A 57,671-nucleotide genomic window follows, 5' to 3' on the forward strand; every position below is an offset into this window, starting at 1 on the left:
CCCCAGCATGTAAGTTCCTTTCTCCTCGTTCGATAGGTCAATAGTGAACACATCCGGATTAGCAGCCCATTCCTTCATATCAAACACAATTTCTTTAGATGTTCTAGTGTTTCTTACCCCAGCTGAATTAGGGATCACTTTGCTGCCATCGAGCCCTTTCACCAGATTGGCCACTTCAACTACAGGTCCCTTAAATTCTCCTACCTCTACCATTTGTGGGTCGGCCAATAAGCTCGTTAGTTTAGTTAATCCTTGTAATGGGGAGAAATCTGTAATTTCATTTCCAGTAATATCAAGTGTCTCTAGGTTCTTCGCGTACTGCAAACCTCCCAAGGATCTGGCTCTTCTGGTTTCGCTGGTTAACGTTGTAAGGTTATACATATCACCTAATGTTAATTCTCCAGTTACGCCCAATGTAGTCTTGATCGAAGCACTTAAATACGGGTCCGCCACAGTAATCAGTTGCGTAAGATCTATTTGGACCAAACCTTCGGTTGCTTGTTGCAACGCTGCTACAGCTTCGTCTACTTCACTTTGCGTAACAGAAGAGTTAGCCAACACTGTCTCTGCTGTCGAGAGGCTGGACGTAAATGCCGCGATGCTCTCAGGTGTGAAGCCTTCTAGAGAAATTGCTTTAGCCGCTGCAATCGCCTGTTCGAGATCTCTAGTGAATAAGTGATCTCCATTCGCGAAATGTAGTTTGGCTCCACCCCATGTAGCATGGTCAGATCCGTTGCCATTTCCCCCGTCTGTGACGACTAATTTCAGTTCTTTTGCTTCATTAATATCCAATTCGATGAATTTCTGCGGATCTCTCGAACCCATGACCCCACTATCGAATTTCTTCTCTCCATCGACAAAAACCTCAAAGCTCACCGAACCAACAGAACCGTACATTTGTCTATCTACACCTACATAGGAAGTGAAATAGTCCGCGTTTTTGTCGCTTAGATTGTATACAATCGTCGAGTTAGAGTGCGCTCCAATTCCTCTTTCATAGGACACTAACTGATTGTTCTCATCTGTTAATCTCAGCGTATTTGCACTAATAGATTTATCCTTCAAAGGTGCAGTATAGCTGTTCTGAGTAGAATTCCAGTCGTAATCCGTCAGATACGTAAAGTCCGTCATGTCTACTACGGCTATAGTTCTAATCTTCGTGGTCGTATTTCCATCACTATCTGTTACTGTGTAAGTGATTGGATACTTTCCAGCCCGGTTGAATTTAACTTGCTCTTGGCCTGTGACCTTCACTTGAGCCGTCAAGTCACCGTCTTCCGAATCCATTGCGGAATAGCTTTCACTGATATCAATCGCTTGACCCACTTTGGTTGAGACAGATTTAGGTATGGTAAGCTCTGGTGTATTGTTCAAGATCATAAACTTCGCATCAGCAAAATCACCGTGATCTGAAGCATTTCCGTTACCTGCATTATCTAACACCAGCCTCAATTCACTTACACCCTTAACAGGTATCCGCGCAAGCTTGGCTTCTGTACCAAATTTCATCAGTCCGCTGTTATAAACCTCTGCCCCATCGGCAAAGATTTTGAAAATTACACTGGAGTTGCTTTGCTCAGGGATATTTCTGTCAACCCCTACATACGTTTCAAAATATTCATAGTTTACACCTGCCAGATTATACACGATTTCAGAGCTGGCATGGGTTCCTAAGCCCTTAGCGAACTCTTTGACCTCGCCATTTACCAGCAGCTTAATCGGATTGTTAGAGCTAGCCTTATCTTTTCGAACCACATTATAATCCGTTTTTGCCGATTGCCAATCTATATCACTCAGGTATTTACTAGCGCTGTATACAACAATCTTTCTGGCCTGCACAGCGGAGTTCCCATCTGAGTCTGTAACTGAAAACTCGACGTTGTAAGTCCCTGTTTTGCTTGATGTGAATCCATTTGAATGCACTTTAACGGCTCCAATTAAGTTACCATCTTCCGTATCAAAAGCTGTTACATCGCTCAACACATCAAATTCGCTGTTCAGCTTAACGAAGGTTGTCTCTTCCGGTACTGTAATGGTAGGTTTGCTTGAATTATTCGAGAACTTCGCATCCGCCCATACCGTATGGTCTGAAGCATTGCCATCCTTAGCATCTGTTGTAACCAGCTTCACCTCTCTTGCGCCAGTCACAGGGATTTTCACAAATTGATGTTCTGTTCCTGCCCGGAAAACATCACTCTCAAATTTCTGTTCTCCATCCACATACACTGCAAAAGTAGCCGAGGAAGGTTTCCCTTTCATGGCTTGATCAATCCCAATGTAGCTTTCAAAGAAGTCGTAACCCTTACCTTCAATATCGTAAACTACCTCAGAGTTGGCATGAACACCAATCCCTTTCGCGTACGTCGCAGCCAACCCTTGGCGAACAAGGGTTATGATTCCTCCGGAAACGGCTTTATCTTTCATTAATTCACCCCAGCCTACAACGACTGACTTGGCATTGAGATCGGAAATATAGGCGTAGTCGCTCGTTACCGTAACCTGTGTGGTTTTCGTTTCCGTAACCCCTTCGCTTTTCACTTCATATACAATTTCGTAGTTGCCTTTTTGCGTTACATCAACGTTATTGGCTTTCAGAGAGACATCTGCAGTAACATCGTTTCCTAGATAGTTAGCCGCTTTTACATAGCTCATCGGATCAAAGGTTTGATTAAGCTTTAAAGTGAGCTGATCTTCAACAGACAAGGCTGGCTTAAAGGCTTTAACCTGTACGGGCTTCAGTGGGTTCAGCTTTTTATCATAACCGACGATCTTGTACGTATAGTTGATACTCGCATCTACATTCTGATCCACAAATTGCTCAGTTCCTGTAAAACCAACTAACACATCATTTCTATACACTTCATATCCTAAAAAGTCTTGCTTAAGCTCTTTATCTATACTGAAACTTAACGTGTTCGTTCTATCCGTGGTGTTAGGTGTGATATTAACCTTAATGGCCAGATTTTTATCCGCCATTCCAGTTCCCTCATAATTAATCACCGAGTTATTTAAATACCATAACTTTTGCGGTGCCGGATACTTGGCTACTTTCGCTTTTGTCTCAGGATTCACAGTGAAGCCATGTCTGGCAAAATAGCTGCTTAAATCTAATCCCAGTACTTCGGAGGAGAACTCCACCAAATACTGCTGCTTGGAATTGTCACCGTTGGTAAGGGTGACCTTCCGCTCCCGATATAGCTTGGTCAGCTCTGTCCAGTATCCCGGATGTGCCAGCTCCAGCTGCCAATAGGCTCCGAGTTGTGCAAATAAGCCCTGCTGATTCATAACCACTTTATTTTCTTCGAGGACATATTTATAGATATCTGATTCATACGGTATACGATTATCTATCGAATTCGCTGCGACAGACATAAACATAGACACCATATTATTAGTTACTTCGCCATATTCCCGTTCACCCATAGCCAAGCGATGCCCAATTTCGTGATTCAGTCCCCAGCCCGGATAGGCTTTATTAAAATCACCTAACATGGTTCCTACTGTTCCAAGTTGGATCCCTGTATGATCTCCCGCTGCATACATCGCACCATAAGGCTGCATCAAGCGAATATTCTCACGAATTAGCTTGGCATCATGAATCTCGCTACTGCCATCCAAGCCATAGAAGGCAAAAATGCTCTTCATCCAGGTGTCATACCCAGTTACGGTGTCCAGCGGGTTATTTCCTTGCGTAATATATTTGTTGTACGCCTCCGTCGCCGTTCCTGTGAATATAACATGATCGCTGGCCATTTCTACCACATCTATGAGTTTACGATCTTGAACATTTGGATGAGCCGCTTTATCTTCGTCCAGTCTTTGTTTGTATGTGATTAAGAAGGTTTTGAATTGTTCTGGATCCGTGGTCTTGGTCATAAAAGGAATCTTTTCTAAACCTTCGAAGCGAATCAATGGCGCTTTCCCTTGTTCCTCAGCTGTATATGGATTGACGATATACACTGTACCGCCCTTAGTCACTTCATGTGCATAATAACTATTCGTAGCAAATTCAGGAACGGTTATAATGTTCTTACCTGGACGCAATTGCACACCTCTAGCCCAAACATTCCAAGCGGCCTCTTGTTGAGAAAAGACTAAAGAAGGTAGCTTATCGTTAGAAGCTGCGTCCACATAAACGTTGATCGTATCTCCAGGCATTGCAACGAGACCTGTAGGCTGGTTGTTCGTACCAAAACCAATTCTCAGGTTTTCCTGCGTATGCTTTTTCATATCTCCACGTTGTTCCGCCTCAATGATGGTACCTTCGGTTTGAACTTCACCATTCACTAGCTTCTTAGCTAAATCCAAAGAATCTTTCAGGATTGGATAGAGCGGATGTACTTTTGCCGCTTCTTCTAATTCGTTGATTGCTTCGACGCTATTATAAGCAGGCACAACCGCACTCATCGTTCCATCTGTGAAAATGCCATTTACAGCTTCGCTTACTTTATCTTCTGTATAAAATCTAAATTCAGCCGCAAAAGGTCTGTTGATATTAGCTTTTGTGAACTTAAATTTTAATCTTTTAAACTTCGTCGGTTCGAATTTAAATTCCAGAAAGTCATTGGTACTAATCGCGGTTCCGCTAGATACAAGTTGGAAGGTCTCTCCTTTACTCGTCTCTGATGCATAGATTTCAAAAGCCTCTGGAAATCCTTTGCGGTTATCTCTAGCCAAAAAAGCCACTCTGTCCAGCACTTCCGCTTGCGCTAGTTCAAACACGACTTCATTCGTGAAGCTTGCATCATTGTTTTTGTTCGTTTCCCAATGCGTAGTGGGCTGGTCATCCAGCATATATTCAGGCTTCGTACCTGAGTAGCTTCCACCGTTCACCGTTACTTTTGATACGTTTGCATTCGGCATTCTATAAGCTTGGCTATAGGCATTTTCATAGGTTGTTCCATACCCTTTTAGCTTCGAAACCTTGGCTGTCGTTGCCTCTACCTGATGGTTCTTCAAAAGGATCTTTGCATTCTCTATCTCTTCTTTAAACTGCGCATACAGTGGATGTGCCTGCACTTCATTCTCTAAAGCTGTTAATTTCTCTGCCGTATCAAAGGCAGTACTAACTTGGCTCAAGGTATCATCTGTAAACAAATTTTTCATTTTAGCAGAGACACTATCCTCTTTATAAAAAGAAAACTCAGCCGCACTCGCCCAATCTTGGTTCGCTTTTTTGAAGACAAATTTAAGTCTCTTAAAAGCCGTAGGTGCGAACTGAATCTCCACTACATCACCGGTTGAGCCTGTATATTCTCCAGAAGACACGAGCGTAAAATCACCCCATCGGTAGTGGAACCATAGATCTCAAATTCTTGAGCAAAACCTTTACCTTTCGCACCGGATTGCCTAGCCGCGTATACCATTCTATTTAATTCAGTGGACTCATTGAAAACAAACACAACCTCATTCGTAAACGTTGAACTATTCGGTTTGCCAGTCTCCCAATGCGTGCTCATATCCCCATCCATAGCCTTAGCTATAGGCGAGCCTGAGTAGTTGCCACCGTTATTTGTGATGGATTTAATATTTGCTGGATTCATTCTAAAAACCTCATTATAGGCATTTAGAGCATCCTTGCCGTACAGCTCAAACGGAATAACCGAAGCGTTGCTTAATAAGTTAACCTTACTTTGCGCCACTGTTTTTGTTACATTTACCTTGCTTGCCTCACTTGCTAAAGCATAACCTGCCTCACTCGAAAAACTGGCCAACATGGCCGCCGATGTAGCGATCGCAATCATTTTCTTCATCTCTTCTTACCCCCAGATGTCATATGAATCTCTCCAGTGCCCAAAAATGGGCACAAAAAAAACTACCCCAAAAGAGTAGCTTGATTGCGTATAAAGTCGCCTAAAAATTAAGACTTAATTTTTATTAAACCTTAACAAGCATAAACGCCTTCAGCGTCCTATAAGGACGGCAAGCGTTTAAGCGAGAAATATAAGATATTAAGTATAGGTGTATAACTTATACTTTCTTATATTTTAACAAAAAGCGTTACACACTCTTTGGCAGCTGGCTGACAATAGTTATGATAACCTTAGTCCCTTTAGCTTTGCGTCCCTACATTTCCATAGGTTTGCCTATGAAGTTTCGAATACATTCAAAGAGTAACATAAGCCTAGATCGGATCGCATGATTAATTGGTATGAAATGAATATAGGTAATTGCAATTAGTTTTTCTTATGTGATAGATATTATTTATCGACCATCCCGGAAGAGAAGGGCATCCTTTAGGACTGTAGGTCTACTTAACTCCCCGATCCAAACAACCGCCGGAACCAATTCCACACATCGCCCGTGATGGGAATTAATCCGAAACCATGTTCGCCAACTGCGATTACACCATATGCCCATTGTCCGATAGCTATGGCACCCCCAGCGATCCTGCCTATCGCTATCGCACCAAACGCCGTATCCCCTATGGCGATGGCCCCTAACGCTTTTTCCGCGATTGCGATCGCTCCTACAGCCACGCCTGCAATCGCAATCGCTCCCACTGCGAAGCCAAGCCAGCTAAGTGCTATTGCTCCGATCGCTAACCACATTCCCAGTGATATTGCTCCTAAGGATAATACGCCCACGCTTATCGCACCTATGGAAATCAAGCCGACAGCTACATCTCCAATAGCGATTAATCCAACGGCTGTCTTCACACGGGGTTTACCTCCACGACCATACGCTTGACCTGAGTATCGCCCTAGATTACTGCGAATACTGATGACCGGAAATGAGGGAGAAGGCCATTGATAATCAATCTCTCGTCCATCAAAGCCCCTAGAATCTGCCCAGCGCGTTACAAATTGATGCCATTTCATATCCATCCCGTCCCCCTTTTCAATTACCTAAATTATACAACCCCGGGGGTTGGCTGTACTCAGACTCTGACCTGAAATTCATCTCATCCTCTGGACGGATATATACTCATTAGGATTACTGTTTGGGAATAGGATCAGGCTTTCCAAATAAATAGCCCTGAAACAACTGATAACCACTCTGCTTAAGCCATTCAAAGTCCTCTCTAAACTCCACACCTTCTGCTAAAGGAACGGATTGGATTTCTAAAGCTTTTTCTAAAAATTGCTTTGCTATTTTCTGTTTGTTCAGATCGCTGGACACACCCTGAACATATTTCATATCCAGCTTCATGTAATGGGGTTTAAGCTCCAATAACATCTCGATCGTGCTGAAGCCCTCACCAACATCATCTAAAGCGTATTCAAATCCCCGATCCTTGTAATATGTCAAAATAGCTTTCAAATGAGCGAGATCATCCACTTTCTCCGTCTCAATAACTTCAAAGACAAAAAGAGAAGGATCGACGCCTAATTGATTGGCCAGTTCAACGGTTGATCTTAAGCAGAACTCTGGAGCGTAGATCGACGTTGGGATAAAATTAATAAACGTTTTTTTATTTAAGGGTGCAGCATATTTTACAGCCGTCATTCTACATAACCGGTCTAAAGCATATAAACGCCCTCGATTCCGTGCCGCCGCAAAAATCTCATTAGGATAGATAAGAGATCCGTCTTCTTTTTTAAATCTGGATAGGAGCTCGTATGCAAAAATCTCTTCCCTTACGTTAACAATCGGTTGGAAGTAGCAAGTAACAAGACCCTTAGTGATAACCTCATCAATCCACTCCATATCAAGTACAGTGGGTAATTCGGATAGAGGTCTCCATGTTTGGTCATCTATACGGAATTCAACCTGCTCCGACTCCATATGGTCATTACAGAAATCCAGAAAATCCCGCACCCCAGCCTCCTTAACTGTAATCACATTTTCTTCCACCTTATGTATCGTATTACTTCTACTCAAGTGATGAATAACCTCAGGTAAAACCCTAAGATTAAGCTCACCATGAGCCTTGATTTCAAAATTCAGATCTCTTACTACACAATGATTACAAGCCACATTCATAACCCCTTTAATAATCGATTCTCTGAATCCCGGAACGGCTCTTCTCAATCGAAATCCGTATACTCCAGTAAATACGCCGGGTCTAACACGGTGATCTGCTGATGTTGAATCTCAATAATCTTTTGCTCTTGCAGATCTTTAAGTACAAGGGTAGCCGTCTCCCTTAACGTTCCGATCATATCACGCGCTCTCGCATCATGAAATTTCATTTCATGTAATAACCGATTCGATAAAAATAAACGGTCCATTTGCAGCAGCATCAATTGCTCCTTAATCAACGGGTAATCGGCAAGCATCTGCTTAAAAGGCTCATGTTTAATCTCAAATAATACAGTATCATTCATAGCCACCGCAGACAGCACTCTTATATTGGAGGGATGGATCACTTCCAGATCGCCATAATCCCCGAATAGATAATGTAGGCATGATCCACATTCCATAGTTTTGTATGCCAACATACTGATAATAAATCATCATCCTGTTATATTCTATCGTAACGTTGTCACATAGGCTTGATGCCAATACGAATTACAAAGGAGATCCATTCATGAAATTCCGAATTCCCTTTTACAGCTTGAAGGGAACAGACATTTTAGAGCAATTAGAGCAAAGAGGATGTATCGTTTATAAATAACAAAAAAAGCCTCCAATTAAAGAAGCTTTTCACTCAAATCCATAATATGCGTAACGCGATTTCTCCCCTGTTCTTTAGAAACGTAAAGCGCTTGATCAGCTTTTTCCAGAAGAGTGATGTCTGTATCGGTTGCTTCAAAGGTAGCTATGCCAATGCTTACCGTAATGCTGCCAATCTCCCAAGTGGAGCTGGCTATGAATTGTCGTAAACTCTCAGCTATAGCCGTGGCATCCGATGAATCTGTATTAGGCAGCAGAAGGATAAACTCCTCACCACCATACCTAGCTACGATATCTTCTTTACGAGATTGGGACTTCAGGATACTCGCCAATTTCTCCAGGACATAATCACCCATCTGATGACCGTAGGTGTCATTCACATTTTTAAAGTGATCAATATCTAGAATACATAATGAAAAAGGCGCCTGATCACGGTGATACGCTGCAATCTGCTCTTCCAGCTTTTCTTGCAGGAATCTTCTATTCTTTAATCCAGTAAGCTTGTCTGTAGTAGATAGCTCTACTAAAACGGCATTCATCTCCAGCAACTCAGCTTGCTTTTGCTCGATTTCCAGGTGAATTTGTTTGAGCTTTGCAAGCGCCTGATCTTTTTCCCAATAAGCCTCTTCTATTTGCTTCTTCGCAGATCGTAGCTCTAGCTCATAATCAATACGTTTGCCCATCTGTACGAGAATACAATCAATGACCTCTACACCTTCACACTCAAGGCGTCTGCCATTTAACAAGTAAGGCACGGCTTGCCCCTTGCTGTCCTTCAAATTGATAAATAGCTCTTCTACATGTCCATTCAGATTGATAAAAGGATAGAAGTATGAATGAAAAATAAGCTTGTTTGCCGTAGACATGATAGATTCAAAATGTTTATTTACCAAATCAACCTGCTGATATCCCATCCCATCCAAAAAGGTTTGATTCACATCGAGGATCATTCCTTCATGGGTAATGGAAACATATCCGCATGGCGCATATTTTAACCGGTCATCCATTGTCTAAATATCCTTTCAACACCATAATCTTCTCCATCTCACCCAAGATACTCATTAATCAAAGTAATGGTCTCCTGGGGATGGCTAATATGTGGATAATGGCCCTTGGCCTCCATTAACCGGAACGTACTATTATTCATATGTCTATGTAAATATTCTCCTACTTCTATAGGAACGATACTATCATCCGAGCATTGCAATATGAGGGTAGGCACTGTCGCTTTAGGCAGATCTTCTCGATGATCCGAAAAAAATGTAACTTCCGCAAATTCTCTAGCGATAATAGGGTCGGCCGAAATAAAACTTCGTTCCAGCTGTTTAGTCAACATCGGGTCAGGGTTATTCATCGCAAGTGGAGCCATAAAGCTAGCCCAGCCCGCGAAATTCATCTCCATCATATCCAGAAGCTCAGTAATATCACTTTTTTCAAAGCCCCCGAAATAAGCATCTCCCTCATTTAAATAACGTGGGGAAGGTCCGATCATAATCATTTTATCAAAATAATCCGGCCGCTCGATTGAAGCAAGCAAACCGATCATAGAGCTAATAGAATGACCTATAAAAATAAGATCCTTGAGTTCAAATGTTTCGATGACATCTAGTACATCCTGTACATAACCATGGAGAGTATGATATTTATCCGATGTATAGGCGCTTAAATCTGAATGGCCTGAGCCTACATAATCAAATAGAACGATTCGATACTTTTTCTCAAATGATGGCGTGATAAACTGCCACATGCTTTGATCACACCCAAATCCATGCGCAAAAAGGATAGTTTTTTCTCCTGCTCCAATGACTTTTACATGATTCCGCACCATAACATCGTTCATTTCATATAACTCCTCTATAGTTAGCATTCTCTCTATTTTGCAGGGTTCCCCTGGAAATATCAAGCGTAGAAAAAACTCCGCTAGATTAATCTCTAGCGGAGTTTTATGTAGCCTCCCGTTTGGGTCATCATTTGGCAAAATGGTAGCGTGCTGGGGCACCCCTGCGTTCAATCCGATAACATTTTGCCCCAAAAAATTGGTTAGAGGACCCAGAAGACCTTAAATGCGCCATTATTCCACATTTGAATTGCTATCGGACTCCACTGCAGCTATTGGCGCGAAAACACAAAATATGGGCCGATTTATATGAAATAGCGTCTCTGGAGTCCGAATCCCTTCTCAAAAGGCTGAAAATTTGCGAATAACGTCATCTGTGTCCCTAAGACTCCGTGGATAAATTGTTGAGGCAGAGGTAGACAACCAACATTTAGAATGCAGAAGTCCAACCCGCATCAGCAGCGATGATAGCTCCGTTTACAAAACTGGAATCATCCGAAGCCAGGAATAACGCAACTTGTGCGATTTCTTCAGGTGTACCTACACGAGGGATCACAGCCTGTGTTAATTGCGTACGGCTCACGCCGAATTCATTTATATTTTTCATTGAAGCACTGATGTTTGTGGCAGTAGCTCCTGGTGCGATAGCATTACAACGAATCCCTTTGTTGGCATACATAAAAGCTGTGTTTTTCGTCAAGCCTACTACAGCATGTTTAGAGGCAGTATAAGTTGCTCCCGCATGGGCACCACTTACGCCACCTGTAGAAGCGGTATTAACGATAACCCCTTTTCCTTTTTCCAGAAAAATAGGCAGTGCTTTACGAGTGGACCGCATTACACTTTTGGTATTGATATCAAAGATAAGATCCCATCGTTCATCTGTAATATCACCAACTGGCTCAAAGCCATCCATAATCCCTGCGTTATTCACTAAAATATCTAGCGTGCCATATTCTTTTACAGCGGTATCAATCATGCTATCAATATCTCCAACCAGGGCAACATTTACTTTCAGTGCCTTAGCTACTCCACCGTTACTATTGATCCCTGCGGCTACTTGTTCAGCACCTTCTAGGTTCAGATCGGCTACAATCACTTTTGCCCCTTCTTTAGCGTACAACTCTGCGATAGATTTCCCCATACCCGATGCCGCCCCAGTAACCACTGCAACTCTGTCTTGAAGTTTCATGTTGGAAGTCTCCTTTACGTTTATCTATAATGTAAATATCAATATATAAAATCTCTTTAACGCTTAAAATTTATACTACTCAAGTTTAATCCTCTAAAATTTAACTATCAATATACAAATGAGACACCAAATGTTCATAAATATATATAACGTGGGATTCTGTTCAAATAGGATTAGAAAATAGACAGTTAGGTGGTCTTCTGTTGCTTAAAAATAATCGGAGAACTAGCAAATCGCGTAAAGAGCTTAAAAACGCATTGATATTACTCATGGAAAAAAAGAATTTCCGCACCATTACGATAACCGATATCGTTACCCTTGCCGATTTAAACCGCGGAACCTTCTATAAACATTATCAAACCAAAGAAGAACTTCTAAATGAGCTAATTGATGATGTGTTGGAGGATTTAATTAAGGCTTATAAAGAACCCTATCTTCATACCGATAAATTTATAGTTAGTGAGCTGACCACCTCGAGCATCAAGATTTTTGAACATGTGGTCTCTTACTCTAATTTTTATACCATCATTATAAATTCCAATGTTCTGCCAGGGTTCCAAAATAGGATTTGCGACCTCTTAAAGGAGCTCACCAAGCGGGACTTAGTCGCAGTTAATAACACTAATACCAATGTAAATATCGAATTGTTTTCCAGTTATACCGCCTATGCTCTATTTGGATTAATCATAGAGTGGGTAAAAGGCGGATTTAAATATACAGCTAACCATATGGCAGAGCAGCTGATTGAAATTCTGTCTTTTAATTCACATAATGTGATCATCAACACTTCAAATCAACCGATTAAACAGAATTCCATCCCTATTAACGGCGACTAATTTATCTCAAACTAAAAAAAGCCACTCCAAAATAATGCTGGAGTGGCTTTTGATATGCAATTTATAACCTAAGGTCTTCTGTTTCCACCACCACCGCCACCTGGACCTTGATTAGTGTTTGCGGTTGTTACTCCGGATTCATTTAGCCAAGTTACGCTGCTTGTAATTTCGAACGCTACTACTTTTGTTCCTCCTGTATATTCACCATCCGTATACAGTCCGTTCGCTTCACTACCGGTCGAGGTACCTCCCGAGTAGAGGGTGTAAGAACCGCCGTCCTTCAGATCCGGTGAACTAATCACCACCGTTTGATAGCTCTTCGAAGGAGCAAAGGTCAGGATCGAGTTGCCTTCGCTGTCCTCTAGATGAACCAATGTTCCAGCCTCCTGGGTCTGAGGGAAGGTCATGCTGACTGCATGTTGGCTAGAGGTGTCAGACGGTGCTTGTGCCATGCCCGAACTTCCCGCAGCCACCAAAGTTCCTCCACTCTGTTCAAAGCTACCGTCGAAATCAAGTGCACCGTTACCGCTATTGGTAGGTCCATTGACAATAACCGTGCCACCCGACATTGTGATGGAGCCGTTCGAATCCAGCCCGTCACCTGAAGCATCGACCGTTAGTGTTCCTCCACTAATCGTTAGCATATTGCTAGCAGAATCGCTGAATTGATCCTGCTCCTGAGGGCCGCCGCCTACAGTCGCCTCATCGTTACCTCCTGCTACATTCACTCCATCATCAGAAGCAACCACATGAGCTTCGCCACCGGAAATCTCGATGTTTGCTCCTTCAATCCCTTCGTAGCTCTTCGTAATATCAATTTTACCACCAGATATCGCCACCAAAGCATCCGCATGGATTCCATCGTCGCCAGTTTTGATGTTGAATTCTCCATCAGCTATAGCAATGTTACTGTTGCTGTGCACTGCATCATCAGCAGAATCGATGGTAAAGGTTCCGTTATTTAAGCTTATATCTCCTCCAGCCTTCAAGCCTTTAGTACTTGGTGTTTCAGATTCTGTAGTTGTTGTCGTTGTTGTCGTTGTTGTCGTTGTTGCCGTTGTTGCCGTTGTTGCCGTTGTTGATGCTTCCGTTGTTGGTATCTCCGGTTTTGTTTCTGGCATCGTCTCTGGTTTGGTTTCAGATGTTGAGGTTCCTGTTGTTCCTGGTGCTTGATCCCCTGTTCCCTGACCTCGGCCACCTCTCATGCCCATACCTTGCCCTTGATCACCTGTTTTCACTTCACCCTTCTCGTTGCCCCCACCCGTAACTAAGGTGTATGTTCCGCCATCTATTACAAGTGAAGTCTCAGCTTGAATTCCATCATTACCAGCCGTAATATCAAATGTTCCTGCTGCTATTGCTATGAAGCCTTTGTCCGTCTCAGTATCGTTGGTTGATTTCATTCCATCGCCTTCTGCCGTTATGCTGATATTTCCGTCTTGTACAGCGACAAGATCTTTACCTACAATCCCGTCATCGGCAGCCTTAATTTCAATAGTGCCACCCATAATTTTCAGATCGTCCTTGCTCGTAATTCCGTCATTATAGTTAGCGTAAACAGATAGCTTCCCGGTCCCATTAATCGTTAAATCCGCTTTACTGAAGATAGCCGCACTCGGTTCATCTGTAGTTTCATCGGCATACACGTAAGTTGCTCCATCAGATACGGAGTTCTCCGTCCCGTCTTCCAAGGTAATGATCACTTTCCCCGCTTCTTTAATATCAATTGCTGCACTATCGCTGTTCGTGATGTTCACACCGTTCAGTACCAAGTGCACAGTACCTTCATCCTGATTATTAACTACAATCTGTCCATCACTCAGCTTACCAGACAGCACATAAGTTCCTGCTGCAGTAATTGTCACTGAGCCATCCTTAGACTCAGCCCCGGTGCCGTCAACAAGCGCACTTGTTCCAGCCAAAGCAATTTCCGTCGATTGGTCAGCCGTCCAAGTTGTATTAGAATCCTCTTCATCGAACGTCACCAGATCGGATAGTTTGGCGCTTGCCAGTTGCACTCCCGTGACAGCCCCGTTCTGAGTTATCGTTGTTGCCGAGGCTGCTGCTGTACCCGCGGCTTCAGACTGTGTTGTTGTGGAATTGGTGCTGCAAGCCGACATAAGTAATGCACACAATAGCAAGATTCCTACTTTACTTCCGGTTATATATTTATCCATTTTTCATCCATCCTTTCGTTATCTTAATAGTCATTAGCAGTTGGAGTCATGGTCAGAGACAGGTCTAAATTACCGTTCCGGGTACGAATCGCATCCAAAAATTCCTTCTGGTTCACAGCCTCACCCAGCGTTACAGCGTAGACCAGTTCATATAAACTGCCAAGCTCAGTCGTTCTAATCTTTTTAAGCTCATACCCAACGTTATATTTATTGAACACTTCAGCGAAGGCTTCCTCATATCCCAGACTCTCCGGGATGGTTACCTTTAATGTTTTTTGCGACGTTGTTCTTACGCCAAAGTTAGTCCGGTTAAGGATAAACATAAGAGCGCAAAGGATAAGGGTGAACAAGACTGCATATCCAAAGGAACCCACTCCACAGGCAAGTCCAGAAGCCATGGTGAACAGAACAAATGTGATATCCTTCGGATCGCCCGGCGCACTTCTAAACCGAATGATGGAGAACGCCCCGGCAAGACTGAAAGCTCTGGCAACATTACTGCCGATAAGCAAAATGATGATGGCCACAATTACGGGCAGTAGTACCATTGTTAGTGTGAAGCTTTGCGAATAGCCGCTGGCATTGGTCTTCATATAGGTGTAGCTAATGATCCCGCCAAGAGCAATAGCTATAAAAATAGTTAGCAGTGCGTTGGTAAACGTTAACTCTGTACTAGTTGCTACGGTAAATAATGAATCAAGCATAGAGGGCACTCTCCCGTTCTGTTTTACTGTTCTTCAGCATTTTTTTATATTCGTTGCCGTACTTGGAGAAGCTTGTACGGTACATTTGATGCTCTGAGAGCATTTTGGCCAGCCAGACCGGAATCGTGTTCTCAGCTTTTACTTCCATAAGCCACTGCCCCGGCTCCAGCAAGGGTTCGCCATGAACACCGTGCTCCATCTTCAGATCGTACCGGCGGCTGCGAATATTTGTATCGAATGTAATTCTTAGATCGCGATTGTTTTTACAGAACAACGCTTTTCGGTCATAAGACAGATACACCTTGGGCTGCAAATCATAGCGTGTCAGAAAATATTTGATCTCTTCAATCACCTGTTTATTCATGTAATCCTTGAATTCCGGTTCCATACCGGTGGCGACAAAATCATAAGCCTCGTTTAATTTGAGCGACGTTCTTCTTTTATTAACAAGACCAAATACCTTCTTTTTGATTTCCAGATACACCTTCGTATCTTGATTTGGAACACCGTATGCTCTTAAACGAAGCTTCTCTTTGTACTTGGGCTTCGCAAGACTGTTACGAATCAGGGTGTTGTGCTCCGTGTCATAATATAAGTTGGTTATGGAGTAAAACTCATGTTGCTTGTTGAAATCGTCTAGTTCCATGTATTCAAGCAATTGGTTATAAAATTTATAGTAGGCTTCGTTGTCCAACAAATATTTGTTCTCATAACGGTTGAATACCTCAATCGCCATATGTGATCAATCCTTTCTGTTTATCGTTGTCTCGTGTGCTTATGAATGTATCTTAGATCCCAAACCTTTAATGAATCTTAAATGGTTTTACAAATTATTGATTATCTTTTACATTCCCTTAACACAGGTGTAAGTCGTAACTGCGGTGAATGTTGGACTTCCGGCCGCTGTTGTCTGCAGATTTCTTGATTTCAAACTGCTGTTCGCAGTCACTTCTATCTCAACCTTCATTAAGGTTCAATAAAGGTAATCCTGATATAATGACCTCAATAACAAATACTGGTTCTATGTAGGGGATGGCAAAACCATGAGAATATTAATAGTAGAAGACGAGCTTCATCTCGCTGAGGCCTTAACTCAAATATTAAAAAAACATAATTATTCGGTGGATGCAGTCCATGACGGCAGGTCGGGTCTGGATTACGCACTAAGTGGAATCTATGATTTGCTGCTGCTCGACATCATGCTGCCTGAGATGGATGGGGTCAGCGTCCTCAAGACGCTGCGGAAAAAGGGGATACCCACTCCCGTTATCCTGCTTACCGCAAAGGGTGAAATTACAGATATGGTCACTGGGCTGGACTATGGGGCTGACGATTATATCGCCAAACCTTTTTCCTCGGAGATCTTATTGGCAAGAATAAGGGCTGTACTAAGACGTAAAGGCGAGGTGATACCAGATGATGCTTTAAAGTTCGGGGATATTGAACTGAATACATCCAATCTGAAGCTTACCGTGGGTGGCAAAGAGATCAAGCTCAATCTAAAGGAATGCGAGCTATTGGAGCTTCTGATCTTGAGGAAACAAGCTGTAACCTCCAAAGAACAAATTATTGAGAAGCTGTGGGGCTTTGATTCAGATGCTGAGCACAATAATGTAGAGGTGTATATTTCTTTTTTGAGAAAAAAACTGACCTTCTTAAATTCGACCGTACGCATTAGTACGATCAGAAACGTAGGGTATGTATTAGAGGTGACGACCTAATGTTCACGAAGCTCAGAAATCGGTTTCTTATTGTTAACTTAGTCACCATCTCGGTGATCATGCTTGTGGCCTTCATCTCCATATATGTAATTACGTACCGGGATGTCCAAAACGATATTCAGATGGATCTTCACAGAATCATGGAAAACTACAAGTCTCCCGGTGGTGACACAGGACGATTAGGCAATACCAAAGGAGGAGCCACGTTACCACGTGTGGATAATAAACGTACGGATAACGGAACACCTCCTCCAGAACGCTCAATCTCATTTATGCTGAAAATAGATACAGCGTCCAACCTTACGGGGAAAGATTCCAAATTTACTATGGACGATGAATTTTATAATACGGCTCTGCAAGAAGCACTAAGCGCCGGTAAAGATACCGGAAGGTTCACCTTGGATAGCAGCAAATGGATCTTCAACATCCAGCATACGAATGATGGGGCGATGCTTGTATTTCTGGACATCACTGCAGAGCAAAAAATCCTCACCAATCTAATCTATACCTTCTCTGTAGTTGGCTCAGTGATGCTGATTATCTTGTACTTCGCTAGCCGCTTTTTTGCTAATCGTTCAATTGCGCCGGTAAAGGAGGCTTTTGAGAAACAGAAACAATTTATTGCGGATGCTTCCCATGAGTTAAAGACGCCGTTGACTATTATTAACACCAATGCGGATGTTCTCCTGTCCAACAGTGATGACACCATTCACAATCAGTCCAAGTGGCTGCACTATATCAAATCGGAAACAGAAAGAATGACCAGCCTGACCAATGATCTGCTGTACCTGACCGAGATGGACGATTCCAGATCGAGAATGATTTATTCGAAATTCAATCTGAGCGACGTGGTTGAAAATATCATTTTAACGATGGAAGCTGTAATCTTTGAGAAGCATATCTCCCTTGAATATGATATCGAGCCTGATCTGACAGTGCTAGGCAATAGTGAACAGATCAAACAAGTGATCATGATTCTCTTGGACAATGCTGTAAAATATTCGAACCCTAAAGGTTCAGTCACCTTATCCCTTAAAAAACAGCATAATGACATGGTATTAGCGGTCACCAATACTGGGGAGGGCATTGCGCCGGAGCACTTAGCGAGCATCTTTGACCGATTCTACCGTACAAATGCTTCCCGGGCGCGTAAACAAGGGGGATATGGCCTAGGGCTGGCGATTGCCAAATCCATTATCGAGCAGCACAAAGGAAAAATTCATGCCAAAAGTTTCGTCGGCGAGTCCACCACGTTTTACGTACATCTTTCATAACTACCAAGTAAAAAAGACTCAGACCCTGTTATCTCAAAGGTTTGAGTCTTTTTATTTACTTTACACTTCGCCCCAATAAATTTCGGTATTATAATCAAAAAACACTTGCCCACCCTGATTATTTCGTTCAAAAATATTCCGCAGCTCGGCCATCATATTCTCATAGCTTGGATCTCCGGGGACCGGAGTGTAGGAAGACGATCGAAGCCGCCCGCTTAATCCCTCCAAATCAAATACCTGCTGATTGCTAAAATGCGCTACTTGCATCTGTCCTTTCTTGAAAAAGGAACTAAGGATCTCAGGAGTAATGTTCTTATGATTAACTTGAGTGTAGTTCGTCCCGAAGGACTGTAGCAGCTGCTCATATTCCTCCAGAAATGGGGTACCGTAAGTAAGCCGGGAATTCCATATCAGAACCACTTTTCCACCCGGTTTTAGAATCCGCTTGAATTCCAATTGCGTTGCGTCCCTATCAAACCAGTGAAACGCTTGGGCGCATACGATAAAGTCCATGGACTGGTCGGATAATTCTGTATGTTCAGCAGACCCCGGCGATACAGAGAAATGGTTAACCTTTGCGAAATTCTCTTCCGCAGCTCTACGCATTTCCGGATTGGGTTCAACGGCAGTCACACGACTCCCGCGCTCCAGAAGTAATGCTGAGAATATTCCTGTTCCTGCACCAATATCAGCAATATCACAATTGGGTTGGAGCCCAATAGTATTGTACAAATAATCAATGGCTTCTCCAGGATAGCTCGGCCGATATTTTACATACGAATCCACCCGATTAGAAAATATTTCTTTGCTATTCATCCTTCGTCTCCTCCTAGGCGCTCAGGTTCATAATCACTTAATTTACCTTGGTAAACCAATCGCAGCCGATCACTTTGGCGAAAATCATCCGGAGTAACGAGTGCAGGCAGCTTATTCCATAACTTAATGCCCGACCGCTCTAGAATTTCCGCTACAAATTGCGAACAAAAATAAGAGTTACTGAATTCGACAGGCTCCTTCAGGGCAATGCCAATTACGCCGAGAATATTATAGAGATACTTTTGACGGCTTCGGATAAAGACTTGCAAGACCCGCTCCATTTTCTCCACTTCGCGGGCTGTAACTTGAAGTTCATATAGGACACATGTTGTATTAGGGTATTTGCTGAACGTACCTGTCTTAATATCCTCCTTCACAAACCCTCCATTCAGGGGGTTGCTCGGATGCTTTCTGCCAAAGCTATACAGCTCGGAAAGCTCCCGATTAAAGGAGATCGAGGCATGATTATAGGGTGCTTTTGTATAGCCTTGAATGAGCTTCGTAAAAAGCGTCCCGGTATTCGTCAGTAATATAAAGACCGATGGATCTGCTGCCATTTACAATTTTCCCCTTATCAAGTTTGAGCGTTTCCTTCATAATAACATATGAACCCATTAATGGAATCTACTCTAGGACAAGTTGGTGATCAGTTATCGACCGCTCTTTATTAACTATAATTCTTATCTTTGCGGCCTTATCGGCCATTCATTTGATGTATGTAGTTATAGGGAAGCTACAGCCAAATAAGGATTATACGGGCATTGGCTTTCGTATCAAGACGTGGTGGGGAATGCTTTTTATCTTTTGCCTAGCTACCCTATTTAATCCCGTCGTCTCTCTGCTGTCTCTCATGGTGCTCTGCTTCTTTGCACTGAAAGAGTATTTCTCTATGATGAAATCACGAAAATCCGACCGCAGGCTATTTCTGTGGGCGTACTTATCCATTCCGTTGCAGTTCTACTGGATTTATATCGAGTGGTACGGAATGTTTATTGTCTTCATCCCGGTATATGTATTCTTGCTCCTGCCGCTGCCCAGAATGATTAATAAAGGCACGGTTGGTTTTATGCGTAGTGTCAGCTCCACCCAATGGGGGCTTATGCTGATGGTATTCGGACTTAGTCACTTGGCCTACTTTCAATTTGCTACACCGGAGTATGGAGCGGGGCTTGTGCTTTTTCTAGTAGTGCTAACGCAGCTCAATGATGTGGTCCACTATCTGGCATCACTCTATGTAGGAAAGCGGAAAATAGTTCCCACCGCCAATCCGTATTTGACTTGGGAGGGTTTCGCTTTTGCATTTGTCATCACGACAGGAGTTTCCTATCTAATCTATCCCTACCTGACGCCGCTCAACCCAATCTTCGGGTTATTGTCAGGCATGTTGATCAGCTTGAGCGGCTTCTTTGGCAGTTTAACGGTTTCCGTGTTAAAGCGGGATCTGCTAATCGGCGATGGCGATAAATTCGTGGCATTGAAGCAAAGCCATTTAAGCCGGATCGATAGCTTAACCTACACTTCACCGGTCTTTTTTCATGTCATTCGTTATTTTTTCGACTTCATGTAGATCATCTGATGGGGAGCTTGAATCAGCCCTTCCATGAATGATTATGCAGTATCTTCACCATTTGTTCTTGCTGGCTGGCGAACTGCTTATATCGATGTCCGTTGGCGCCCGAGGGGTGGGGAAATCCCCATAAGCAGCGTTGTTTATCAAGCTCACCTGCGGACACAAGGAGTTGAAGTATACTTTCCACTGTTTTTCCTAAGGGAATAATTAAGGCCCGGCTCAGTATGTTCAGCTCCTCACGCAAGGAAGATAATGCCTGCGCCCTGAGGAATGAATTTGAAAGTGGCTTGGGCTGGGCCCCACTATAATTTTTCTTATCCACGAACACGGGAAAACGCAATAAAGAGCTAGTGTGCAGGATCGTCTGCTGCTGAAATAGTTCTTCACAAGAGGTTAGGTTCAAGTGTTGATGCAGTTTAAGTGTATCTAACATATGAATTAACGTGTTCCGCATGGAGCCTGCGAATCTGGCCGCTTCCTTCGCTGTCCTACATACCTCTTCATCTGACAAACCAGCTTCCAGACTTATGATCGCTTCTTGTATCGCTATGCCCATTTGTGTGAACCCGGGCGTTAACCCTATAATGATCACCTTAGCAGAAGGATTAATGTACTCATTATGGGGGGCATAATACATTTCCACCTTGCCATTACGCTCCATTAGAAGCTTATCCACCTGCAGATCCTCTTTAGTTAGCACTGTACCCTTCGGGAGTGAGAGGATCGCCGATTTATACTGTTGCAGATAGGTAGAGAGGAGCATATTATCTGCCTCACATGTCTCTATTTGTTATCGAACCACTCACCAGTCGGCCTTCGTACCAGACGGCTTGGCGCTGCGCTCTTCGGGCAACTGCTTCAGCCGAACAGCTGGCATGCAGCAGCACAAAGCTAGCAGTGTCGCCAACCTTTGGCCATACCTGCTCGCCTTTTGAATCAAGGGGTGTTAATCCTCCTGTTATAAATCCGAGGGATTGAGATAATGCCAATTCATCATTGCAGCCGTACAACTCCGCGTAACGCCCTGCCTTCTCCAGTTGATCTCCATTTCCAAAAGGGGACCAGTGATCAGTAAGGCTATCCGTTGCCAGCTTCACTTTTACCCCTTGGCTGTGCAGCATCGGAAGTGGCATCATCATTCTTCCAATAGGCACTGTGGATGCAATAGTCATACCCAGTGATGCCATCCGTTTAGCTACCTCTTCTGCCTCTTGCTGCTGAGCTCCTGCGAACCAGAACGCATGACTGACCGTGACCTTTCCTTGCAAGCCAGCTTCTTCCGTCAGATCAGCTAACCGCGTCAGTGTTTTCTTTCCCGCTTCTTTTCCATCATGTAAATGAATATCAATGCCGGCATTACTCATCACTGCTAATTCCACCATCGTCTGGAGTGACTTCTCGATATCTCCATCCACCGTATAAGGATCTACTCCGCCTACAAAGGTTGCTCCCTCTGCCAGAGATTGTTTTACCAGCTGTACAGAATCCGAGCGCAGCAGGCCATGTTGCGGAAACGCCACAATTTCAGATGAAATTTTACCCGCGAATGCATTTAATGCTTGTACAGTCGCTTCTAATCGTTGCAAGCCGCTGACAGGCTCAATATTGCAATGGCTGCGCACATGTGTGGCACCAAACCCCTGAATAAGCGTCAGGATGCTCTCTGCTTGTTGTCTCGCCATGGGCAGCAGCTTAGGCAATAATACCTTCTCTTCCTCAATCCGTTCGAAAACACTGGACGCAGGCTTTACCGCTCTCCAAGGTCCATCGAAATATGTTTTATCTAAATGGATATGTGCTTCTTCGAAAGAAGGCAGCATCAACAACTCTTTACAGTCATATTTCGGGAGCTGGCTCTGAAGCTCGATGTCTGCTCCAACAACTTCTGAAATCTTATCCCCGTCAATACGGAGATGACAAACCTTCGTATTCGTACCCGCTACTTGCCCATCCTCAATAACATAACCTTGTTCTAATCTTATATTGGTTAACCAGTAAGAAGCATTCAACATGCTACCCCATCCTTTTCTCAACAATTTATATAGGTACGGACCGCTTTACTCTAAATGTTACCATAGCCCTTGCCATATAAAAAATGATTGGGAAATTTCAATAGCTACAGATCAATTTGACCCCGATGTTTGACTCTGGATCTAGCTTCTCTACTATAATTAACTTCCTTGTTCAGCAGTTCATCTATCCGCAGACACTTCAGACCCTTTTTATCCATTTCTTTTAAGACTTCTTCTAATCCAGTGATCATATTCAAGGGCGCTTCTTCATCTGCCCACGGTGTATCTCCGCTGTCGTGTAGAACAATGATTGAGCCTGGTTTTATTTTTTTTATTAAGGCATCCTTTAATTGCTCTGCACTCAGTGACGCTTTCCAATCTCCGACCATGACAGACCACAATACGATTCGATAAGATTCTCTTAGCAAAAAGAAATCCCCTAGATTAAGAAGCCCCCAAGGTGGGCGGTAAAAGATAGGCCGCTCTCCTGTAATTCGCTCAACAATGTCTGCTGTGCGATCTACTTGCTTCCGTCTATTGGTCCAGGGGAACTGGATCCAGTTGGGTGTATGAGTATAATTATGAATGCCGATTTGGTGTCCTTCTCTGTGCATACGCTCGATCAGTTCTGGATATTGCTGCGCCTTTTTGCCTAATACGAAGAAGGTCGCTTTTATGCCATGCTCTTTTAATAGATCTAGAAGTTCAGGTGTATAACAAGGATCCGGACCGTCATCGAACGTAAACGCAATTTCTTTCTCTGCACCTACCTCCGAGTGAACCCCCCATCCCAATATTCGGGTAAGCGCAAAAGGAACGATCATATAAAGAACAATCAAATCCACTGCTAAAATTATGAAGGCCCACATTAGGAAGCCGCCTCTGTCTTACGCGGGGCAAACCGCGCTTTCAAGGACTGCTTGCTAAGCACAAGCATCATGGGAGATAACTTCTCTGTGCTGTCCTCTACACGATGTTTCCCTTCCGGATGCAGCATGCGAAGTAAAAAACGAAGGTATATCCCGAACCAGTGCCGCTGCCATTTGGACTTGATAGGACGCTGCTCAAACCCTATTCCATGAATAATTCCCCGGTGAAGCAGTGTAATCCCGGTTAGCGCGTTTACTTTGCTTAGTTCCGGATTGCTGTCTAGATCACGACTGATCTCCTTCATAGCCTCGCGAAGCATGCGTGCCGTACGAATTCCGGCCCGATCTGCGCCAAGCGTACGTGTCAGCTGCACAATCTGGCGATTGTCCAAATGAAGCTCACCCACCCAATCTCCCGGAAGTATCCGTTGCCCATCTTGGCAGACCAAACTTTCTCCGTGATATTTCAACACTACCAACTTACATATCCCATATCTACGCACGGACTGACTACGAAATTTGGTGATGACAGCAAATATGTTCTCCCACATTATCCAAAGGGATTGTGAGAATAATTTTATAAATGGAACTGAGGTTACCATCATTTTTCCTTCTTCCTGTTTAAGTTTATCTTCTAGCAAAATCCTTCACTAAACGCCGCGTATACCTGCCGATCATCTTTACCAGACTGTTTCCGAGATAAGCACCTATCCATAGAGACACTGCACCTAACAACATGAAGAAAAGTGAGATGTTTAATGTTTTATTTTCAATCCCAAATAGCGATATAGAGGACACATCTAATAAATACAGGACAGGTGACAACAAGAGAATAATAGGGGTCAAGTAAAAAAGAGTGGCACAAATGAGACTGATCATGCCGATTCCAAACTGCAACATCAACCCTAAAATCGCTCTCCAGTTATGTTCATCCAGAAACTCTGCCTTAACCCTTTCCCACAAGCTGCCTTCTTCTTGAGATCGGGTTGGGAGCGTGCGAACCGAGATATCCGTATAGACTTTAGTTCGAATTCGCTCATGCTGTAAAAAAGTCTCGGTAGAACGCAAAACATAATAAAGGATCGGGATCCCCACTAAGGTGAAGGACATCGAAACTCCAAAGGTAATGCCCACCAAATAAAAACAAAAGTAAAATAGCCCTGTGGCAAAAGTAATTAATAAGAAACAAAAATTTCTCACATGTTTCCGGATTATTTGATTCATGCTTTTCTCTCCCTCTCTGCAATAAAAATTGTTCATTTCTAAGTAACACCTATGCTAGTGCTTTTGGTGTAAAATCGACCAGTGCCATAATGTCATATGACAAAAAAAACACCCTACTGCCTACTCCCACAAGGGAAAGCAAACAATAAGGTGCTTATCAATTTCAAATACTTCGGTCAGGATTAATCCGAAATGCCAAAAGCCTTCTCGACTGCCTCCTCACGGTTTCGTACCCCGAGCTTGGCATAGATGGTGGACGCGTAATTTCTCACCGTTCCATCGGACAGATATAGTTTAGCGGCAATAGATTTATAACGCATTCCCTTCGAGAGGCATTCTAGAATCTCCAGCTCACGCGGGGTCAGTCCATATTCATTACTCTTCTCTGTCGGTGGTGCCTCTGAAGCTGGATGCATCTCATAGTGATCAATTAATACATTCGTAATATCGGGTGTAATCATCTTTACGCCCCGATGTACAAGACGTATTCCTTCGAACAGCTCCTGCGGCTCGGTAGACTTTAGCAAGTAGCCATCTGCCCCGTTTTGCAGTGCTTCGACAGCCATATCTGCTTCTTGAAAAGTAGTCAGGATCAACACTCGTACCCCTGGCCACTTTTGCTTAATAAGCTTGGTCGCTTCCGCACCGTCCATGCCCGGCATATTTAAGTCCATCAGCACCACGTGAGGTTGTTCCTGCTCGCAGAAGCTTATCGCTTGTTCACCATTCTCAGCTAACCCATTGATCACAAAATCCGGCTCCTGCTCTAGAATAATTCGCAAGCTATCCCGGATATAGGGTTGATCATCTACCAGCAATAAACGAATCGTTTCCTCCTGTATCTCTTCAAGCCTTGGTAAACTGCAGGTCACTAAGGTCCCTTCCCCTGGCTTAGAGTAGAAATACACTTGTCCTTGCAAGTTGGAGGCACGCTCCTTCATCGCATTCACACCAAATCCTGCTTTTAAATCTCCAGTGCCTAATCCATTATCCTGCACATCCAGCCGAATCAGCTTCTCTTCATAATGTAAGCTGATGACAATTTCACTGGCCTGACCATGACGTACAGCGTTGGTTATCGACTCCTGCAAACATCTGTATAATGTCATTTGGGCCTGCTTAGATACTGTATACGGCTCTCCGAATGTTCTTAAGCGAATCTTAACCTTGGAGAAGGTCTGGAAATCATCCACTAATTTCTGCAGGGACTGCATTAGCGTCAATGAATCCTCCGAAGCGCCCACATGGTGCAAATATCGCCGAACATCATCCAAGCCATTGCGGGTTAACTTTAACAAGGCATCTATTTTGTGCTCCCCTTCAGAAGTATTCACCTCCGAACGTAAAGTCTCTAGCCCCATAATAATTGAAGTATAAGAATGCCCCACCGTATCATGCAGATCTTTGGATAAACGATCTCGTTCTTCCAGAAGTGTCATACGTTCAACTTGCGAGATGTACTGCTCTAAAACAGCATTTTGGTCCTTAATAATTCTGCCCTGCTTGTGGTTCACCACCAGTAAATGAAAAGCAAACCCAAGCGTATACACCAAACCCATGTTAACAATCATCGATACAGCATCCATTTGTTGTGACAATCTAGATAACATAATTGGAATCAAAATAACCGTGATCGGAGCTGTCCAACGATAGGACTTCTGTGCACTATTGCTGGCGATCATAAAAGCGATAGGCAGAAAAGTTACGTACGATTCAGGAAACAAAGCAGCCAAATATAAACAAAGCCCACCCGAAAAAAGGATCTCCGCTATCAGATAATACTTGTAATGCAGCTGCAAACAAAACCAAGGCACAGAAAAAGAGACCACGCCCCAAACAAACGCGATCCAGAAAGGAATCGTAAAATCCTCCGAAAGATAACACATGGTGACCAAAAAAGAAGTAGAAAAACAAATCCGAAACAGGAGGACGAGCCAATCGTACCAGAACCACTGTTTGACCAGATTAAACAAGGCATTTCCCCCTATATACTCTGCTGACTTAATCTTTATTATAGTGTAACCCCTTAAGGGCTCACTAGTTACAAAAAGTCATGAGTTGAAATGACATTTTTACTAATGGTGTAATTAGTGAATAGGTAGCCTTGTATACTTAGCATTAACGTAAAAAGGATGCCAACCCATTTAGGGAGGCATCCTTGATCAATCATATTCTTTAATACCAAGACTTAAAACTTAATTCTTGAAAATCCTTTGTCTGTCTTTACATATCCCACGCTATTCCCCACATAATTGAAATTAAAATTATCCTTCAGCCTGAAAGTATAATCTACTGCGAGCGTTTTAGGATTTAAAATATATGTTGCAGAACCAGGAAAGCTAAGCTCAATATTACCATCCTGTAATTGATATAACGAAACAAAAAATTCCGTCTCATCTTGTAGGGCTACTGTCTTAACCAATCCTTTTACATTATATAAGGACAGCTTACCATTGGCATAAATCCCATATACCTCTCCCAGGGATGATATGACAGCATTACCTGCGACATCTCTACCCCACAGCAATTTACCTTTAGAGCCAAAACCAAATAGTCGGTTCCCTGTTTTGGGAAGATTAGCCCGAATTAGTACGGTCCCATCGGTGAGCACCTCGTTGTAATCGACTTCTGTATACGAATCCGCAGGCAACTGGTATGTAAATACTGAATTTAGCGAAGAATCAAGAGCCTGGATTCGCGAGCCTTTCCCACTTCCGTAATTTGTTTGAATGAGGATACGATTCCCTTTCCCTGCTACCGTCCCTTTGTAAGTTACGTTTTTTATTTTAGTTCCATTTTTATTAATTAAGGTTAGGGACCCAGAATAATTACCGGAACCATCAAACTCTCCTCGGGATGCAAAGACTAAATTGCCGTTATCAAGTCTATACAAGTATCCCTCTGCTTGAGATAAATTCACCTTCCATTTCCGTTTCCCGTCAGCTCCCACCGCGTAGATTTGAGTTGCGTCAGGAGAAAGATTATCTGTAAAAGTTATGTATACCGTTCCATCTGGTGACACTAAATATTCTTTGGATTCACGAAACATCGATGTACCAGGGTCTGCAAAATTAACCGACCACTTCAGCTTTCCAGTCTGTGTGTCATATGATTTCAGCGTATCCACTAACCATATCTTAGTTTGAGTAGCATGCTCTTCTTTGGTGTGTAGATACACTGTGTTTAATTTAGTAACCTCCATAGGATTGCCTTCCACACTCTCCAGCTCTCCCACAACATTCAGCTGACTCCATTGGGCATTCGGTAATTTGGTTACTGCTGCTGCAGCTTCTACAGTGCCAGAGGTCACCGTACTTGTAGTCATCAACAAGAGAGCAACCAACCCTGTAAATATTCCTTTTTTCAAAAATATCAACCTTTCTTTCCATATATAGTATGCATTCTGTTACTTTACTACCTTTTCTAAGGGACAACAAGATTATATTAAGCAGCTTTTTAAATCAAAACACAGACTGTATGATAGTACATATTATTTGTCCATAAAATTGTAGTAGACCAATTGAACCAATAGGACAGCAAATTCTATAAAGTATGAACACTATCGGAGGAATAATAAACTATGTTAGCCGCACTACTTCATGGCATTGCACTGGCCTTTGGATTAATTCTTCCACTTGGCGCACAAAATGTCTTTGTATTTAACCAAGGGGCCTCGCAGCCACATTTTAAAAAAGCCATTCCCGTTATTGTTACAGCCGCTTTATGCGATACCCTGCTTATTTTATTAGCCGTATTAGGTGTTTCAGTCCTTGTGTTTGCCATCCCCGTTCTGCAGACCGCTTTATTTGCTGTAGGACTTTTATTTCTTTTGTATATGGGATGGTCTATCTGGAAAAGTACACCTACATCGTCAGCGCAAGACGCAACCCCTCTATCCTCTAAAAAACAAATCCTGTTCGCGCTGTCCGTTTCTTTATTAGATCCACATGCGATTTTGGATACTATTGGCGTCATCGGCACTAGCTCACTTAGTTACACAGGCGTAGACAAAGTTGTATTTGCTGGCGCGACTATCCTAGTGTCATGGATTTGGTTCTTTGGGCTGGCTGTAGCCGGAAAAACCGTAGGACAAATCGACTCCAGCGGCAAAATCATGCGGATTATTAATAAGATCTCCGCGATCATTATTTGGATTGTTGCTGCTTATATTGCCTTCAAGCTTTTTTAAATGGAGGAAAAAGAATGCTGTACACCAATTTGCCGTATAATTATGTCCAATTTACACCATAATGTACTAGAATTTTGACTTACGGCGCAGAATGAGGTACATTACAATTTGGACGAACAATTAACAAACCAAAATACTATAATGTTCGCATTTAGAGGTGTAAATTATGAAAGAAGTATTCGATTATGAAGATATTCAATTAATTCCTGCAAAATGTATCGTAAACAGCCGTTCGGAGTGTGATACATCAGTCACCCTCGGTGGGCATAAATTTAGATTGCCGGTGGTACCTGCCAACATGCAAACCATCATTGATGAGAAGATCGCTATCTCCTTGGCGCAAAATGGCTATTTCTACATTATGCATCGTTTTGAACCGGAGAAACGTACGTCTTTCATCAAAGACATGCACTCCCGTGAATTAATCGCATCCATCAGCGTCGGAGTTAAAGAAGAAGAGTATGATTTCGTCGAACAATTATCCAAAGAACAGCTGGTTCCGGAATTCATTACAATTGATATTGCACACGGCCATTCCGAAGCAGTTATTCGGATGATCAAACATATTAAACAATACCTGCCTGCTAGTTTTGTTATTGCAGGAAATGTAGGAACACCTGAAGGCGTTAGAGAATTAGAAAACGCTGGAGCTGATGCTACTAAAGTTGGGATTGGACCAGGGAAAGTATGTATCACTAAGATCAAAACTGGATTCGGTACAGGCGGCTGGCAGTTAGCTGCACTACGCTTGTGTGCCAAGGCTGCAAGCAAGCCAATTATTGCCGATGGAGGCATTCGCACACACGGTGATATCGCTAAATCCGTACGATTCGGCGCTTCTATGGTCATGATTGGTTCACTATTTGCCGGTCATGAGGAATCTCCGGGTGAAACCATTGAAATCGCTGGGAAGCTCTATAAAGAATACTTTGGCTCCGCTTCAGAATACCAAAAAGGTGAAAAGAAGAACGTCGAAGGTAAAAAAATTGCGGTTGAGCATAAAGGGGCTTTAGCAGAAACCCTAAGAGAAATGGAGCAGGATCTTCAATCCTCCATCTCTTATGCAGGTGGCAATAAATTAGAGGCTATCCGTAATGTGGATTACGTTATCGTTAAGAACTCCATTTTTAATGGAGATAAAGTCTATTAATTGAACAAACAGGTGAGCAGGATGACTTAGGTCAATCTTGCTCATCTTTTTTTATGAGAACGAGTTCTGCCGGTCTACTTTGGGGTAATGGTAAGAATAAACTCCTACTAGATCACAATAGAGAGGATTATCCTTATGCGGCAAGCTATGATTATTATTAACCCCTCCTCCGGCAAAGAAGAAGCCAGCCAATATGTCAGATATGCAACAAGAGTTCTAAGTGATCAAGACTACTCCGTTACGATCAAGGAGACGGCAAAAGAACTAGACGCCACTCGTTATTCCATCGCTGCTTGTGAGGAAGGTTATGATCTGGTGATCTCCATCGGCGGGGATGGCACGCTTCACGAGACCATTAATGGTCTTATCGATCAGGAACACCACCCAAAGTTAGGTGTGGTTCCTTTAGGAACGGCTAATGATTTCGCCCGTGCATTACAAATTCCACTGAATCCCGAAATAGCCATTCAAGCCCTTGCCTCCTCAAATTTAAAAACAGTAGATATCGGTCGCTTAAATGATCGCCTATTCGGCAACGTGGTTGCTGTAGGTTCAATTGCCGGAGCATTATCCTCTGTATCCTCCGAAGATAAAACCAAACTCGGCTCATTGGCATACTTAAAAGAAGGTCTTAAACAACTTACAAGCCCTACAGCCCACCCCCTTGTCATTCACCATGATGGACAAACGTGGCAAGGAGACTCCTTACTCTTTCTCGCCGTATTAACCAACTCAGTCGGCGGGTTCGAGAATCTAATACCGGATGCTGCGGTTGACGACGGTCTGCTTCATTGTTTTATTATTTTGGACCTCAGTATATTCAATACCATTACAGCCAGTATATCTTTACTGCTGGGTACCCTCAAGGATCATAAAGATGTTGTCTATTTCACAGCCCACAATGTAAGTGTAAGCTCTCCAGAAACCGTAAGAACCAATGTAGATGGCGAAGAAGGTCCAACTTTGCCTATTACGCTGAGTGTTCTCCCTCGTCATATCCAAGTCATTGTGCCAGAAGTGGACTAACAAACAAAAAGCAGTCCGGAACTCAAAAAGTTCCAGACTGCCCTTAATTTATGGATGCCCCGATCCATATCTTTCTACTAATCCAATGACTAAGAAGTTATTTCTATTCCACTACAATAAATTTTTTGCCTAATAACCACATTCCGCCGCTAATTCCTAAGAAATAAATAGGCATCGTCAGTAATGAACCATTATGAAGAGCGCTCATTCCCCACGTCGCCAAGCTAACAAGCAAATAATAGCCCAAGCTGAATATCGCACCTGCTGTTCCTACAACATCCTGAAATTGAACAAGAGCAAGACTTAGACAATTAGGTAAAGCAATCCCTGCACCCATTAATAGGACAAACAGCGTTATTAGAATACATACGATCACTATCATATCCGGCAGCGAGTCAAGACTGCTTGCGATTGTTAATAGCAAGGCTCCGCTCGCCATTACTAGACAGCCGATATGGATTATTTTTTCTGGGGCATAGAGGGTTAATAATCTTTTGGAGATCATTGCGCCTACAATCGACGCCAAAGCCACAATAATGCCGAGAAAACCATAGACTCCTGGTGAAATCTGAAAGTGTTCAATAAATATAAAAGGAGCTTCAGCATAATAGCTGAACAAGATTCCGTTAATGCCTCCAATTAGTAATCCAAACACCAATACACGTGGCAATGCGAGCATTTTTTTGACTATAGGCAGAATAGCCACCTTTTTTCTCATGGAAACATCAGTGGTTTCTGGCAGCTTCCAAAAAGCATACATAAATAACAACACACTCATCATTACTAATGTAAAGAAAACCGCTCGAAAACCAAAAGCTTGATCCACCCATCCGCCAATTAACGGACCTACTGCGGGAGTAAAAGCAATGACCGCCGAGATTTGGGCAAACATAACATGCCGTTTATTCCCGGAGACACTCTCACGAAGAATGGTTTGGGTAATAATCGAACCTGTTGCTGCTCCAAACGCTTGTATAAACCGGCTGACTAACAGCAGATGAATGGATTCTGAGTAAAAACACATCAAGCTTCCCATACCGTATACAAGAAGTCCAGCCAGCATGGAAGATCTCCGCCCGATGAAGTCAGACAACCAACCCCAGCTAAAAACTCCTAAAGCAAATCCAATAAAATATATACTTAACGTTAACTGTACAGAACTATTGGTGGCCCCAAGTGCTACTGCGATATCCGGTAACGATGGAGTGTAAATCGTCTCACTAATTTGCGGAAAAGCCACAAGAACAATCATTAAAAGTAACGATGGTGCTGCATATTTTTTCATCTTATTTTCGCCCTCCTACAAGCTTATATCCTCGAACAACTACAAGAATATGAGCCTAGCTAGGGAAATGGGGGAATCATTATGGCAAGACGACTATAGATCATCATGTTAGAAAATCACCTTTCATTGTTATGCTTTCATTTTTTTATAGGAGGGCTTACCCGAAAGATATCGGGCAAAGATTTGAGTTTCAATTATTCAACCAAAACATCATTATACACGGTAATAGAAAAGCTCTCAAACGAATCGCTTCGCCTGAGAGCTTATTTAGGTTAGGAATTTTGTTCTGATAATCCATGTATAGTTACGCCAACAGCGCTGGATTTCTTTTTGTCCTGAGAAGCATGTAGCTTTACCATCACAAATCTTGCAAACGGCTGTATCAATATACTTTCAGCGAACAGTGCAATTAGGAAATTTCTTGGCCAATTGGCTAAGAAGTGATTAAACGTTTGAGAACTCAACCCGTTTCCGATAATGTCTCCAATAAACGTCATACAAAATGACATTCCTAGTACGGTGAATAGGATACGGAATAGGATTTTGGCGTTGAAGCTATCTGTAGGTTGTGTGAATATAGCTGTCAGCTTTTCGGCAATACGGCCAATAACAACAGGCTCAATAATCATGACAATTACCCAAATGATCGGAAACACCTTAAGAATCGTTAAGGCAACCTCACCATTAAATTCTCCAACCCCTAAAATGATATTTATTGAAGACATAAACAGTACCGTCAGTGTAGAAATGATTGCACCATATAATGCCCCCTCCTTAGCGTTTCTTGGTAATCTTGCTTCTTGATTCATGATGTTCTTCCTTTCAATATTGTCGGTAATAGTTTGGCGATAGTTTTTAAGGGAGTTGTAGATTTTTGCGTTAGGCACAACATCATCGCCCCTTCGATCGAAGCCGTCATCCACAATGCCATCTCGAAGGCTGATTCCTGCGAATAACCTTCAGTTACAAGCTTATCGCAGTAAATTCGTTCCATGTTCTCATAGAGCAAGCTACATGCCTGGCGAACAGGTTCACTCACCGTAGCCATTTCACTGACAATACTGCTAAAGGTATATCCGGTAATCGTGCCCTCGGTTTCTAAGTTGTGAATCAACTTGTCGATCATGGATTGTATAGCTTCTAACGTCGATGGATGCTTTTTAAAAATATCCTCAATATCTATCGTAATTGCTTCATTTAAGCCCTTTAAACAAGCAATTAATAGTTCTTCTTTTCCATTTGGAAAATGATGATAAAGCGCTCCTTTGGTCACATTACAGGCTTTTAAAATTTCATTCACGCCTACATTTTTATATCCTTTTTGCTGAAAAAGAAGTGTAGCTGTATCAATCATTAGCGATTTTGTATCCACAATAACGTACTCCCCCTAACATACCAACCGGTCTGTTTGTTATTATAACAATATAAAGTTGATTAATGTAAGTCTTTTTTGCTTTTTTTCAAAAAATATTTCATTATTTTCATTTATAACTGAAAACAGGATATGATCTAGTAAGTCTAGAAGTTAATGTGGAGTTCAAAACATAATTGTCGTTATGAATAAAAAAGAATAGGGTGTATATATGAAAAAAAACGCCTTAGTAATTATGCTGATAAGCTTGATTACTTTAATCTTTATCGCAGCTTGTAATGGTAATCAGAAAAAAGATGACTTTTTGACGCCATACCTTACTCAAGAAAATAAATCTTTTTCAATCCTAATTTTATCGGAGAACGATCGTTTTTTTGAGCAAACTAAAGAGCTTGAGGATATTTACAAGGAAAATATGACTTCTATCAGCAAAGCAGGTGTTATCAAAAAAGATTCGAAAGAGGGGGACCGCTTAAAAGAGGATTTGAAGACCAACACTTACCCTTCATATATCCTATTGGACAATAAAAAAGTGCTGCTTGTAAGCGAAAATATTGAGCAGTTTAAAATAGAGTCAAAACAAATCATAGAAGAAATTCTCAACAAATAATGCATAGACATTTAAGTGCCTACAACAAAAAGGGCTCAGTTTCCTGAGCCCGCAAATACTTACCCTACTATGTTTTTATCTCTGAAGAATTGTCCCAACATTCCACGTTCTCCAGACCCACTATGCTATCTTTATAAAAGACAGGGTCCTTCCCTGCGCGCTTCTGGCGCTTATAATCCTGCAGGGCGGCAAAGGCAACCTTAGATAATAGAAGAATAGCGATCAAATTCACGATGACCATGAAGCCCATAAATAAATCAGCCAAATCCCATACCAATTGGACCTTAGCCACGGAGCCAAAAATAATCATCGCCAAGACGCTGTATCTATAGATCAGTAATACTTTTTTATTGGAGTTCAAAAATTCTATATTGGTCTCACCATAATAATAATTTCCGATTAACGTACTGAAAGCAAACAACAAAATCATGATCGCTAGGGATCCAGAAGCCCACGAACCAATATGTTCGCTTAATGCCGCTTGTGTCAGCTTAATTCCATCCAGCCCTGGCTGTTTATACGCATCCGATAACAAGATAATAAAAGCAGTACTAGAACAAATAAGTAACGTGTCTGTAAGTACACCCAGCGCTTGCATCAGCCCTTGTTTCACCGGATGACTAGTTGTTGCAGTTGCCGCAGCATTAGGAGCACTACCCATCCCCGCTTCATTGGAGAATAGTCCTCTTTTCACCCCTTGCAAAATAACTGCCCCAAAAGATCCCCCTGCGATTTGCTCAAATCCAAAAGCACTTTTCACAATAATCGCCAGAATCGCCGGTATTTCCGTAATATTAATTAACATAATAATAACAGCAGCCCCAATATAGATCCCTGCCATTACCACTACAATATATTCGGACATTCTAGCAATACGTTTAACCCCACCAAAGATAACAGCAGCAAATGCAGCAGCGACTACAAGTCCAAGAATCACCCGATTAGTGCCAAATGAATTCTCAAAGGCCACTGTAATCGTATTGGATTGAACTGCATTAAATACAAGACCAAAGGATAACGTGATCAGAACCGCAAATACCGCGCCCATCCAACGTTTTTTCAGGCCTTGCTCCATATAATAGGCGGGCCCCCCACGAAATCCAGTCTTGTCCTTCACTTTATACACCTGTGCCAGAGTACTTTCAATAAATCCGGACGCTGATCCAATAATAGCTATGACCCACATCCAAAAAACAGCCCCTGGTCCACCTATTGCTATAGCAATTGCGATCCCTGTAATATTCCCTGTCCCAACCCTTGCTGCCATACTGATACAGAAAGCCTGAAATGACGAAATGGAATCTTTTGACCTTTCATTGGACTCTTTAAGGACCCTAAACATTTCTTTAAACATGCTAAACTGAACAAACTTCGATCGAATGGTGAAATAAATTCCACAAACAATAAGCAGAACCACCAAAATCTTCGACCAAAGAAAGTCATTTGTTGCGCTAATCATACTGTCTAACATTTGTTGCATGTAAATCCGCCTCTCCATTGTGTCGATACCCAGTTGCTGAACCTTAAGTTACATAGTATTTTCAAATATAACAGCCCTTATTTCAAAAGCCAACAAAAAAAATTAGCCAGCAACAATAAAATGGTTCTGGCTAGTCAAATATATATTTGGCATTTAACATTTAGAATTGGAGACACAACTGTTCAGCCGTATTTCATTAATCCATCGGATGAAGCCTTGAACCACTTTACGGATTTTTAGTACCGAGTTAAAGAAGACTCTAATATTTGGGTCGTTCACCGGTTAGTCGTGAACCGACACTGTACCCTATAAAAATGGCAACCAATTCTTCTTCCGAAGATTTAGTTGCCATTGTATTAATTGATGATTAAAACAATAAGAAGATGCCAGTTCCCTAAGGACAACACGAGATAAAAGTTGAACTCACATATGAACTGCAAGTGGAACACTTGCCATCACAATAAGATCCACCAAAAGTAACACAGGTTACTGTTGCTGCAATCTCTGAGCATCTGTACGTTTGTCTATACTTTGAACGTCTTCCACTACACGGTGTATCATAACAATCTTCATATTCGCCGCATATCGGTCCCATCTTCTCACCTCCTTTCAAGATTATTATTTCACATTTAAATCAAATGGCTCTTTTTGAGCAGTGAACATAGCAGCATACACTCCTCTTGATTCCAACAGACTAGCATGATCTCCAAATTCTACAACTGCCCCTTTATCAAGAACAATTATTTTATCCGCTTTCTTACAATTGGCTAAACGATGAGTAATAATAATTGCTGTCTTCCCAGAGCACATCTCAAAAAAAAGATCGAACAGCTTTCTTTCAGATAAAGGGTCCATTGCAGATGTAGGTTCATCCAATAAGAATATATCCGCCTCTTTGATAAGTGATCTTGTCAGAGCCACTTTCTGCCACTGCCCTCCAGAAAGCTCGGTTCCATTTCCGTATACTCTTCCTAATAATGAATCTTTACCTGCAGATAATTGTTTAGAAATTATGTTGTAATCTTCGAATGTATTTTGCCTCTCCAATTTATTCAAATCATTCAACGAATTACTTCGATGAAACAACACATTTTCTACCAAAGTAAATTCATACTTAACATAATTTTGAAATAAAACAGTTAATTTACTCCACACCTTATTTGCATTTTTCTTAGTCACTTTTTTGTGGTCATAGAAAACAGAACCCGAAGTCGGCTCATAATAACCTATAAGACATTTCGCTAAAGTGCTTTTTCCTGATCCGTTTTCTCCTACGATTGCTACCGTTTCTCCAGCTTTTATACTGAATGATATATCTTTTAATACTGAATTAGCCTGTCCGGGATATTGAAAAGATAAATTCTTAACGGTAATTTCATCTTGCAAGTTTATTTCGTATTGATCAGAAGCTTCCTCTATATAATCTTTTTCCTTTGAGCAGAAAACAAAATCATAAAACTCTTCAACTACAAACGAGTTCCCATAGATAGACCCGGCGTCATTTACTAATGAAATGATTCCTGCCATGCTAGACGTAAACAAAGAGGAGTACGCAATATATTCACCGATTGTCATCCCATCATGAGTTCCAAAATAAATTAATCCAAAAAAATAAAATGTATTAAATAAATGGGTAAGGTTAGAAAATAGTCTTTTCTTTGATGTAACACTTTTAGTTAACTTATACTGGTCATTTGATGTTTTCCAATACAGCGATTTCCATTTATCCAGAAGAAACTGACCATGATTGTATATCTTCAATTCCTGTTGAGCTTCTCTATCCTTGAATAAATTAATTAGATACCCCGCTCTTCTCACGTCTAATGACTGTGCAAATCCTTGAAGATACTGATCTTTTGAGGCCTTAAGATAAATAAAGAGACTAGGAATAATCAAGATAACAAGAACAATTCCTAGGCTCCAATTAATTCTCACTAACAAAATTAAATAAGAGATTAAAATAAATACGTTTTTCAATAATCCCAATAATGAAACAAATGTACTTATACATTTTGATCCTAAACCACTGATTCTCTCAAGCAGGTTATAATTGTTAGTATCCTCAAAATAAATTACAGGTGTGTCCATTAACTTATGAGCCTTCATATCTTCTAAGTAGTAATCGGCATTTTGGTTAAGACGTTTAATGAGTAGCATTTTCCAATCAATAATAAAACTAGAAATAACCAATAATGAAATATTTAAACTAAAAAAGAAAATTAAGTTCTCAGTTAATTTTCCAAATTGGAACACATTGCTTATAGAATCAGTTAGTTTACTGATAATATAAATCTGTGCTGCCGGAATACAGCTTTCAATGAAAAAAAGAATACTAAGAATTAGAACTTTCTTTTTCTGATTTAAAGTGGCCTTATGAAAAAGGACGCAATGCTTATGAACATTTTGATATACATTATTCATTCCTATCCAGACCAATATAAAGTGGATATTCTGCAATGACTTGTCCATGTATGCACATTTTATATATGTAATTCCCCTCTTGGACTATAGGGTAATTCACTTGAATACTAGTATCTCCACCTGGAAACATGTATTGGGGTCTATAATTTTTTATGGGAAAGAGAGAAGAATTCATATCAATTTTCCCATCAGGTGCATAGACATCTAAATATCCCTCTTCTTCATACTCAGGAAACGGCAGCTGCAATTTAATTAAAACAAACGTTTTGATAGAGCAAGGTAGATATGAAACGTTAACTCTATTCAAAATATGTTCCATTGTATGAGAGCCAGTATCGTGACTATAAAAGCCAGAGGATGCTACAAATAGACTTGCCTTCACTGAATCCATATATTCCTCCACACCCTTTAGATAGTACTTTAATCAAAGTCATGTAAAAATCTTAATAATTCATCTATATTTTCCGTATACTGTTCTCTGATAACCTCACCTGCAGAGTTTACTTGCACACATGTAGGAGTATTAACAATGCCTAATTGAATATAAGGACTTGTATAAGATATTACTGGAAAATCAAAGCCCAACTCATTTATTAAAGTCTCATTATCTGCTTCTTCTCCATCGGTTACCAATATAAACTCACCGTTTAATTCAACTTGTGATAATTTGGGTATAACATCGACACAATGCAGGCAGCTGAAGGAAACCATACAATAAATTGTTTCCTTTGCTGGCAGAGGGATTTCTTCAAATATCTTTTCAAATCGTTTTTCCGCAGTTACTACTTCATCTTCTAAAAGAGTAGCTCTTTTCAAAACGTCTTTTAAAATCATCTCAAACCTCCTTATAAAAAAATTAATAATTTAAGAGGATCTTTCTGAGGGGCTGAGTCAAGATATCTAACATAAAATCCGCCCCACAGTTTTCAGCTTTTAAGATTTGCCCGAACTTATTAAGTGTAAATGCCTTTGGATAATTAAATATTAGTAATTCTTCTTTCATCCTCTGTTTACTAAGAGAGAATACACGAGCTCTATTTTGAAAATAAGAATTTAATTCCTTTACTGTATTTGCATCGACATTCATAAAAATCACTACATTAAGATTAGAGTGTTGGTTGATGTAGTCATCAATAACCTCCATAGCAACCTCGCAAGCTTTACATTCCATACTAAGAAAAACGGCAAGAATATGTTCATTGCGGATTAAATCAAGCAGTTTCCAGTCACTATTGTCAATATCAAAGTTCGATAAATAGTCTCCTACCTCAGGACTAAAGTTTCTAGGAGGCTTGAAAAGTGAATCTATCATTGATGTTTGCGTATTCATTAAATTTTCCTCCTAATTACGAGTAAATATTTTGTTCTTCAAGAGATTTATCTGCCAGAAAGGAGAATACTTTTTTTGTTTTTATTAAAATAACTGTTTGTTCTAGCGCTTCAATTAGGCGGTCGATATCTTCATCAGTAATTGACTCATGAAAGCTGAGTCTAATACTGCTGGAAGCTATAGCCTGATCATTGCAAATTGCCATTAGCACCCGACTTTCTTTACTCCCCTTAGAAGAACAAGCAGACTGTGACGATGCAATAATCCCCTTTTTGGCCAATATAGATAAAAAAATAGCTGAACTTGTAGCTGTATATGAAAAATTCAAAATATGGGGTGAACCTAAACCAGGACTTGGGCTATTGATGTGCAAACCGTCTATATTATGTAAAACTGAATAAACCCGTTTATATATCATTGTTAAAGAATTTAATCTCTCTTCTTGTTGGTTAACAGCTATCTTAATGGCTTCTTGCATACTCAGGACACCAGTAATGTTGGTTGTTCCTGGTCTAATACCAAATTCTTGATTTCCTCCAAACATAATAGGAGAGATATTGACATGTCCTTTCTTCATTAAAAGCCCCATCCCTTTTGGGCCTCCAATTTTATGTGCTGATATGGTATAAAGGTCTACGTATTCTAAAGAAATAGCTATTTTTCCAAATCCCTGTACTCCATCAACATGAAAATAAATGTGAGGATAATTTTTCAACAAATTCCCTATGTCTTCGATAGGTTGTATAGCACCTGTTTCATTATTTACTTGCATAATACTTACTAAAGCAGTGTTTTCTTTAATTGCTTCTTTCAAAGATTCAATATTCACCATTCCATTACAATCAACAGGTAAATAAGTTACGTCTACTCCCTGGTCATTTAAAAATTCTATACAACGTATAACAGAAGGATGTTCAATTTTAGTAGTGATGACATGGAGTCGTCTATTATTATTTTGTAATGCCCTTATAACACCAAATATAGCTAAGTTATTACTCTCAGTAGCTCCAGAAGTAAATATTAATTCAGAGGAATTCACACCTAATAAATTTGAAATAGAAATTCGTGCTTCATTAATTAGCTGCTCAATCTCTAAACCCATCATATGTGTCGAGGAAGGGTTTGCATAATATTCTAATGATGAACTCATTAAAACTTGTGAAACCATAGGATCAATTGGTGTAGAAGCACAATAATCAAAATACAGTGGAGTTAAGTTTATTTCTTCTGAGCCATTCTTTAAAATACCACTATTCAAACTAAATTCCTCCAATCCTATTATTTAAAATTAATTGTAATAATTTACTTTAATTCATATATATAAATATACATGCCATTTTTTGGTGAGTCAATCCAGGAATTACATCTATTTTTCACTTGCTTGGTTTTCAAATAACATGACTAAATTAAAATCATTATTCCATTCAGTAGCTTGAGGTTTTCACAAAAATTGGCCAGATCTCATAGTTACCGTACTGTGGACGTCCAATAACCGCTCAATGCTCCTCAATCTAGTACTTTATTTTTTCTATACACTGACTTCTGAATTTAAGCGAAACTAAATAACCAGTCACCGATTGATTTCCGGTGACTGGTTATTTTAAACTTATATAGTATTTTGATACCTCTCTAACAAAATGAGTAAGTCCTATGCAGTATGAATCAAATTTATGAATTTAGCATTTTTAGAGCTATATATTCGGCATTTAACATTGATGTTTTTTTTAAGAAGGACCTTTATGACGAGTCCAAATAATCATACAGCAGATATCTTTGAGGTATTAATTAGCCACAGCTTTAAAATATTGGTACACCTGATTTAACTTCTTATCATGTTTCCCTTTTGGACTCTCCATATTCCCAAATTCGAAAAACTTCACTTTCTTGATGCCACAATATTGAAATAGTGCTTTTCTCATCAGCACTTTATGGGAATTATTCAGCCAATATAAAGGATAAAGGGTCGGCCCCTTCATGCTGGAAATGCAAACCACAGACTTTCCTTTCAGCAGCCCTTCGGGGATGAGACCACCCTTTTCTCTGTAAGCGAAATTAGAAGCAAACATTTGGTCAATATAACCGAGCAACATCGCGGGAGGACGTCCCCACCAGATTGGATACACAAACACAATTTTATCGGCCTGACGAATCTGCTCCCGATACTTCTCGAGCTTGGGATCGATATGCATGTCTCTTCTACGTTTATTTTCATTAAATACCAGCACAGGATCAAATTGCTCTTCGTAAAGATCAAGGACCTCTATCTTCGTGATCTTTTGATTCTCATTACTTCCCTGAATGACTTTATTGAAAAAAGCATAACTTAAACTTTTATGATTCGGATGTGTATAGATGACTAAAACGTTCATTGCTCCACCTCTTTAATTATCATTTGATAACAAAATGGTATCACAACCGTTATTTAGTTGTCAAATGATAATTGTATTATGATAATTATTTTGTTAAGGTTTACAATAAGAGGTGATCCTTATGGACAAACAAGCGTTTTTTCAGAAAATTGTTACCTTTACGACAGCAGTCCATGAAGTAACATTTGACTTTACCAAAGATGTTAGACCGGAAGGCATTACTCCCGTTCAATATAGTATTCTGGAATATATTGCGGTTAGCCAGCCTGTTACCCTCAGCCAAATCAGCGATTGTAAGAATATCTCTATGCCGAATACCAGCCGTGAGCTGAAGAAATTAACAGAAAAAAACCTGTGTGAGAAGCTTGATGTCGCCGAGGACAGGCGTAAGCAAATGATCCGGTTGTCTGATGCTGGACAAGCGATGATGAACGAGGCTTTTGAACGGATCGGTGAACGTTTTCTAAACCGGATTAAAGAGGTTCCCCCAGAGGAATTAGCCGAGATTAACCATGCCCTCGATATCCTGCAATCTAAGGTGTTTAATACCCAGCAATGATCCGAGAAAAAGACAATAGAGCAGCGGTTCCCCATTAATGGGAGCACCGCTGCTCTGTGTTTTGGGTCGTTGGTTAGCTGACTCAAGAACGATTATTGGCTAGTTAAAGCCTGACGACTTCGAATCAGCCTCACCTTCAGCTAAATCGCCGAATCGTATTCGTCCACTGAGGCTTTCGGACCCAGATGACGTTATAGGCATGTTTTTAGCCTTTTGTGCGTAGTTTCGGACTCCAGCGACGCTATTCCTATGAATCGGGTTCATATTGGGTGTTTTTTATGCCAATAGCTGCTATACGGTCCGTTGGCATTCCAAATATGCGAAAAAGCTGCATTTAAGGTCAGCTGAGTCCGAAAGACGCTTCCCTAATAATCCCCTAATAGAAATAGGCACTCCTCTTAAGGAATGCCTTGATTGGATTATAAGTATTCTTAGCCAGCGAAACGGACTATTTCACCAGTCCGCTGATAAAGGTCTCAAAATTGTCAGCCAAACGTGTGATTTTGTATTTGTTATCCCGATCTACATGAATAACCTCAGGTTCGCCATCATTTCCGAATTCACGGTAATCCAGCATCACCACTTCATTCTCAGAAGGACAATCACAAATCACCACACCAACTTCAGGATAACGTCCATTTTCAATCACAGTCCGGCTGCCTGAAGCCCCACACAGCGACTTATTCTTATCTCGTCCAATTCCGAGGATACCAGAAATCGTAATAAATTCTCCTGTTCCCGGAATCGGATAACGATTGTTATGAGGAATTCCCCCATTATGTAACTTCATCATATCCACATAGGAAGCAGGCAGCTTGAAGACCAGCTCTTCTTGTACAGAAGTAATCAATGCATCTGAAGGCGGGTCAGAAATATATTCTGAGAACGCATACTCGCTGTCATCCCAGAAATTAGTGGCATCCAACGCTATTACAGGCTTCTTAGCAGGTTTGTTTACAGGCTTTTTCGCAGCTTTTTTAGCCAATTTACGTTTGATCCAGCCCAGAAACTCCAATGTGTCTTCATCATCAGGTTCCAGCTGATCGGCAATCGTAAACGCTTTTAAAGCTTCGTCATATCTTTTCAGATAATAATAAGAAACCCCGATACGGTAATGCCAGAGCGGGTCACCTTCACCCTCATCTTCAATGCTCAAATACTGCTCTAAAGCCTCTTCATATTGCCCGAGATTATTAAGCGCCCTGCCCAAATGACTAGTTAGAACATAATCTCTTTCCTCTTCAGGAATTTCCGTGATTGCATCCACGATTTCTTGAAATTCATCTTCCTCATGCCATTCATCCAATTTTGCCAATAACTCATCACTCATCATTAATACCTCCTATTAACGATCACTCAAAATACCTATTAGAAATTATACCATTTCTAACCTATGCCCAGCCAATAACGCATGTCCTAGCCCTATCAATCAAAAAGCAACTTCCCTTTTTGCTGTGAAAAACAGACCGCAGCGTTTATCTGCGGCCTGTTTTTCGTATACAGAAAACCATTTTAATTATGGTAACTATAATTGCTGCTTTCTATCCTGCCTTTACGACTGCATCCCGTTTTCGATCCTCTGCAGGAACTCTTCAGCGGCACTATAGCCAAGCTGCTTAAGGTACCAATTGTTCGCAGCCGCTTCGATCAGGCCAGCCACGTCACGGCCAGGCTGAAGCTGAATTTCAATATGCGGAATTTGCACGCCAAGATAGTCTGTGAACTGGGGTTCGATTTCGAGCTCATTATTCAAGGAATTCTCCCGCCATGGTGACAACTCGATGTCGAGTACAATTCGTGTCTCTTCCTGAAAAGCTCTACGCCCGTACTGCCGTACAACATTGATCAGACCAATACTGCGCAGCGCTAGGAATTCACGGGTCGTTTCATTATGCGTGCCGAGAAGCGTCGCCGGTCCCAGCTTCTTAAGCACAACTACATCATCGGCTACAAACCGATGGCCTCTTCTAATGAGCGTGTGAGCGGTTTCGCTTTTTCCGATCCCGGACTTGCCTCTCAATAGGACACCTATGCCAGACACGTTCACACACACTCCATGAATTGAAAGTTCTGGCGCCAGCGCCTTCACCAGATAAGTATCAATCTTTGCGATGAACTCTGACGTCGTCTCTTCCGTCCGAAGTAGTGGTATACCTTCTTGGTCGCAGAATAAAGTCAAATAGGGAATCTCCTGCTGACCCGTCGTCACAATAAAACATGGGGGATGATACTTAACGATATTGCCAATATGTAACTTGCGTTGCTCAACGCTTAGCTTTAGCAGATAATTGATTTCTTTACGGCCCAATACTTGTACTCGCTTCATGGGGAAAAAGTCGAAGTAACCCACGAACTCCAGGCCAGGTCTATGTGTCTTAGAGCGAGTGATCTCGCGGTCCATGCAGCTAGCACCCGCAAGCACTTCCAGCTTAAACGTTTCCGTAAGGCTTTGAACGGTAATCGATTTCAATGTTGTTCTCCTCCTGTGGCTACGTATTTTGAATACGTAATACGGTTACCGGGATATATTCAACGACGAATAGAATGATTCCTGCAAAAGAAATAGACAGATCATGAGATATTAACAACTATGTTCCTTCAAGAAAATTAATCAGGTATATCTCCGGTTGCGTGAGAAAATCTGCAAAACTACATAAATCCGCGTACGTCTGATGTTCCACGTCGTAACAGCCTATCAGGCCTTTTTTCTTCGGATTCCACATAAGCAGCAGATCAGAGTAATTATCTATATCGGCTGACAGACGGAGCAGCTTTTGCCGGCCGATTTTTATTTCAATGGTATCAGTTAATGTGAAAAAGTCGATATATCTAATTTCATATTCATTTTGTGTTAGCTCAAGACGCAGTTTTGTTCCAGTAAGAAAGCTAACCAATTCATCAGACAATTTATATTTTCTCAGCTCAAACTTCTTATTCTCGATATCATGAAATTCAGCCGGCTCTAACGATTTCAAAAAGTCAGCCAAAGCTGTATTCTTATTGCTCACAGCAATGGTGTAAGGGCGATCGCCATCTTTTTCCGCCAAGGTAACGTCTGCACCACGTTCAATCAAATATTGTACCATCGCTTGATTACCCATTCTTGTGGCAACCGTTAACGGAGTGGCTTGATAAGGATAGACCATATCGGAATTGTTGTAATTAATGTCCACCCCATGATCCAATAAATAAGCAACGGTCTTAAGGTCGTGATCTGACACTGCTTTGCGTAATACAGCCCCACCATGCTGCTTAATATCTAATCCTAGCTCATGTATGAGCGGGATATTGTTTTTGTTGCCATAGTAGGCCTGCGAATATGCACCTGACTTGACCTGATTAAGCTTGTCCAGTTTGGCCCCTTGTGCTGCAATATAGCGGACGATATCTTCTTTGCAATAGCGAACCGCGAGCAAAAAAGCCGGATTATTCTTCACATTCAGATTTACCCCGTGCTGTACCAGCAGCTTTATGACATCCATTCTCTCTGATATAAGCGCCAAATCTAACGGGGTTAACGTGGTATATTTGCTAAGGACGATGCCCTCTTCAATATCCCAGCCTGCTCTAATGGCAGCCTCTAATTCCGGAATATTTCCTTTGTAAATATGCATGGCCATTTGCGGCAGTTCCTCGAACTTCCCTATATCCTTCAGACGGATCATCTATTATCCACTCCTACTTCAAGTATTATGAAGAGTATAGAGAACCGTATAGTAAAAAACAATCCAAACTAAGGATGTTGTTCCAACAAGGAGGATTTATAATGTTCAGATCGGCAAGATTATTACTTCTATTTTTTATAATAAAAAGAAGCTCCGTAAATTCACGAAGCTCCTGTTTACGCAAATAATACTCTTTTACGTTCAATTCCCAATTACAAACACAGAAAGACGGTCTCAATTCCCTACAATATAGGACGAAAACCGCCTCCCGCGATCTCTGCAACATAAATTAGAAAAATGCTACTGCCTTTCCTGATCCACCAATTGCTGCTGTGCGAGACGAATCATTTCGCGGACCATCGATCCACCAATTTTACCGCCGATCTGGCCCACCGATTCTGTGCTCAAATGACCATTTTGACCGCGCTCCAAAGGGACACCCAGTTCTTTTGCAACTTCGTATTTCACATCATCAGGCCGCTCTGGATCTACATCATACCCCTCGCGCCGCATCACTTCCGCTTTAAAAATTTGCATTCCGCGGCTGGCTCCCGGCACTGCATATTTCCTGTTCCTTCTAGACATCCTTATCCCCTCCCAAACCTGTTTTAAATAACATGCCCGGAAAGCGGAACCTCCACCCTTATTGACTTGCCCCGATTATTTCCAAGCAGGGCGCCGTTGCAACGCGGCATTCGTAGCACGCAAGGTTAAAGCCCAAAATAAAATAGCCACAGCACTAACAGAAGCCCCGAGCCAACATACCCCGTTCCAGCCATAGTGAGAATATATTTGAGTGGAAGCAATCGATCCGGTAGCACTTCCAATGGAGTAAAAAACCATATACCCTGCGGTGAGCCGACTACGTGCCTCCATGCGCAAGGTAAGTATTATACTTTGATTGGTGACATGCACCGCCTGCACTGCCAAATCAAGCAGAACAATACCAATGACCAATGCCAACAGCGACTGCTCCGTAAAACTGATAAACCACCATGAAATCAACAATAGAAGTAAAGCTATGCCTGTCGTTCTCTGTCCATGACCCTGATCCGCTAGCTTTCCCGCCCGTGCAGCAGCTAATGCTCCCACAATTCCCGCCAGACCCAATGCCCCAATTGCAGTATGTGAAAGTGATAACGGCGGAGCACTAAGAGGCAAGACCACAGAAGTCCACAGAATACTGAAAGCAGTAAAAATCAGCAAAGCCAGAATAGCGCGGATACGCAATACTCTCTCTTGTACAAACAACATAAACACTGAGCTAAGCAGCTGAGCGTATGACAGTGTTTTTACCTCACGTTTCACATTTGGCAACACCCTAAATAATGTACACACCATACAAAGCATTAAAGCAGCAGAAAAAAGGTATACGGAACGCCAACCTGCAAGATCTGTAAGTATTCCTGAAATGGATCGCGCAAGAAGTATTCCAATCACAATTCCACTTGTGACCATGCCTACGACTCGCCCGCGTTCGGCAGGGGCAGCCATTGTCGCCGCGAACGCAACAAGCGTCTGCGTTACAACAGCGAGTAGTCCCACTGAGGCCATACCTACGAATAGTACCGTGCTGGAAGAGGCAGTACCCACGATAATCAAAGCCACCACAGATAATAACATCTGGCCGATAATCAGGCGGCGCTGATTCAGTAAATCTCCTAGTGGCACGAGTAGTAACAGCCCCACTGCATAAAAAATCTGCGTGATAGTAATAAGAATACCAATGGTTGAATAATCAATACCAAATTCTTTCGACAAATGATCAAGCAACGGTTGAGCAAAGTAGATGTTTGCAACCGACATCCCGCAGACAACGGCAAACAAAAGTGTCATATACCGAGGCATCGAGGAAGCATGAATAGAATCAGATGGCGTATGCGTCTCTTGTGACGAAAGCTTCTCTTTAGTCCCCTGCATTTTGGAAACACCCTTTCTCTGTTAAATTTAAATCGCAAACAAATTTCATACTGATCAGTATGTTATTATGCTCAGTAAATTTATCTTACAAAATGGTGTGTGTCAACATAAATATTTGATGCTACCGACTTTGATTTGACAATATAGACGACTAGTTCTAGTATTATAAAATACTGTTCGGTAATAAATCATTGAAATCAAATAAAACGAGGGGTGTTAATAATGGCTCGAACCCGCGAATTTGACGAGGAAAAAGCATTAGAATCAGCTATGGAGCTATTTTGGGAGAAGGGATATGAGGCTACTTCATTAAGCGATTTAACTTTCAGAATGGGCATTCAACGCCCCAGTATATACTCAGCTTTTGGAGACAAAAAAGAATTATTCGAAGCTGCGCTACGTAAATACACGATGTCCCATGCTTCCCGTGTCCGAGCCCAACTTCAAAGCAATCCATCCGCGAAAAAAGCCTTTCGTAGTTTTTTTGAAGATGTGGTGGCGGAGGAGTATGCAGGCAGTGTGAACCGAGGATGTTTTTGCATCAATACAATGGTCGAGCTGGCACCTCATGATGAGAAGTTCGAGATTCTTACAAGAGAACACCAAATGTATCTATCGGTTATATTTCAAGAAACTGTTGAACGCGGTATACAATCAGGTGAGCTTAAGGGTGGTGTAAATGCGAAGGCCTTGGCACAAGCACTAATCGTATCGCTAATAGGGCTTACTGTACTCTTGAAATCCCGCCCGGAGCGATCCTTTGTTGATAACGCAATAACAGTGATACTTACTTCGCTTGATTAAATTCAGAGTCTTGATTTAAGTCAATGCCCGACATAGTACTCCTAATTACAATGAAATAAAAGTCCTTTAGGAGGCTATCTTATGGCTATCTCAGAAAAAGACCTAACGAATCAGCGTAAGTCCGCTTTAACAGCTGGAATATCACTGATCGTCATGACCCTCGCCTCATTTTTTTCATATGGCTTTGTCCATGGGACTCTTGTTGTGCAAGGCGATGCCAGTGCCACATTTATTAACATCGTATCTTCCAACAACCTTTTCAAAGGGGAAATCTTGGGCTGGATCATCATTATGATTACTGACATTCTGGTCGCCTGGGCGTTTTATGTGTTTCTAGAACCCGTCAACCAAAATCTTTCATTACTCGGCGCATGGCTCCGTCTAACCTATTCCGCTATATTGGCAATCTCTATATTAACCTTGATATTTGTGCTGCTGCTCACGGGAAACACAAATGGCTTTTCCTCATTAACAATCGAACAAACTCAAGCATTTATGATGTTATTTCTGGATGCATTTCAATTCATTTGGTCTATGGGGCTGGTCGTTTTTGGCGGGCATTTGTTAATAGTGGGCTATGTGGCTTTAAAATCCGATGTCATTCCTGAAGTAATCAGCATCTTGCTGCTGCTTGCTTCAATAGGCTATATTATCATTCATCTAAGCAAAATGTTTCTCCCACAATATGAGGCGGTCATTACAACACTTAATTTTATTTTTACTATTCCTATGATTGTAGGAGAACTAGGCTTTGGGATATGGCTACTGCTTAGAGGTGGAAAAATCCCCAAAAGTGTATAACGATTTTGCTATTCATCACCGGAATGAACCCGCTTCTTAATTCTACTTAATGACTCTGGCGTAATCCCCAAATAACTGGCTAATTGATGTTGGGGGACACGGGTAAGTAAATGAGGTCTTTTTTGTAACAAGGCTTTGTAACGTTCTTCAGGATTGGAAGCAATAAAGGAAGTCAACTCATCCTGAACCTCACCCAAGTTTTCCTCTACCATTTTGCGTATCATGGTTTCCAGCTGAGCGTGTTTATGGAGCATATCCTGTTCCGCAATAAGATCACCAACCACCAATATGCTGTCTTCTAGGCAGGTTAAGGTGTACGCTGAGGGTCTACTCTCCTGATGCCGATTAAAAATCGAAACCGCTTGCTCTTCCGTATAAAAATTAGATGTGACTTCTTTGCCCGATTCATCTATCGAGGACTGCCTCACACATCCCTTTAACACAAAAAAACATTTTGAGGGAACGTCTCCTTGTCTAAGGAGTACCGTTCCCTTCTTGTATTCCTCAATAGGAATACCTTCAACAATATCCTGCTGTTCCACTTCGTTAAGAGATGTAAATTTACTCATAAACTTATACAATATGCTTCTCATTTATCTCTCCAATCTCATTGCACAACCTCATATAAAGATACCTCTAACGGCTGAATAAAGTGTGACCACTCACCTGTTGTGTACAGCAGAAGCCGATGCATCGCACGCGTACAGGCTGTATAAAAAAGCTTGCGTTCGCTTTCCCGATCATACGTCTGTGTGGAAGCATCATAAATCAGTACGGCGTCGAATTCAACCCCTTTCGCGAGATAAGCGGGAATTACTAAAATGCCCTTCTCAAAAGTGAGCGTCTCCTTCGTAATGAGCCGCAGAGCTTCGCATCCTTGTGACTTTAATTCTTCATAGGCCGCACGGCTTTCAGCTGCAGTCTTGGTAATCACGGCAATAGAGTCAAGCCCTTCAGCCATCAGCGCCGCGAGATCTTCTTTAATTCTTTTCGCCCGCTCTACATCGCTACTAGCGTTCACTAGGAACGGCTTCTTACCCTCTCTTTCAAAAGGTACGATCTCCTCATTAGGCAGCAACGCCTTCGTAAACTCCACAATCTGACGAGTTGAACGATAACTTCGAATTAGACGGATCAGGCACGTTTCATCTTCACCATAAAGCCGGATCAAAGGTGAATCCACCTCGTGCAAATTCGTTGCTTGAGGGAAAATCGCTTGGCCGAAATCGCCGAGCACAGTCATGCGCGCGCGGGGAAACAGCTGTTTGAGAAACGCGTATTGAAACGGCGAATAATCCTGGCCTTCATCGATAAACAGATGCCGAACTTCTGTGTTCATACGAGTACCCTCGACAAGTTCTTTTAAATACAGGAATGGAGTGGCATCCTCGCAAAAGAGTTCATCGCGGCTCAGCTTTTCCTTCGTTTGCTTACAGATTTCCTGCCACTGAGCAGGCACCTCAGTCTCGTTCGCCATTTGCCGATAACTGGCATCGGCACTAAACAACTGATCGTATAACCCAATCGTATCTATGAACTTAAACCGTTTGACATCGCGTCTCAGCGGTGTAAAGTGCTCCTTCACAATCATGCGGCGCAGCAGTTCTTCTTCCTGCAGACCAAAGTCAAAAACATTCTCTTCCCCTTGATCCTGATTAGGAAAATCCCCATAGTTCTCAAGATACTGAGTCGTAAAATCAAAGACGGCTTCCTCCCGCCGATACTTCTTAAGTATCTCACTGTAGGCTTCGGCATACTGATCGGTATCGAGGTAATCGAGTTCATCTTGAACCCAGAATGCCTCCTGTTCCTGACGCTCCAGCGAAGCCAACTGACGCAGTAGCCATTCACGCAATAAAACGATGCGGTTAGCCAAACGGATGGAGCTATCATAGCTGTAAAATTGCGATTTCATCTGCTCCGCAGTAATCAACTCGCGGTCCCGAAAACGGATACTATGAAACAACATCCCTTCCTTCCCTAACCACAACGCATAGTTTTGCAAAGCATGCAGAAAGGCTTCTGAAGCTTTATACTGCATTCCAGTTAGCCGTGCTTCATACTCTGGAGAAGCTTTGGACGTCAGTACATATTCAATCTGCTCGAACGGGTCCTCTAGACGAAGCGTAGATCCAAGCCAATAATCAATATACTCCTGAAAGGTTGTTTGCTGCATATTCTCCTCGCCAAGCTCGGGAAGCACCGTAGATACATAACTGTTAAACATCGGATTAGGCGAAAAAAGAACAATCTGATCCGCTTTGAGCCTATCGCGGTGTTTATATAGCAAATAGGCTACCCGTTGCAGCGCTGCGGATGTTTTTCCGCTGCCCGCCGCCCCCTGCACAATGAGCATACGGCTACTATCGTTGCGGATAATAGCGTTCTGTTCCTTCTGAATAGTCGCCACGATGCTCTTCATTTGTGAATCCGCACCCTTACCAAGCACCTGCTGAAGTAATTCATCACCGATCGTTAAGCTCGTATCGAACACGTTCTGAAGCTGACCCTGACGGATCTGGTATTGCCGCTTCAGCATCATCGTTCCTGAGATTTGTCCTCCCGGTGTATCGTAAGTGGCGGGGCCTGGCGAATGGTCATAATACATACTTGCAATAGGTGTCCGCCAGTCATATACCAGAAAGTTTACACCTTCTGCATCGATGAAAGACGCCACCCCGATATAGATTTGCTCACTGGAGTTCAACCCATCTTCTTGAAAGTCCATTCGTCCAAAATAGGGTGACGGCAGCAGCCGTTTCATGTTTTTATAACGCAGCAGCCGTTGGCGGTGGCTACGTTCCCGTTCAGACAACAACGCTTCTTGCTGTTTTATACTGTAAAAGGTCTCCTCGAAATCCTCATGTGTGCTCGTATTGACCGTAACTTCCTCCCAAAACTGCTTGCGGATGTCCGTCACCTGTTCACGTAATCCTGTCACTTCCGGTTCCAGCTCGCCAATCTTTGATTGCAATTCTTCCATGACCGAATCTAGCCGTTTCTGTTCTCCCTGCCAATCTTTTTCGTTTAACATTTTTACTAACACGCTCCTTTTCAAGGTTGTTATCAAGAAGCAAAAATACAAATTTGACAAACTGCCAATCCCCGTGGTATTATTAATGTATAAATAAGATATAATAAATCTGTCTAAAATACGCAGATTAACAGTGGTCTTCTCATAATATCACGTTATTTCATTGCGCGCAAATTATATATTAAGAAGAACCGGCAGCTCATGCCGGTTCTTCTTTTTTATTCCTTTCTGCAAAGAGTAGCCGTTCTCCCTAAGTATCCATTTCCCTAGCAAAAGGGTTGCTGCCTTTTGTTTCTGGTCTGCCTAACGGACCGAGGTGACTTTATTTACTGATTTTCAGCCTTTAAAGCAGACTTTCGGACTCCAGTGCAGCTATTCTTTATCCTGAGCCTCATTCTAGGCGTGTTTTAGGCTAATAGCGACTGTGGAGTCCGTTAGTATTCCAAAAGTGCGATAAAGCTGCCATTAGGGTCAACTGTGTCCGATAGCGGGTTCAACCGCGGATGACCAATTAAACAGGGAGACCTAACAGCCATTTGATGACTGTTAGGTCTCCCTTATTCCGTAGCTTATTTGTTTGCCAAGAAAGCATCGATTTGAGTTTGCAGTTCGGTTTGGATTTTATCAATGCCCGCGGATTTCAGTTGCTTGTTCAGATCTTCAAGACCTTTGTCGATATCTTTGATTACGCCGTATTCGAGCGGAATCGCATAACGGAGCATTACGTTACCAACGTTGGCAATTTCCGTTTTCACTTTGCTGTTATCGAATACGAAGGTTTCAAGCGCGTAGTGATAGACATTTGCTTCCCAGCCTTTAGCCAGATCGTTTGCTTCTTGCGGGAATGCTTCATTGTCACGGTTAAGTGGCGAGTTGAAGTTCCAGTTAGAGAAGCCAGTATAGTTCGGATTCTTTTCAAGGGCTTTATATTTGTCATCGCCAACCGCTTCGTAATGTACACCGCTAAGGCCGTACATCATTAGGTCGTGCAGTTCTTTATCATTTTGCATCAGATCGAGGAACATCAAGGAACGTTCCACATTTCTGGAAGTAGCGTGGATCGAAGTACCGTTTTGGGTGGAAATCGCCACTGATTTCTTCTTGCCTTGGTTGATGTCAGCCAATGCTACTTCATAAGGGGAATTCTCTTGGCGCATCAAAGCCATAAGTGCTCCAAGTGTTCCGTTGTTGTGCGTAATCGATGCTGTTTTGCCTGCTTTAAAATCGGCCTGATGATCATTTTTACTGTTTAGAACGTTTTTTGACCATGCATTGTTATCAGCGAGATCTTTGTAATATACGAGTAGATCTTTAAACTCTTGCGTTTCATATACGTTAAATACTTGCCCTTTTTCATCCGTCAATTTGAAAGCAAACGGAAGGTCGAGATCAAACATATTCCATTCGTTTTGTTGCTTCAGCAATACACGGTCCAAATTATGATATTTCCAGTCTCCTGTTTCCGGGGTGAACGGTGTAATTCCTTTTTCGTTTTGTGCTATGGTTTTCAAGTAAGTGGCATACGCTTCTGGGCTGTTGATCTCCGGAAGATTGTATTTCTTACGCAAATCCTCGCGGTACAAAATCAGTTTTTCAACGGATTCCCCTCTGTTTTGCGGAACCATATACAGTTTGCCGTTTACCTTAGCTTGATCCCAGCTCACATCAGACATAGCTGCTAAAGTCTGCGGCATATATTGGGTAAGCAGCTCATCGGTCAATTCCAGGAATCCGCCTTTCAGCGCCTGGTCATTGTAACCAGCCCAGTTTGCCGAATAGATGAGGTCAAAATCCTCATTAGCTGCCAGCTTCAGCGGATATTTTTGCGCCCAGTCCGACCAATCCAGGAACTCGCCCTCTACAGTAGCATTGATTTTTTCTTTCAGCTTTTTATTAATCTCAGCAAAAACGCTATCATAGTCTATCGGTTTAGGGCCAACAAAAATCATTTTCAGCTTCACTTCTTTAGAGGTATCAAGGGTGTCTGAGGTAGTTGCAGGTTCTGAGGTGTTCGTAGTGTCGCTTCCTCCCTCTGACGCATTATTTGTAGCCTGTGCAGACGTATTAGCATTGTTATTGCCACCACCACATGCACTTAGAATCATTACGAAGGTTAAAACGAGCGCTAGCATCATCAATCTATTTCTCTTCAGCATCTCAAGCCTTCCCCCTTGTGTTTAATTATATTGATAAACCGAGTTTCCCCGGGTTCATCCTTTCACAGCACCAATCGTCAAACCTTGGACAAAATACCTCTGCACGAATGGATAAGCCAGCAAAATCGGGCCAGTGGCCACAACTGTCATCGCCATTTTCAAGCTCTCGGTTGGGATCGATGTCGTTACGACTGCCCCTGCACCCATCATCGCTTTGCGCATGCCATCCATATTGCCTAGCATTTTATACAAATAATATTGGAGCGGCATCAAGTTTTCATTCGATACAAACAGCAATGCATTGTACCAGTCATTCCAGTAGGCCAGCGCTAGAAACAAGCCAATGGTAGCTAACGCCGGCTTGGACAGCGGCAGGATTAGACGAGCATAGATCTTAAAGTCTCCTGCGCCGTCAATTTTTGCTGATTCTACAATCGCTTCCGGAATGCTTCCCATAAAAGACTTCATAACAATGATATAAAAGACATTGAGCATCATCGGAACCACTAAGGCCATCAGCGTATCCTTCATATGAAGGTAGTTGACCATAAGCAGATACCACGGAACCAAACCGCCGCTAAACAAAGTCGTAAAGAAAAAGAAAAATGAAAATTTATTGCGCCACTTAAAATCTTTTCGGGATAGCGCATAAGCAGTCATCGAAGTCAGAAACAAGCCAAGCACCGTGCCGAGTATAGTAACTCCTATTGTCACTATATAGGCTTGAATCATCTGTTCGGGATACTTAAACAAAATGCTGTAGGCCTCAGTTGAGAAGGCAGTCGGTATAAATTGATAACCATCCGTTAGGATTTTGGATTCTTCCGTAAAGGATGAAGATACGACAAGTATAAAAGGAAAAATACATAAAACTGAGAGAAAAATCAGGGATACATAACCAATACCTGAAAATATTTTACGATCAAGCTGCTTCATATCGTTACCTCCATTATGAAAGACTTAACTCCTGATACGATTAGAACAGAGCGCGGTCTTTGTCGTATTTACGGACAGCATAGTTCACTGACATGATCGTCGCGAAGCCAAGAACGGACTGGAAAACACCAGCTGCAGCTGACATGCCGATATCATTCGAAGTAATCAGTGACCTAAATACGAAAGTGTCGATAACGTCTGTCGAGGAGAACAACAAGCCGTTGTTGCCGATCATGTTATAGAACATCCCGAAATCACCACGGAAAATGTTCCCGACTGCCAGCAGCACCAGAATAATAATCGTTGGATACAAATTCGGAATGGTTACTTTCATAATTCGCTGAAAAATATTAGCCCCATCGATTTCGGCTGCTTCATACATTTCTGTATCTATCCCCGTAATCGCGGCCAAGTACATCACCGTTCCGTATCCAAGACTTTTCCAGGCAGAAACAAGAACCAGAATATACGGCCAATAGGAAGGTGTATTATAAATATCGACAGGCTGGAGTCCGATACCTCTGAGCAAAGCATTCACGGTGCCAATATCATAATTGAGCAGGTTATAAGCAATCGCTCCGACAACGACCCATGAGATAAAGTAAGGCAGGAACAACGCCGATTGTGTGATTTTGCGGAACCATTTACCACCGACCTCAAACAACATAATCGCTGCAAAAATTTGCAAACTGTTATTGACGACGATAAACGCAATGTTATATAGTGCTGTATTTCGTGTTACCCGCCAAGCATCACCTGATTCAAAGAAAAAGCGGAAGTTGTCGAGCCCGTTCCAGGCACTTCCAAAAATACCGCCCGCATAATCGTAATGCTTGAAGGCAATAATAATGCCCGCCATCGGGACATAGGCAAACAGAAGGAAAAAAGCAACCGCCGGAGCCAGCATCAGCAAGAGAACCCTATAATTCTTTAAATCGCTCCAAAATGTATGCCCTTTCATCTTTGCACCCCTCTCTTCTCTATATCTCTTATTATAAAAGGGCGAAGGCGCCTAGATAATTCAGCGAAACAACTAAACATAATACTAATTCAACGATTCGACAAAAAAAGGTTAGCCGGCAGACCAAAAACACCCGGCAGCGATTCTCCAATAACCGAAAAATCATCGCCGGGTTTTCATTTTCACCGCTTTTTTGTTAGATTTTATTTTTCTTCCGGTACTCTCCGGGCGACATGCCCATGCATTGCTTGAACTGTCTGTTGAAATAAATAATATTTTTATATCCGGCTTGTTCCGCAATCTCATACACTTTCTTAGTCGGATCTTCGAGCAGCTCACATACCCGTTTCATCCGTAATTCACTTAAAAAATCGCTGAATAAACTGTTGGTTTCAACCTTGAATAAATGACCGAGATAGTTAGGCGTAAAATCGAAATGGGCGGCCACTTCGTTCAGCGTTATTTTTTGATCTAATCTTTCTTTCACATATTCCGTGATTTCATCAATTAACTTCCGCTTTTGCCTTTGCCGTTTCAAATAAAGCAGCTCCGACAACTCAAAAAATCTTCTTCTCAGCCAAGAGAGAATATCATGCACCGTTTCAAACTGAAACAGCACAAAGGGATGATGTGAATCCCAATTCAAAATCTCGTATAGATGCTCGTTCATTTGCTGCAGATCGGCATGAAGCTTGGAGGTAATTCGAATAATGATATCGTAGATGTCATTTTTCTGGGAGAGCGGACTGTCCCCGGCAAACAGCTGCAGCAAACAATCATCAATGGTGGTAAGGTCGTAATCAAGCATCGCT

The 57,671-nt window shown here is 41.9% G+C and carries 53 protein-coding genes and 1 riboswitch (2 of these 54 running past the window's edge); of the genes, 11 read left to right on the forward strand and 42 right to left on the reverse strand.

Annotated features, from left to right (window positions below; translation table 11 throughout):
* The 8 genes from NYE58_RS35065 to NYE58_RS35100 all read right to left on the reverse strand — a co-directional run.
* Positions 1-5,268, reverse strand: partial view of an NPCBM/NEW2 domain-containing protein gene (locus tag NYE58_RS35065; RefSeq protein WP_341004131.1) — the 5' portion only. It extends 60 nt beyond the left edge of the window; 5,268 of the gene's 5,328 nt are visible here — the first part of the coding sequence; the start codon lies at positions 5,266-5,268; its stop codon lies beyond the left edge, outside the window.
* Positions 5,229-5,753 (reverse strand): discoidin domain-containing protein, encoded by a 525-nt coding sequence (locus tag NYE58_RS35070; RefSeq protein WP_341004132.1) that lies wholly within the window; start codon positions 5,751-5,753, stop codon positions 5,229-5,231. The genes NYE58_RS35065 and NYE58_RS35070 overlap by 40 nt, the downstream gene beginning before the upstream one ends.
* Before the next feature lie 257 nt (positions 5,754-6,010).
* Positions 6,011-6,097: riboswitch (cyclic di-GMP riboswitch) on the reverse strand.
* A gap of 157 nt (positions 6,098-6,254) precedes the next feature.
* A complete protein-coding gene (locus NYE58_RS35075) occupies positions 6,255-6,821 on the reverse strand; it encodes a hypothetical protein (protein WP_076124374.1) in 567 nt (188 codons plus the stop codon).
* 115 nt (positions 6,822-6,936) lie between these two features.
* The gene (locus NYE58_RS35080; RefSeq protein ID WP_341004133.1) at positions 6,937-7,974 is read right to left on the reverse strand and encodes an EAL domain-containing protein; all 1,038 of its coding nucleotides are present in this window, start codon (positions 7,972-7,974) and stop codon (positions 6,937-6,939) included.
* The gene (locus tag NYE58_RS35085; protein ID WP_312147483.1) at positions 7,971-8,366 is read right to left on the reverse strand and encodes a Crp/Fnr family transcriptional regulator; all 396 of its coding nucleotides are present in this window, start codon (positions 8,364-8,366) and stop codon (positions 7,971-7,973) included. The genes NYE58_RS35080 and NYE58_RS35085 overlap by 4 nt, the downstream gene beginning before the upstream one ends.
* A gap of 210 nt (positions 8,367-8,576) precedes the next feature.
* Entirely contained in the window at positions 8,577-9,566 is a 990-nt protein-coding gene (locus tag NYE58_RS35090; protein ID WP_076124160.1) for a sensor domain-containing diguanylate cyclase, read from the reverse strand.
* 38 nt (positions 9,567-9,604) lie between these two features.
* Complete coding sequence (locus NYE58_RS35095) at positions 9,605-10,399, reverse strand: alpha/beta fold hydrolase (protein WP_076220289.1); 795 nt, start codon at positions 10,397-10,399, stop codon at positions 9,605-9,607.
* Positions 10,400-10,826: 427 nt separating this feature from the next.
* On the reverse strand, positions 10,827-11,588 hold the full coding sequence (locus tag NYE58_RS35100) for an SDR family oxidoreductase (protein WP_076124164.1): 762 nt from the start codon (positions 11,586-11,588) through the stop codon (positions 10,827-10,829).
* A gap of 203 nt (positions 11,589-11,791) precedes the next feature.
* On the opposite strand from NYE58_RS35100, the gene NYE58_RS35105 reads away from it, so the two are divergent.
* Entirely contained in the window at positions 11,792-12,424 is a 633-nt protein-coding gene (locus NYE58_RS35105) for a TetR/AcrR family transcriptional regulator (protein ID WP_256718954.1), read from the forward strand.
* A 68-nt stretch (positions 12,425-12,492) separates the two neighbouring features.
* Here NYE58_RS35105 and NYE58_RS35110 read toward each other — a convergent pair whose 3' ends face one another.
* From NYE58_RS35110 to NYE58_RS35125, 4 genes are all read right to left on the reverse strand, one after another.
* Complete coding sequence (locus NYE58_RS35110; RefSeq protein WP_341004134.1) at positions 12,493-14,601, reverse strand: carbohydrate-binding domain-containing protein; 2,109 nt, start codon at positions 14,599-14,601, stop codon at positions 12,493-12,495.
* Between the two features lie 23 nt (positions 14,602-14,624).
* Positions 14,625-15,305: a DUF4956 domain-containing protein gene (locus NYE58_RS35115; protein WP_076132792.1), complete on the reverse strand. Its 681-nt coding sequence runs from the start codon at positions 15,303-15,305 to the stop codon at positions 14,625-14,627.
* Positions 15,298-16,041: a polyphosphate polymerase domain-containing protein gene (locus NYE58_RS35120; RefSeq protein ID WP_076105108.1), complete on the reverse strand. Its 744-nt coding sequence runs from the start codon at positions 16,039-16,041 to the stop codon at positions 15,298-15,300. The genes NYE58_RS35115 and NYE58_RS35120 overlap by 8 nt, the downstream gene beginning before the upstream one ends.
* A 108-nt stretch (positions 16,042-16,149) precedes the next feature.
* The gene (locus NYE58_RS35125; RefSeq protein ID WP_341004135.1) at positions 16,150-16,272 is read right to left on the reverse strand and encodes a hypothetical protein; all 123 of its coding nucleotides are present in this window, start codon (positions 16,270-16,272) and stop codon (positions 16,150-16,152) included.
* 76 nt (positions 16,273-16,348) lie between these two features.
* Between NYE58_RS35125 and NYE58_RS35130 the strand changes: the two genes are divergently transcribed.
* Positions 16,349-17,026 (forward strand): response regulator transcription factor, encoded by a 678-nt coding sequence (locus NYE58_RS35130; protein ID WP_076099753.1) that lies wholly within the window; start codon positions 16,349-16,351, stop codon positions 17,024-17,026.
* A complete protein-coding gene (locus NYE58_RS35135) occupies positions 17,026-18,300 on the forward strand; it encodes a sensor histidine kinase (RefSeq protein ID WP_341004136.1) in 1,275 nt (424 codons plus the stop codon). Before NYE58_RS35130 ends, NYE58_RS35135 begins: the two co-directional genes overlap by 1 nt.
* Positions 18,301-18,360: 60 nt before the next feature.
* Here NYE58_RS35135 and NYE58_RS35140 read toward each other — a convergent pair whose 3' ends face one another.
* Both NYE58_RS35140 and NYE58_RS35145 read right to left on the reverse strand, forming a co-directional pair.
* Positions 18,361-19,116, reverse strand: coding sequence for a class I SAM-dependent methyltransferase (locus NYE58_RS35140; protein WP_341004137.1), 756 nt, complete (start codon positions 19,114-19,116; stop codon positions 18,361-18,363).
* On the reverse strand, positions 19,113-19,673 hold the full coding sequence (locus NYE58_RS35145) for a hypothetical protein (protein ID WP_076220564.1): 561 nt from the start codon (positions 19,671-19,673) through the stop codon (positions 19,113-19,115). Before NYE58_RS35145 ends, NYE58_RS35140 begins: the two co-directional genes overlap by 4 nt.
* A gap of 95 nt (positions 19,674-19,768) precedes the next feature.
* Between NYE58_RS35145 and NYE58_RS35150 the strand changes: the two genes are divergently transcribed.
* Positions 19,769-20,683 (forward strand): phosphatidate cytidylyltransferase, encoded by a 915-nt coding sequence (locus NYE58_RS35150; protein WP_076132799.1) that lies wholly within the window; start codon positions 19,769-19,771, stop codon positions 20,681-20,683.
* Positions 20,684-20,705: 22 nt separating this feature from the next.
* Here NYE58_RS35150 and NYE58_RS35155 read toward each other — a convergent pair whose 3' ends face one another.
* The 7 genes from NYE58_RS35155 to NYE58_RS35185 all read right to left on the reverse strand — a co-directional run bounded on the left by NYE58_RS35155 (position 20,706) and on the right by NYE58_RS35185 (position 28,116).
* Positions 20,706-21,362, reverse strand: coding sequence for a uracil-DNA glycosylase family protein (locus tag NYE58_RS35155; protein ID WP_341004139.1), 657 nt, complete (start codon positions 21,360-21,362; stop codon positions 20,706-20,708).
* 97 nt (positions 21,363-21,459) lie between these two features.
* The gene (locus NYE58_RS35160; RefSeq protein WP_341004140.1) at positions 21,460-22,698 is read right to left on the reverse strand and encodes an amidohydrolase; all 1,239 of its coding nucleotides are present in this window, start codon (positions 22,696-22,698) and stop codon (positions 21,460-21,462) included.
* Between the two features lie 104 nt (positions 22,699-22,802).
* On the reverse strand, positions 22,803-23,567 hold the full coding sequence (locus NYE58_RS35165; RefSeq protein WP_341004141.1) for a polysaccharide deacetylase family protein: 765 nt from the start codon (positions 23,565-23,567) through the stop codon (positions 22,803-22,805).
* The gene (locus NYE58_RS35170) at positions 23,567-24,172 is read right to left on the reverse strand and encodes a YkoP family protein (RefSeq protein WP_256721909.1); all 606 of its coding nucleotides are present in this window, start codon (positions 24,170-24,172) and stop codon (positions 23,567-23,569) included. The genes NYE58_RS35165 and NYE58_RS35170 overlap by 1 nt, the downstream gene beginning before the upstream one ends.
* Positions 24,173-24,194: 22 nt before the next feature.
* The gene (locus NYE58_RS35175) at positions 24,195-24,791 is read right to left on the reverse strand and encodes a sensor domain-containing protein (RefSeq protein ID WP_076220091.1); all 597 of its coding nucleotides are present in this window, start codon (positions 24,789-24,791) and stop codon (positions 24,195-24,197) included.
* A gap of 182 nt (positions 24,792-24,973) precedes the next feature.
* Positions 24,974-26,764 (reverse strand): helix-turn-helix transcriptional regulator, encoded by a 1,791-nt coding sequence (locus NYE58_RS35180; RefSeq protein ID WP_076220090.1) that lies wholly within the window; start codon positions 26,762-26,764, stop codon positions 24,974-24,976.
* A gap of 215 nt (positions 26,765-26,979) precedes the next feature.
* Positions 26,980-28,116, reverse strand: a complete 1,137-nt coding sequence (locus NYE58_RS35185) for a hypothetical protein (RefSeq protein ID WP_341004143.1) — start codon at positions 28,114-28,116, stop codon at positions 26,980-26,982.
* Between the two features lie 255 nt (positions 28,117-28,371).
* Between NYE58_RS35185 and NYE58_RS35190 the strand changes: the two genes are divergently transcribed.
* The 3 genes from NYE58_RS35190 (at position 28,372) to NYE58_RS35200 (ending at position 31,156) form a co-directional block, all read left to right on the forward strand.
* Positions 28,372-28,980 (forward strand): LysE/ArgO family amino acid transporter, encoded by a 609-nt coding sequence (locus NYE58_RS35190; protein ID WP_341004144.1) that lies wholly within the window; start codon positions 28,372-28,374, stop codon positions 28,978-28,980.
* A 166-nt stretch (positions 28,981-29,146) separates the two neighbouring features.
* Positions 29,147-30,130, forward strand: coding sequence for a GMP reductase (guaC, locus tag NYE58_RS35195; RefSeq protein WP_036682307.1), 984 nt, complete (start codon positions 29,147-29,149; stop codon positions 30,128-30,130).
* 135 nt (positions 30,131-30,265) lie between these two features.
* A complete protein-coding gene (locus tag NYE58_RS35200; RefSeq protein WP_076276293.1) occupies positions 30,266-31,156 on the forward strand; it encodes a diacylglycerol/lipid kinase family protein in 891 nt (296 codons plus the stop codon).
* A gap of 103 nt (positions 31,157-31,259) precedes the next feature.
* Here NYE58_RS35200 and NYE58_RS35205 read toward each other — a convergent pair whose 3' ends face one another.
* The 3 genes from NYE58_RS35205 to NYE58_RS35215 all read right to left on the reverse strand — a co-directional run bounded on the left by NYE58_RS35205 (position 31,260) and on the right by NYE58_RS35215 (position 33,813).
* Positions 31,260-32,441 carry a multidrug effflux MFS transporter gene (locus tag NYE58_RS35205; RefSeq protein WP_076124195.1) on the reverse strand — a complete coding sequence of 394 codons (1,182 nt, stop codon included), beginning with the start codon at positions 32,439-32,441 and terminating at the stop codon, positions 31,260-31,262.
* Positions 32,442-32,713: 272 nt separating this feature from the next.
* The gene (locus tag NYE58_RS35210) at positions 32,714-33,250 is read right to left on the reverse strand and encodes a DUF2798 domain-containing protein (protein WP_076124197.1); all 537 of its coding nucleotides are present in this window, start codon (positions 33,248-33,250) and stop codon (positions 32,714-32,716) included.
* Positions 33,247-33,813 (reverse strand): TetR/AcrR family transcriptional regulator, encoded by a 567-nt coding sequence (locus NYE58_RS35215; protein WP_076276294.1) that lies wholly within the window; start codon positions 33,811-33,813, stop codon positions 33,247-33,249. Before NYE58_RS35215 ends, NYE58_RS35210 begins: the two co-directional genes overlap by 4 nt.
* 211 nt (positions 33,814-34,024) lie before the next feature.
* Between NYE58_RS35215 and NYE58_RS35220 the strand changes: the two genes are divergently transcribed.
* Entirely contained in the window at positions 34,025-34,423 is a 399-nt protein-coding gene (locus NYE58_RS35220) for a hypothetical protein (protein WP_076276295.1), read from the forward strand.
* A gap of 67 nt (positions 34,424-34,490) precedes the next feature.
* On the opposite strand, the gene NYE58_RS35225 is transcribed toward NYE58_RS35220, so the two are convergent.
* The 7 genes from NYE58_RS35225 to NYE58_RS35255 all read right to left on the reverse strand — a co-directional run bounded on the left by NYE58_RS35225 (position 34,491) and on the right by NYE58_RS35255 (position 42,023).
* The gene (locus NYE58_RS35225; protein WP_341004147.1) at positions 34,491-35,903 is read right to left on the reverse strand and encodes an alanine/glycine:cation symporter family protein; all 1,413 of its coding nucleotides are present in this window, start codon (positions 35,901-35,903) and stop codon (positions 34,491-34,493) included.
* Between the two features lie 618 nt (positions 35,904-36,521).
* Complete coding sequence (locus NYE58_RS35230; RefSeq protein WP_076276297.1) at positions 36,522-38,324, reverse strand: ABC transporter ATP-binding protein; 1,803 nt, start codon at positions 38,322-38,324, stop codon at positions 36,522-36,524.
* Entirely contained in the window at positions 38,317-38,715 is a 399-nt protein-coding gene (locus NYE58_RS35235; protein WP_076220710.1) for a hypothetical protein, read from the reverse strand. The genes NYE58_RS35230 and NYE58_RS35235 overlap by 8 nt, the downstream gene beginning before the upstream one ends.
* Before the next feature lie 29 nt (positions 38,716-38,744).
* Positions 38,745-39,158, reverse strand: a complete 414-nt coding sequence (locus NYE58_RS35240; protein ID WP_076220711.1) for a hypothetical protein — start codon at positions 39,156-39,158, stop codon at positions 38,745-38,747.
* 22 nt (positions 39,159-39,180) lie between these two features.
* Positions 39,181-39,654 carry a hypothetical protein gene (locus NYE58_RS35245; protein WP_076220712.1) on the reverse strand — a complete coding sequence of 158 codons (474 nt, stop codon included), beginning with the start codon at positions 39,652-39,654 and terminating at the stop codon, positions 39,181-39,183.
* A 16-nt stretch (positions 39,655-39,670) separates the two neighbouring features.
* Entirely contained in the window at positions 39,671-40,912 is a 1,242-nt protein-coding gene (locus NYE58_RS35250) for a cysteine desulfurase family protein (protein WP_081387424.1), read from the reverse strand.
* 523 nt (positions 40,913-41,435) lie between these two features.
* On the reverse strand, positions 41,436-42,023 hold the full coding sequence (locus NYE58_RS35255) for an NAD(P)H-dependent oxidoreductase (RefSeq protein WP_036682318.1): 588 nt from the start codon (positions 42,021-42,023) through the stop codon (positions 41,436-41,438).
* A 121-nt stretch (positions 42,024-42,144) separates the two neighbouring features.
* Between NYE58_RS35255 and NYE58_RS35260 the strand changes: the two genes are divergently transcribed.
* On the forward strand, positions 42,145-42,582 hold the full coding sequence (locus tag NYE58_RS35260; protein WP_076124207.1) for a MarR family winged helix-turn-helix transcriptional regulator: 438 nt from the start codon (positions 42,145-42,147) through the stop codon (positions 42,580-42,582).
* Positions 42,583-43,030: 448 nt separating this feature from the next.
* Here the strand turns inward: NYE58_RS35260 and NYE58_RS35265 are convergent, their stop codons facing one another.
* The 5 genes from NYE58_RS35265 to NYE58_RS35285 form a co-directional block, all read right to left on the reverse strand.
* Entirely contained in the window at positions 43,031-43,912 is an 882-nt protein-coding gene (locus NYE58_RS35265) for an SMI1/KNR4 family protein (protein ID WP_076220470.1), read from the reverse strand.
* 222 nt (positions 43,913-44,134) lie between these two features.
* On the reverse strand, positions 44,135-45,052 hold the full coding sequence (gene hprK / locus NYE58_RS35270) for an HPr(Ser) kinase/phosphatase (RefSeq protein WP_076140599.1): 918 nt from the start codon (positions 45,050-45,052) through the stop codon (positions 44,135-44,137).
* Between the two features lie 118 nt (positions 45,053-45,170).
* Positions 45,171-46,247: an ankyrin repeat domain-containing protein gene (locus NYE58_RS35275; protein ID WP_076124213.1), complete on the reverse strand. Its 1,077-nt coding sequence runs from the start codon at positions 46,245-46,247 to the stop codon at positions 45,171-45,173.
* Positions 46,248-46,547: 300 nt separating this feature from the next.
* Positions 46,548-46,832, reverse strand: coding sequence for an alpha/beta-type small acid-soluble spore protein (locus tag NYE58_RS35280; protein ID WP_076179251.1), 285 nt, complete (start codon positions 46,830-46,832; stop codon positions 46,548-46,550).
* A gap of 75 nt (positions 46,833-46,907) precedes the next feature.
* Positions 46,908-48,095 carry an MFS transporter gene (locus NYE58_RS35285; protein ID WP_076276341.1) on the reverse strand — a complete coding sequence of 396 codons (1,188 nt, stop codon included), beginning with the start codon at positions 48,093-48,095 and terminating at the stop codon, positions 46,908-46,910.
* A 294-nt stretch (positions 48,096-48,389) separates the two neighbouring features.
* Between NYE58_RS35285 and NYE58_RS35290 the strand changes: the two genes are divergently transcribed.
* Complete coding sequence (locus NYE58_RS35290; protein ID WP_341004149.1) at positions 48,390-48,971, forward strand: TetR/AcrR family transcriptional regulator; 582 nt, start codon at positions 48,390-48,392, stop codon at positions 48,969-48,971.
* Between the two features lie 81 nt (positions 48,972-49,052).
* Positions 49,053-49,772, forward strand: coding sequence for a DUF4386 domain-containing protein (locus NYE58_RS35295; protein ID WP_341004150.1), 720 nt, complete (start codon positions 49,053-49,055; stop codon positions 49,770-49,772).
* A gap of 8 nt (positions 49,773-49,780) precedes the next feature.
* On the opposite strand, the gene NYE58_RS35300 is transcribed toward NYE58_RS35295, so the two are convergent.
* The 6 genes from NYE58_RS35300 to NYE58_RS35325 form a co-directional block, all read right to left on the reverse strand.
* The gene (locus NYE58_RS35300) at positions 49,781-50,365 is read right to left on the reverse strand and encodes a Crp/Fnr family transcriptional regulator (protein WP_341004151.1); all 585 of its coding nucleotides are present in this window, start codon (positions 50,363-50,365) and stop codon (positions 49,781-49,783) included.
* Between the two features lie 14 nt (positions 50,366-50,379).
* Entirely contained in the window at positions 50,380-52,806 is a 2,427-nt protein-coding gene (helD, locus tag NYE58_RS35305) for an RNA polymerase recycling motor HelD (protein WP_341004153.1), read from the reverse strand.
* A gap of 569 nt (positions 52,807-53,375) precedes the next feature.
* The gene (locus NYE58_RS35310; RefSeq protein WP_076276301.1) at positions 53,376-54,962 is read right to left on the reverse strand and encodes an ABC transporter substrate-binding protein; all 1,587 of its coding nucleotides are present in this window, start codon (positions 54,960-54,962) and stop codon (positions 53,376-53,378) included.
* Positions 54,963-55,016: 54 nt separating this feature from the next.
* Positions 55,017-55,898, reverse strand: a complete 882-nt coding sequence (locus NYE58_RS35315; RefSeq protein WP_076124225.1) for a carbohydrate ABC transporter permease — start codon at positions 55,896-55,898, stop codon at positions 55,017-55,019.
* Between the two features lie 40 nt (positions 55,899-55,938).
* Complete coding sequence (locus NYE58_RS35320; protein ID WP_076132837.1) at positions 55,939-56,859, reverse strand: ABC transporter permease; 921 nt, start codon at positions 56,857-56,859, stop codon at positions 55,939-55,941.
* 196 nt (positions 56,860-57,055) lie between these two features.
* On the reverse strand, positions 57,056-57,671 hold the 3' portion of the coding sequence (locus NYE58_RS35325) for a response regulator (protein ID WP_305954098.1). 965 nt of this gene lie beyond the right edge of the window; only the last 616 of its 1,581 coding nucleotides appear in the window; its start codon lies off the right edge, out of view; its stop codon occupies positions 57,056-57,058.

This window comes from Paenibacillus sp. FSL L8-0708 (assembly GCF_038009325.1).
Lineage (GTDB): Bacteria > Bacillota > Bacilli > Paenibacillales > Paenibacillaceae > Paenibacillus_AQ > Paenibacillus_AQ odorifer.

Excerpts from the sequence above, each read along its gene's own strand:
- NYE58_RS35225 (WP_341004147.1), bottom strand. The coding sequence starts at position 35,903 with ATGCAACAAATGTTAGACAGTATGATTAGCGCAACAAATGACTTTCTT.
- NYE58_RS35075 (WP_076124374.1), bottom strand. The coding sequence starts at position 6,821 with ATGAAATGGCATCAATTTGTAACGCGCTGGGCAGATTCTAGGGGCTTT.
- NYE58_RS35125 (WP_341004135.1), bottom strand. The coding sequence starts at position 16,272 with ATGAAGGTTGAGATAGAAGTGACTGCGAACAGCAGTTTGAAATCAAGA.
- NYE58_RS35245 (WP_076220712.1), bottom strand. The coding sequence starts at position 39,654 with ATGAATACGCAAACATCAATGATAGATTCACTTTTCAAGCCTCCTAGA.
- NYE58_RS35135 (WP_341004136.1), top strand. The coding sequence starts at position 17,026 with ATGTTCACGAAGCTCAGAAATCGGTTTCTTATTGTTAACTTAGTCACC.
- NYE58_RS35070 (WP_341004132.1), bottom strand. The coding sequence starts at position 5,753 with ATGAAGAAAATGATTGCGATCGCTACATCGGCGGCCATGTTGGCCAGT.
- NYE58_RS35140 (WP_341004137.1), bottom strand. The coding sequence starts at position 19,116 with ATGAATAGCAAAGAAATATTTTCTAATCGGGTGGATTCGTATGTAAAA.
- NYE58_RS35310 (WP_076276301.1), bottom strand. The coding sequence starts at position 54,962 with ATGCTGAAGAGAAATAGATTGATGATGCTAGCGCTCGTTTTAACCTTC.
- NYE58_RS35115 (WP_076132792.1), bottom strand. The coding sequence starts at position 15,305 with ATGCTTGATTCATTATTTACCGTAGCAACTAGTACAGAGTTAACGTTT.
- NYE58_RS35175 (WP_076220091.1), bottom strand. The coding sequence starts at position 24,791 with ATGAATCAAATAATCCGGAAACATGTGAGAAATTTTTGTTTCTTATTA.
- NYE58_RS35220 (WP_076276295.1), top strand. The coding sequence starts at position 34,025 with ATGAAAAAAAACGCCTTAGTAATTATGCTGATAAGCTTGATTACTTTA.
- NYE58_RS35145 (WP_076220564.1), bottom strand. The coding sequence starts at position 19,673 with ATGGCAGCAGATCCATCGGTCTTTATATTACTGACGAATACCGGGACG.
- NYE58_RS35315 (WP_076124225.1), bottom strand. The coding sequence starts at position 55,898 with ATGAAGCAGCTTGATCGTAAAATATTTTCAGGTATTGGTTATGTATCC.
- NYE58_RS35300 (WP_341004151.1), bottom strand. The coding sequence starts at position 50,365 with ATGAGAAGCATATTGTATAAGTTTATGAGTAAATTTACATCTCTTAAC.
- NYE58_RS35190 (WP_341004144.1), top strand. The coding sequence starts at position 28,372 with ATGTTAGCCGCACTACTTCATGGCATTGCACTGGCCTTTGGATTAATT.
- NYE58_RS35200 (WP_076276293.1), top strand. The coding sequence starts at position 30,266 with ATGCGGCAAGCTATGATTATTATTAACCCCTCCTCCGGCAAAGAAGAA.
- NYE58_RS35290 (WP_341004149.1), top strand. The coding sequence starts at position 48,390 with ATGGCTCGAACCCGCGAATTTGACGAGGAAAAAGCATTAGAATCAGCT.
- NYE58_RS35185 (WP_341004143.1), bottom strand. The coding sequence starts at position 28,116 with ATGACTACAAGTACGGTGACCTCTGGCACTGTAGAAGCTGCAGCAGCA.
- NYE58_RS35160 (WP_341004140.1), bottom strand. The coding sequence starts at position 22,698 with ATGTTGAATGCTTCTTACTGGTTAACCAATATAAGATTAGAACAAGGT.
- NYE58_RS35210 (WP_076124197.1), bottom strand. The coding sequence starts at position 33,250 with ATGAATCAAGAAGCAAGATTACCAAGAAACGCTAAGGAGGGGGCATTA.
- NYE58_RS35170 (WP_256721909.1), bottom strand. The coding sequence starts at position 24,172 with ATGATGGTAACCTCAGTTCCATTTATAAAATTATTCTCACAATCCCTT.
- NYE58_RS35255 (WP_036682318.1), bottom strand. The coding sequence starts at position 42,023 with ATGAACGTTTTAGTCATCTATACACATCCGAATCATAAAAGTTTAAGT.
- NYE58_RS35295 (WP_341004150.1), top strand. The coding sequence starts at position 49,053 with ATGGCTATCTCAGAAAAAGACCTAACGAATCAGCGTAAGTCCGCTTTA.
- NYE58_RS35205 (WP_076124195.1), bottom strand. The coding sequence starts at position 32,441 with ATGAAAAAATATGCAGCACCATCGTTACTTTTAATGATTGTTCTTGTG.
- NYE58_RS35265 (WP_076220470.1), bottom strand. The coding sequence starts at position 43,912 with ATGAGTGATGAGTTATTGGCAAAATTGGATGAATGGCATGAGGAAGAT.
- NYE58_RS35120 (WP_076105108.1), bottom strand. The coding sequence starts at position 16,041 with ATGGCGATTGAGGTATTCAACCGTTATGAGAACAAATATTTGTTGGAC.
- NYE58_RS35275 (WP_076124213.1), bottom strand. The coding sequence starts at position 46,247 with ATGATCCGTCTGAAGGATATAGGGAAGTTCGAGGAACTGCCGCAAATG.
- NYE58_RS35165 (WP_341004141.1), bottom strand. The coding sequence starts at position 23,567 with ATGTGGGCCTTCATAATTTTAGCAGTGGATTTGATTGTTCTTTATATG.
- NYE58_RS35320 (WP_076132837.1), bottom strand. The coding sequence starts at position 56,859 with ATGAAAGGGCATACATTTTGGAGCGATTTAAAGAATTATAGGGTTCTC.
- NYE58_RS35240 (WP_076220711.1), bottom strand. The coding sequence starts at position 39,158 with ATGATTTTAAAAGACGTTTTGAAAAGAGCTACTCTTTTAGAAGATGAA.
- NYE58_RS35085 (WP_312147483.1), bottom strand. The coding sequence starts at position 8,366 with ATGGAATGTGGATCATGCCTACATTATCTATTCGGGGATTATGGCGAT.
- NYE58_RS35280 (WP_076179251.1), bottom strand. The coding sequence starts at position 46,832 with ATGTCTAGAAGGAACAGGAAATATGCAGTGCCGGGAGCCAGCCGCGGA.
- NYE58_RS35285 (WP_076276341.1), bottom strand. The coding sequence starts at position 48,095 with ATGCCTCGGTATATGACACTTTTGTTTGCCGTTGTCTGCGGGATGTCG.
- NYE58_RS35095 (WP_076220289.1), bottom strand. The coding sequence starts at position 10,399 with ATGAACGATGTTATGGTGCGGAATCATGTAAAAGTCATTGGAGCAGGA.
- NYE58_RS35235 (WP_076220710.1), bottom strand. The coding sequence starts at position 38,715 with ATGGATTCAGTGAAGGCAAGTCTATTTGTAGCATCCTCTGGCTTTTAT.
- NYE58_RS35110 (WP_341004134.1), bottom strand. The coding sequence starts at position 14,601 with ATGGATAAATATATAACCGGAAGTAAAGTAGGAATCTTGCTATTGTGT.
- helD (WP_341004153.1), bottom strand. The coding sequence starts at position 52,806 with ATGTTAAACGAAAAAGATTGGCAGGGAGAACAGAAACGGCTAGATTCG.
- NYE58_RS35260 (WP_076124207.1), top strand. The coding sequence starts at position 42,145 with ATGGACAAACAAGCGTTTTTTCAGAAAATTGTTACCTTTACGACAGCA.
- NYE58_RS35090 (WP_076124160.1), bottom strand. The coding sequence starts at position 9,566 with ATGGATGACCGGTTAAAATATGCGCCATGCGGATATGTTTCCATTACC.
- guaC (WP_036682307.1), top strand. The coding sequence starts at position 29,147 with ATGAAAGAAGTATTCGATTATGAAGATATTCAATTAATTCCTGCAAAA.
- NYE58_RS35130 (WP_076099753.1), top strand. The coding sequence starts at position 16,349 with ATGAGAATATTAATAGTAGAAGACGAGCTTCATCTCGCTGAGGCCTTA.
- NYE58_RS35230 (WP_076276297.1), bottom strand. The coding sequence starts at position 38,324 with ATGAATAATGTATATCAAAATGTTCATAAGCATTGCGTCCTTTTTCAT.
- NYE58_RS35100 (WP_076124164.1), bottom strand. The coding sequence starts at position 11,588 with ATGAAACTTCAAGACAGAGTTGCAGTGGTTACTGGGGCGGCATCGGGT.